At 71.8% G+C, this 55250-nt stretch carries 60 protein-coding genes (2 of these 60 only partly in view); 23 read left to right on the top strand and 37 right to left on the bottom strand.

What is annotated here, in order from left to right; genetic code table 11:
* From BMW85_RS27875 to BMW85_RS27835, 9 genes are all read right to left on the bottom strand, one after another.
* Positions 1-2565, bottom strand: the 5' portion of a protein-coding gene (locus BMW85_RS27875; RefSeq protein ID WP_091087161.1) for a CDP-glycerol glycerophosphotransferase family protein. 183 nt of this gene lie to the left of the window's left edge; the window shows 2565 of its 2748 coding nt (coding positions 1-2565); the start codon lies at positions 2563-2565; its stop codon lies off the left edge, out of view.
* Between the two features lie 207 nt (positions 2566-2772).
* Positions 2773-3111 (bottom strand): MGMT family protein, encoded by a 339-nt coding sequence (locus tag BMW85_RS27870; protein ID WP_091087029.1) that lies wholly within the window; start codon positions 3109-3111, stop codon positions 2773-2775.
* The gene (locus BMW85_RS27865; RefSeq protein WP_091087028.1) at positions 3099-3458 is read right to left on the bottom strand and encodes a hypothetical protein; all 360 of its coding nucleotides are present in this window, start codon (positions 3456-3458) and stop codon (positions 3099-3101) included. Before BMW85_RS27865 ends, BMW85_RS27870 begins: the two co-directional genes overlap by 13 nt.
* 23 nt (positions 3459-3481) lie before the next feature.
* Positions 3482-4645, bottom strand: coding sequence for a S8 family peptidase (locus tag BMW85_RS27860; protein ID WP_091087026.1), 1164 nt, complete (start codon positions 4643-4645; stop codon positions 3482-3484).
* Entirely contained in the window at positions 4639-5442 is an 804-nt protein-coding gene (locus BMW85_RS27855; protein WP_091087023.1) for a hypothetical protein, read from the bottom strand. The genes BMW85_RS27860 and BMW85_RS27855 overlap by 7 nt, the downstream gene beginning before the upstream one ends.
* A gap of 158 nt (positions 5443-5600) precedes the next feature.
* Positions 5601-6824, bottom strand: coding sequence for a S8 family serine peptidase (locus BMW85_RS27850; RefSeq protein ID WP_091087020.1), 1224 nt, complete (start codon positions 6822-6824; stop codon positions 5601-5603).
* A 20-nt stretch (positions 6825-6844) separates the two neighbouring features.
* Complete coding sequence (locus tag BMW85_RS27845; protein WP_245775108.1) at positions 6845-7561, bottom strand: hypothetical protein; 717 nt, start codon at positions 7559-7561, stop codon at positions 6845-6847.
* Positions 7562-7618: 57 nt separating this feature from the next.
* On the bottom strand, positions 7619-8800 hold the full coding sequence (gene moeZ, locus BMW85_RS27840) for an adenylyltransferase/sulfurtransferase MoeZ (protein WP_091087018.1): 1182 nt from the start codon (positions 8798-8800) through the stop codon (positions 7619-7621).
* A gap of 43 nt (positions 8801-8843) precedes the next feature.
* Positions 8844-9743, bottom strand: a complete 900-nt coding sequence (locus BMW85_RS27835; protein ID WP_091087015.1) for an alpha/beta fold hydrolase — start codon at positions 9741-9743, stop codon at positions 8844-8846.
* Positions 9744-10438: 695 nt separating this feature from the next.
* Between BMW85_RS27835 and BMW85_RS49780 the strand changes: the two genes are divergently transcribed.
* Both BMW85_RS49780 and BMW85_RS49775 read left to right on the top strand, forming a co-directional pair.
* Positions 10439-10846 (top strand): hypothetical protein, encoded by a 408-nt coding sequence (locus BMW85_RS49780; protein WP_177240916.1) that lies wholly within the window; start codon positions 10439-10441, stop codon positions 10844-10846.
* A 421-nt stretch (positions 10847-11267) separates the two neighbouring features.
* Positions 11268-11582, top strand: a complete 315-nt coding sequence (locus BMW85_RS49775; protein WP_091087010.1) for a hypothetical protein — start codon at positions 11268-11270, stop codon at positions 11580-11582.
* Positions 11583-12123: 541 nt separating this feature from the next.
* Here BMW85_RS49775 and BMW85_RS49770 read toward each other — a convergent pair.
* Positions 12124-12495: a hypothetical protein gene (locus tag BMW85_RS49770; protein WP_091087007.1), complete on the bottom strand. Its 372-nt coding sequence runs from the start codon at positions 12493-12495 to the stop codon at positions 12124-12126.
* Positions 12496-12805: 310 nt separating this feature from the next.
* Here BMW85_RS49770 and BMW85_RS27815 point away from each other — a divergent pair, with 310 nt between their 5' ends.
* Both BMW85_RS27815 and BMW85_RS27810 read left to right on the top strand, forming a co-directional pair.
* Positions 12806-13306 carry a SigE family RNA polymerase sigma factor gene (locus BMW85_RS27815; protein ID WP_091087005.1) on the top strand — a complete coding sequence of 167 codons (501 nt, stop codon included), beginning with the start codon at positions 12806-12808 and terminating at the stop codon, positions 13304-13306.
* Between the two features lies 1 nt (position 13307).
* The gene (locus BMW85_RS27810; protein WP_091087003.1) at positions 13308-14174 is read left to right on the top strand and encodes a hypothetical protein; all 867 of its coding nucleotides are present in this window, start codon (positions 13308-13310) and stop codon (positions 14172-14174) included.
* 18 nt (positions 14175-14192) lie between these two features.
* Here the strand turns inward: BMW85_RS27810 and ku are convergent, their stop codons facing one another.
* A complete protein-coding gene (gene ku / locus BMW85_RS27805) occupies positions 14193-15104 on the bottom strand; it encodes a non-homologous end joining protein Ku (RefSeq protein ID WP_091087000.1) in 912 nt (303 codons plus the stop codon).
* Between the two features lie 140 nt (positions 15105-15244).
* Between ku and ligD the strand changes: the two genes are divergently transcribed.
* The 4 genes from ligD to BMW85_RS27785 all read left to right on the top strand — a co-directional run bounded on the left by ligD (position 15245) and on the right by BMW85_RS27785 (position 17493).
* Positions 15245-16123: a non-homologous end-joining DNA ligase gene (gene ligD, locus BMW85_RS27800; RefSeq protein ID WP_091086997.1), complete on the top strand. Its 879-nt coding sequence runs from the start codon at positions 15245-15247 to the stop codon at positions 16121-16123.
* 44 nt (positions 16124-16167) lie between these two features.
* Complete coding sequence (locus BMW85_RS27795; RefSeq protein ID WP_091087156.1) at positions 16168-16374, top strand: hypothetical protein; 207 nt, start codon at positions 16168-16170, stop codon at positions 16372-16374.
* Between the two features lie 178 nt (positions 16375-16552).
* Positions 16553-17173: a TetR/AcrR family transcriptional regulator gene (locus BMW85_RS27790; RefSeq protein WP_218155950.1), complete on the top strand. Its 621-nt coding sequence runs from the start codon at positions 16553-16555 to the stop codon at positions 17171-17173.
* An 89-nt stretch (positions 17174-17262) separates the two neighbouring features.
* The gene (locus tag BMW85_RS27785) at positions 17263-17493 is read left to right on the top strand and encodes a DUF3107 domain-containing protein (RefSeq protein ID WP_091086993.1); all 231 of its coding nucleotides are present in this window, start codon (positions 17263-17265) and stop codon (positions 17491-17493) included.
* A gap of 370 nt (positions 17494-17863) precedes the next feature.
* Here BMW85_RS27785 and BMW85_RS27780 read toward each other — a convergent pair whose 3' ends face one another.
* Positions 17864-18505, bottom strand: a complete 642-nt coding sequence (locus tag BMW85_RS27780; RefSeq protein WP_091086991.1) for a ferritin-like fold-containing protein — start codon at positions 18503-18505, stop codon at positions 17864-17866.
* A 349-nt stretch (positions 18506-18854) separates the two neighbouring features.
* Between BMW85_RS27780 and BMW85_RS27775 the strand changes: the two genes are divergently transcribed.
* From BMW85_RS27775 to BMW85_RS27765, 3 genes are all read left to right on the top strand, one after another.
* Positions 18855-21068 carry a DEAD/DEAH box helicase gene (locus tag BMW85_RS27775; protein WP_218155949.1) on the top strand — a complete coding sequence of 738 codons (2214 nt, stop codon included), beginning with the start codon at positions 18855-18857 and terminating at the stop codon, positions 21066-21068.
* Between the two features lie 182 nt (positions 21069-21250).
* The gene (locus tag BMW85_RS27770) at positions 21251-22141 is read left to right on the top strand and encodes an alpha/beta fold hydrolase (RefSeq protein WP_091086989.1); all 891 of its coding nucleotides are present in this window, start codon (positions 21251-21253) and stop codon (positions 22139-22141) included.
* A 13-nt stretch (positions 22142-22154) separates the two neighbouring features.
* Positions 22155-23081 (top strand): oxygenase MpaB family protein, encoded by a 927-nt coding sequence (locus BMW85_RS27765; protein ID WP_091086987.1) that lies wholly within the window; start codon positions 22155-22157, stop codon positions 23079-23081.
* A 61-nt stretch (positions 23082-23142) separates the two neighbouring features.
* Here BMW85_RS27765 and BMW85_RS27760 read toward each other — a convergent pair whose 3' ends face one another.
* From BMW85_RS27760 to BMW85_RS27750, 3 genes are read right to left on the bottom strand one after another with little or no spacing between them, the layout of a single operon-like run.
* Positions 23143-24099 (bottom strand): RecB family exonuclease, encoded by a 957-nt coding sequence (locus tag BMW85_RS27760; protein ID WP_091086984.1) that lies wholly within the window; start codon positions 24097-24099, stop codon positions 23143-23145.
* Positions 24100-24107: 8 nt separating this feature from the next.
* Positions 24108-24827, bottom strand: coding sequence for an MBL fold metallo-hydrolase (locus BMW85_RS27755; protein ID WP_177240915.1), 720 nt, complete (start codon positions 24825-24827; stop codon positions 24108-24110).
* Between the two features lie 52 nt (positions 24828-24879).
* Entirely contained in the window at positions 24880-25506 is a 627-nt protein-coding gene (locus tag BMW85_RS27750; protein WP_177240914.1) for a DUF6758 family protein, read from the bottom strand.
* Between the two features lie 74 nt (positions 25507-25580).
* Here BMW85_RS27750 and BMW85_RS27745 point away from each other — a divergent pair, with 74 nt between their 5' ends.
* On the top strand, positions 25581-25976 hold the full coding sequence (locus BMW85_RS27745; RefSeq protein ID WP_091086980.1) for an NUDIX hydrolase: 396 nt from the start codon (positions 25581-25583) through the stop codon (positions 25974-25976).
* Here BMW85_RS27745 and BMW85_RS27740 read toward each other — a convergent pair.
* Both BMW85_RS27740 and BMW85_RS27735 read right to left on the bottom strand, forming a co-directional pair.
* Complete coding sequence (locus tag BMW85_RS27740; RefSeq protein ID WP_143082419.1) at positions 25965-28607, bottom strand: hypothetical protein; 2643 nt, start codon at positions 28605-28607, stop codon at positions 25965-25967. The genes BMW85_RS27745 and BMW85_RS27740 overlap by 12 nt on opposite strands.
* A gap of 714 nt (positions 28608-29321) precedes the next feature.
* On the bottom strand, positions 29322-30323 hold the full coding sequence (locus tag BMW85_RS27735; protein WP_218155948.1) for a CPBP family intramembrane glutamic endopeptidase: 1002 nt from the start codon (positions 30321-30323) through the stop codon (positions 29322-29324).
* 99 nt (positions 30324-30422) lie between these two features.
* Between BMW85_RS27735 and BMW85_RS27730 the strand changes: the two genes are divergently transcribed.
* The gene (locus tag BMW85_RS27730) at positions 30423-31142 is read left to right on the top strand and encodes a hypothetical protein (protein ID WP_091086976.1); all 720 of its coding nucleotides are present in this window, start codon (positions 30423-30425) and stop codon (positions 31140-31142) included.
* The gene (locus BMW85_RS27725; protein ID WP_091086975.1) at positions 31139-31684 is read left to right on the top strand and encodes a DUF6529 family protein; all 546 of its coding nucleotides are present in this window, start codon (positions 31139-31141) and stop codon (positions 31682-31684) included. Before BMW85_RS27730 ends, BMW85_RS27725 begins: the two co-directional genes overlap by 4 nt.
* Here BMW85_RS27725 and BMW85_RS27720 read toward each other — a convergent pair.
* Complete coding sequence (locus BMW85_RS27720) at positions 31674-32606, bottom strand: HpcH/HpaI aldolase/citrate lyase family protein (protein WP_091086973.1); 933 nt, start codon at positions 32604-32606, stop codon at positions 31674-31676. The genes BMW85_RS27725 and BMW85_RS27720 overlap by 11 nt on opposite strands.
* Positions 32607-32668: 62 nt before the next feature.
* A complete protein-coding gene (locus BMW85_RS27715) occupies positions 32669-33805 on the bottom strand; it encodes an Mrp/NBP35 family ATP-binding protein (protein ID WP_091086971.1) in 1137 nt (378 codons plus the stop codon).
* A 160-nt stretch (positions 33806-33965) separates the two neighbouring features.
* Here BMW85_RS27715 and BMW85_RS27710 point away from each other — a divergent pair, with 160 nt between their 5' ends.
* Entirely contained in the window at positions 33966-34463 is a 498-nt protein-coding gene (locus BMW85_RS27710) for a MarR family winged helix-turn-helix transcriptional regulator (RefSeq protein WP_091086968.1), read from the top strand.
* On the opposite strand, the gene BMW85_RS27705 is transcribed toward BMW85_RS27710, so the two are convergent.
* Together BMW85_RS27705 and BMW85_RS27700 are read right to left on the bottom strand one after the other, a co-directional pair.
* Positions 34435-34929, bottom strand: a complete 495-nt coding sequence (locus BMW85_RS27705) for a DUF1003 domain-containing protein (RefSeq protein WP_091086967.1) — start codon at positions 34927-34929, stop codon at positions 34435-34437. The two genes, BMW85_RS27710 and BMW85_RS27705, sit on opposite strands and share 29 nt — an antisense overlap.
* Positions 34926-36128 carry a magnesium transporter MgtE N-terminal domain-containing protein gene (locus BMW85_RS27700; RefSeq protein WP_245775107.1) on the bottom strand — a complete coding sequence of 401 codons (1203 nt, stop codon included), beginning with the start codon at positions 36126-36128 and terminating at the stop codon, positions 34926-34928. Before BMW85_RS27700 ends, BMW85_RS27705 begins: the two co-directional genes overlap by 4 nt.
* 99 nt (positions 36129-36227) lie before the next feature.
* Here BMW85_RS27700 and BMW85_RS27695 point away from each other — a divergent pair, with 99 nt between their 5' ends.
* Entirely contained in the window at positions 36228-37196 is a 969-nt protein-coding gene (locus BMW85_RS27695; RefSeq protein ID WP_091086964.1) for an EamA family transporter, read from the top strand.
* On the opposite strand, the gene BMW85_RS27690 is transcribed toward BMW85_RS27695, so the two are convergent.
* The 5 genes from BMW85_RS27690 to sigE form a co-directional block, all read right to left on the bottom strand.
* A complete protein-coding gene (locus tag BMW85_RS27690; protein ID WP_091086962.1) occupies positions 37180-37560 on the bottom strand; it encodes a hypothetical protein in 381 nt (126 codons plus the stop codon). The genes BMW85_RS27695 and BMW85_RS27690 overlap by 17 nt on opposite strands.
* Positions 37560-37922 (bottom strand): sec-independent translocase, encoded by a 363-nt coding sequence (locus BMW85_RS27685; protein ID WP_091086960.1) that lies wholly within the window; start codon positions 37920-37922, stop codon positions 37560-37562. The genes BMW85_RS27690 and BMW85_RS27685 overlap by 1 nt, the downstream gene beginning before the upstream one ends.
* A gap of 90 nt (positions 37923-38012) precedes the next feature.
* The gene (locus BMW85_RS51355; protein WP_091086958.1) at positions 38013-39920 is read right to left on the bottom strand and encodes a trypsin-like peptidase domain-containing protein; all 1908 of its coding nucleotides are present in this window, start codon (positions 39918-39920) and stop codon (positions 38013-38015) included.
* Positions 39921-40061: 141 nt separating this feature from the next.
* Positions 40062-40583 carry an anti-sigma factor family protein gene (locus BMW85_RS27675; protein WP_091086955.1) on the bottom strand — a complete coding sequence of 174 codons (522 nt, stop codon included), beginning with the start codon at positions 40581-40583 and terminating at the stop codon, positions 40062-40064.
* 1 nt (position 40584) lies between these two features.
* A complete protein-coding gene (sigE, locus tag BMW85_RS27670; protein WP_091086954.1) occupies positions 40585-41217 on the bottom strand; it encodes an RNA polymerase sigma factor SigE in 633 nt (210 codons plus the stop codon).
* 173 nt (positions 41218-41390) lie between these two features.
* Here sigE and BMW85_RS27665 point away from each other — a divergent pair, with 173 nt between their 5' ends.
* Positions 41391-42029 (top strand): O-methyltransferase, encoded by a 639-nt coding sequence (locus BMW85_RS27665; RefSeq protein ID WP_091086951.1) that lies wholly within the window; start codon positions 41391-41393, stop codon positions 42027-42029.
* 6 nt (positions 42030-42035) lie between these two features.
* On the opposite strand, the gene BMW85_RS27660 is transcribed toward BMW85_RS27665, so the two are convergent.
* Together BMW85_RS27660 and BMW85_RS27655 are read right to left on the bottom strand one after the other, a co-directional pair.
* Positions 42036-43445 (bottom strand): leucyl aminopeptidase, encoded by a 1410-nt coding sequence (locus BMW85_RS27660; protein WP_091086949.1) that lies wholly within the window; start codon positions 43443-43445, stop codon positions 42036-42038.
* 88 nt (positions 43446-43533) lie between these two features.
* Entirely contained in the window at positions 43534-43701 is a 168-nt protein-coding gene (locus BMW85_RS27655) for a DUF3117 domain-containing protein (protein WP_020545024.1), read from the bottom strand.
* A 181-nt stretch (positions 43702-43882) separates the two neighbouring features.
* Between BMW85_RS27655 and BMW85_RS27650 the strand changes: the two genes are divergently transcribed.
* Entirely contained in the window at positions 43883-44659 is a 777-nt protein-coding gene (locus tag BMW85_RS27650) for a PaaX family transcriptional regulator (RefSeq protein WP_091086946.1), read from the top strand.
* Positions 44656-45432 (top strand): enoyl-CoA hydratase-related protein, encoded by a 777-nt coding sequence (locus BMW85_RS27645; protein ID WP_091086945.1) that lies wholly within the window; start codon positions 44656-44658, stop codon positions 45430-45432. Before BMW85_RS27650 ends, BMW85_RS27645 begins: the two co-directional genes overlap by 4 nt.
* Positions 45433-45444: 12 nt before the next feature.
* Here BMW85_RS27645 and BMW85_RS27640 read toward each other — a convergent pair whose 3' ends face one another.
* From BMW85_RS27640 to BMW85_RS27615, 6 genes are all read right to left on the bottom strand, one after another.
* Positions 45445-45996 (bottom strand): DNA-3-methyladenine glycosylase I, encoded by a 552-nt coding sequence (locus BMW85_RS27640; protein WP_091086942.1) that lies wholly within the window; start codon positions 45994-45996, stop codon positions 45445-45447.
* A complete protein-coding gene (locus BMW85_RS27635; RefSeq protein WP_091086941.1) occupies positions 45993-46724 on the bottom strand; it encodes a prolipoprotein diacylglyceryl transferase in 732 nt (243 codons plus the stop codon). Before BMW85_RS27635 ends, BMW85_RS27640 begins: the two co-directional genes overlap by 4 nt.
* A gap of 111 nt (positions 46725-46835) precedes the next feature.
* Positions 46836-47420, bottom strand: a complete 585-nt coding sequence (locus tag BMW85_RS27630; RefSeq protein ID WP_091086938.1) for an LOG family protein — start codon at positions 47418-47420, stop codon at positions 46836-46838.
* Between the two features lie 11 nt (positions 47421-47431).
* Positions 47432-48229: an LOG family protein gene (locus BMW85_RS27625; protein ID WP_091087145.1), complete on the bottom strand. Its 798-nt coding sequence runs from the start codon at positions 48227-48229 to the stop codon at positions 47432-47434.
* Positions 48230-48426: 197 nt separating this feature from the next.
* The gene (gene dapE, locus BMW85_RS27620; protein WP_091086935.1) at positions 48427-49482 is read right to left on the bottom strand and encodes a succinyl-diaminopimelate desuccinylase; all 1056 of its coding nucleotides are present in this window, start codon (positions 49480-49482) and stop codon (positions 48427-48429) included.
* Entirely contained in the window at positions 49482-50315 is an 834-nt protein-coding gene (locus tag BMW85_RS27615; protein WP_091086932.1) for a 2,3,4,5-tetrahydropyridine-2,6-dicarboxylate N-succinyltransferase, read from the bottom strand. The genes dapE and BMW85_RS27615 overlap by 1 nt, the downstream gene beginning before the upstream one ends.
* On the opposite strand from BMW85_RS27615, the gene BMW85_RS27610 reads away from it, so the two are divergent.
* Positions 50314-51171 (top strand): hypothetical protein, encoded by an 858-nt coding sequence (locus BMW85_RS27610; RefSeq protein ID WP_245775105.1) that lies wholly within the window; start codon positions 50314-50316, stop codon positions 51169-51171. The genes BMW85_RS27615 and BMW85_RS27610 overlap by 2 nt on opposite strands.
* A 64-nt stretch (positions 51172-51235) precedes the next feature.
* On the opposite strand, the gene BMW85_RS27605 is transcribed toward BMW85_RS27610, so the two are convergent.
* From BMW85_RS27605 to fdxA, 3 genes are all read right to left on the bottom strand, one after another.
* On the bottom strand, positions 51236-51958 hold the full coding sequence (locus BMW85_RS27605) for a DUF4178 domain-containing protein (RefSeq protein ID WP_245775104.1): 723 nt from the start codon (positions 51956-51958) through the stop codon (positions 51236-51238).
* Positions 51959-52050: 92 nt separating this feature from the next.
* On the bottom strand, positions 52051-53121 hold the full coding sequence (dapC, locus tag BMW85_RS27600; RefSeq protein ID WP_091086928.1) for a succinyldiaminopimelate transaminase: 1071 nt from the start codon (positions 53119-53121) through the stop codon (positions 52051-52053).
* Positions 53122-53224: 103 nt separating this feature from the next.
* The gene (fdxA, locus tag BMW85_RS27595; protein ID WP_091086926.1) at positions 53225-53554 is read right to left on the bottom strand and encodes a ferredoxin; all 330 of its coding nucleotides are present in this window, start codon (positions 53552-53554) and stop codon (positions 53225-53227) included.
* A 106-nt stretch (positions 53555-53660) separates the two neighbouring features.
* Between fdxA and BMW85_RS52605 the strand changes: the two genes are divergently transcribed.
* From BMW85_RS52605 to BMW85_RS27580, 3 genes are all read left to right on the top strand, one after another.
* Positions 53661-53891, top strand: a complete 231-nt coding sequence (locus BMW85_RS52605) for a putative acetyltransferase (RefSeq protein ID WP_091086924.1) — start codon at positions 53661-53663, stop codon at positions 53889-53891.
* 17 nt (positions 53892-53908) lie between these two features.
* A complete protein-coding gene (locus tag BMW85_RS27585; RefSeq protein ID WP_245775103.1) occupies positions 53909-54973 on the top strand; it encodes an ABC transporter substrate-binding protein in 1065 nt (354 codons plus the stop codon).
* 102 nt (positions 54974-55075) lie between these two features.
* Positions 55076-55250, top strand: partial view of a class I SAM-dependent methyltransferase gene (locus tag BMW85_RS27580; RefSeq protein WP_177240913.1) — the start only. It continues 602 nt past the right edge of the window; the window shows 175 of its 777 coding nt (coding positions 1-175); the start codon lies at positions 55076-55078; the stop codon falls past the right edge of the window.

Here is a 55250-nt window from a genome sequence, read left to right as displayed (position 1 = left end):
GAGGTAGAGGCCGCGCTTGTTGGCGTATTTGGCCTGGTCGTAGGCGTAGAGGACGATCGGGCGGCCGGTGGCGGCGAAGTCGAACATCACCGAGGAGTAGTCGGTGACCAGGACGTCCGCGATCAGCAGCAGCTCGGCGATGTCCGGATATGTGGTGACGTCACGCGCGATCTCGGGGACCGCGGGGACGGCCTGCATCGGGTGCGCCCTGACCAGGATCTCGTGGTCGGCCCCCAGCGCCTCGCGCGCCTTGGCGAGGTCGAGCTTGACCATCGCGTTCTTGCGGTCGTAGTCGCGGTAGGTCGGCGCGTACAGGACGACCCGCTTGCCCTCCGCCAGCCCCAGCCGCTCGCGCACGGCCTCGGCCAGCGCCTCGCGGTCGGGCGAGTTGAGCACGTCGTTGCGCGGCAGCCCGCTCTCCAGCACCTCGCCCTTGTAGCCGAACGCCTTGCGCAGCACCGGCGTGGCCCACGGCGACTGCGACAGCAGCAGGTCCCAGCCGCGCACCTCGGCGGCCTGGCGGTGCCAGATCGGCGGCCTCGGGTCGCGCTTCATGTGGGGCAGGTCGTTGCCGATGTGCTTGGCCGGGGTGCCGTTCCAGGTCTGCACCACCACCTGGTCCTCGCGGGCGCGGAACCAGGTGGGCAGGAACGCGTTGCTGATGATGTGCCGGGAGCGCGCCAGCGCGGCGTGGTGCTCGCGGCTGCCGGCCCGCACGACCGTGGCCGGGCCCGGCGGCACGAACGCGCCGTCCTTGACGATCCAGATGTGCTCGCGGTCGTCGCCGCGCCGCAGCCGCTCCTCGTAGATGGCGCGGACGCTGTCGGCGTAGAGGCGGCCGTCGTTGACGACATAGACGGTGGCGTCGTTGAGCGGCTCGGTGCGCTGCGCCGGGTAGAAGACGCGGCGCAGCACGTGGGTGCCCGCCACGCCGCGCTCGTCGGCGGGACGGGCCTCCTCGACCGTGACGACCGGCACGTCGAAGCGGGTGGAGAGCATGCGGTAGACGCGGCCGTCGAGGGTGCGCGGCTCCTCGTCCAGGCCCGCCAGGGCGGCGTGGTCCATGCGCAGCGGCACGATCTCGCCCGACGGGTGGCGCAGCGACATGTTCCAGGTGCCGGAGGCCAGCGGCACGGGCTCGCCGAAGCGGTCCATCGCCGAGGGCGAGACCCGGACGGAGAAGCCCTCGCCGGACCGCTCCATCGGCAGCTGGTAGGACAACCCCGACCGGTGCCGCAGCGTGAGCGTGCGCGGGCCCGGCGCGTCGGGGTAGCGGCCACTCAGCACCAGTGCCTGGCCCTCCCACACGGCCGAGGTGATGACCGGCCTGATGCGGTGGGCGGAGAGCACGACGCGGTCGCGCCGGTCGCCGAGCACGGTGATCTCGCGGTCGCCCACGACCTCGCGGGCCTCGGGCAGGTCGGCCAGTATGACGGAGGCCGCCGGGTCGCCCTTGGGCTCGACCCAGAGCCGCCGGCCGTCCTTCTCCTGGAGCAGGGCGGGCACGGCCAGCCCGACGACGACCTCGGTGCCGCCGGTGACGGGCGTGAACTCGGCCGCGATGCGGTGGCCGCCCAGCCGGGCGTGGCCCTTGGTGACGCTGCGGCCGGGCAGGGAGATCTTGAGCTCCAGGCGGTCGCCGTCGAGGGCGACGCCGGTCAGCTCGGCCCGGTTGGGCTGGAGCACGACCTGGAGCGCGCGGTCGGAGGTCCAGACCGGGCGCACCCACCAGCCGGGCTTGAGCTTGAGCCCCGCCGGGCGTTCGGGGCGGCCGAGCGAGGAGCCGCGCAGCAGGCCGGTGGCGCGGGCGCCACGGCTCCAGAACACGATCTCGGCCCGCCACGTCGTGGTGTCGGGCACCGACGGGCGGTGCCGCATGCGGCGGCGCACCGCCGACACGACGTTGCGCACCGCGCCGCGCCAGCGCAGCGGCCACGGGCGCAGCTCGGCGGAGAAGCCGGACCAGTCGTAGTTGCAGCCGGGCTCGCGCGCCCCGTGGGTGGCCTCCGGCTCGTACGTCCGCCGCGTCCGCATGCGGATCGGCGGCAGCCAGCGCGGCCCGCGCAGCACCACGGTCGCCCAGTTGGCGCGCCTGCTGCGCACCGACAGCCCCGCCAGGTAGGCGAAGCCGGTGACGCGCAGCTTGCCGTCGACCCAGGCGATGTCGTCGATGTGCGTGACGGGCACCATGTCGGCGCGGCGCAGCCGGTAGAGGTCGGGCGCCAGCTCGTCCTGCAACGGCAGGTCGGCGTACCAGCGCAGGCCCTTGCGGATGCGCCTGGACGGCTCGGCCGCGGCCTCGACGACCTTGACCAGCGTGTCGCCGTCGATCAGCTCGTCGTCGGGACGGGTCTCGATCAGGTGGACGATCACCCGCCGGGCGACCGGCAGGTCGCGTTTGACGCCCGCGTCCACGGCCGCGAGGTAGGGGCGCACGAGCGCCAGCATCTCGCGCCGCCGCGCGGGACCGCGTTTGACCGCGAGGTCGATCCGGCCCCCGAGGGGACCGCTGAGCACCTCGTTGTCGAACGCGGCGTCGCGTCCGCCGGGGCCGACCGCTCGCATGACCGCTTCGAGAGGCTCGCCACGATCGCAGAGATCCTGGACAGCCTTGAGGCGGTCGGCGAGAGGTTCGCCGCCCTGGCTCTGGGCTGTGACGCCGGTGGCCATAGGGAGGCACCGCCTTTCGGGCCGCCATCAGTGTTCTGCCCATGGTAATGGGCGTCACATGTCACAGAATCGCCCGATCAAGGAATCCGCTGGTCAGGACCCTTACTGAAAATCCGCTGAAGGGTCGGCCGCACCGTCGGCCGGGCGGCCGTCCCAGCGGGCGCGGCGCATGTCGACCCGCTCGCCGCGCAGCGGGGTGCCTTCCTCGCGCCAGCGGGCCAGGCATTCGCGCAGGTGATCGGGTGCGGCGCCGCTGCCGTCTGCGTGCACGACGCGCCACCAGGGCACGCCGCCTCCCCAGGTGGACATCACCTTGCCGACCTGGCGGGGGCCGCCCTCGCCCAGATATTCGGCGATGTCCCCGTAGGCCATCACCGTGCCGGGAGGGATGCGCTCGACCAGATCGAGCACCCGCTCGGCGAAGGGGTTCAGGGGGTCCACGCCGCGGGTCCGGCGTCGATGATCTCCTCGAACTTGCCGAGCTCGGCCACGCTGCCGCCGGTCTCGACCTCCATGACGCCGTCGCGCAGCCGGTAGACCTCGCCGTCCTCGCCCACGAGCCGGGCGCCGAGCGCGGCCGACAACCTCAGGAGCTGGGCCACCTGCCAGTCGGAGCCGGGCTCGCCGACCACCGCGCCGGTCCAGCGGGCGACCTGGTGCGCACGGCCGTCGTGACCGATGACGATCTCGTCAGATCCGCGCAGCTCGAATCCGGCCGGCGCGATGGCCTTCGCCAAGTCCGCGAAGGCGAGTGGCGACTCGCGTACCACTCGCAGCTCGTATCCCATGACGGGGGACGATAGCGGATCTTTCACGACTCTCTACGCTGATTCAGGACGACGATCGCACCACAAAAAGTGATGAGCGCCACAAGCGTGCCCCCTCCGTACAGCCAGAGCCGCAGCGGGTCCGGCCCCGGCCGCTGGGGCACCGGCGCCTCGCCGCTGCCGAAGTGCTCCTTGCCGCTCGGATCGACCACGCCGCTCGGCCGGCCGGCCAGCGCGTCGGCGGCGTTGAGCGCGGCGGCGGCGTCCACCACGCCGAAGCCGATCTGGTCGTCGTAGCCGGCGGCGGGCCGGCCGCGGGCGCCGCTCGCGAGGGCCTGCGCCACCTGCTCGGGCCGCAGGCCGGGATGCCGGGACTTGACCAGCGCGGCCACGCCGGAAATCAGCGCGGCGGCCGAGCTGGTGCCCTCCGACAGGTCGTAGCCGCTCCCGAGCTTGACCACCGGCACGCCGACGCCCGGCGCGGACACCAGCACCGACAGGTTGTCGCTGCTGAACGAGGCCCGCCTGCCCTGCTTGTCGGTCGCGGCCACGCCGATCACGCCCGGATAGCCCGCGGGGAAGCTCCAGTAGGAGGTGCCCTTGTCCTGGGCGTACTGGGTCAGGCCGTCGTTGCCCGCGGCGGCGACCAGCACGACGCCCTTGTCCAGTGCGTACGACACCGCCTCCCGCTCCGACCTGACCGGGCCGTACGAGCCGATCGACATGCTGACGACCTGCGCCCCATGGTTGGCCGCGTACCGCAGGGCGCGCGCGAGCGGGCTGTCCGCGGCCGTCTCGGCGTCCGGCGCGGGCGGGATGCCGATCACGGGCTCGTCGTCGGTCGCCATCGGCAGCGACAGGATGCGCGACTCGGGCGCGATGCCGATGAGCCCGCCGCCGGTGCCGGAGCCGGCGATCAGGGCCGCCATGGCGGTGCCGTGCCTGCCGGGCGGCACGTCGTGCACGGCGGTGCCCGAGGTCATGTCGGGGCCCTTGGTGACGCGGCCCTTCAGCTCCTTGACGGTGTCGTCCACGCCGCTGTCCACGACGGCGACGGTGACCCCGGCGCCCTTGGTGACGGTCCACGCCTGCTCGACGTTGAGCGCGTCCAGCACCCACTGCTGCTGGTCCCTGACGGGGGCGGCGGCGCCGGTCTGGCCGGTGAGGGCGAGCAGCACCGCGGCGACGGCGCGCGCGACGGTCAGCACACGTTCCCCTGCGTGCAGGGCGGGACCTTGGGCGGGTCCGCGAGGAAGTAGGCGATCTGGTTGCCGATGGACTTGCCCGCCGGCCACAGCTCCGGGTGCAGGATCTCCTCGGGCGGGATCGCGGCCCTGGTGCGCCCGTCGGCGTAGCCGCCGGTGGAGAAGACGAGATAGGGGCCCGCGCCGACCCAGCTCGTACGCTGCCGCTGCTCGGGCCCGAAGCGCTCGCTCACCGTGCCGGGGAAGGCCACGGGCAGCACGCCCACGCGGTCGTCCTGGGTGAGCTCCTCGCCGGCCGACATCCTGGACTCCTCGTCCTTGAGCACGGCCACGCCGACCGTGAAGACGAACGACGCCGTCTGGTCCATGTACGTGGCCCGCAGCATCGTCACGCAGCCGTGGCTGCGCAGCACGTCGGCGACGGGGGCGTCCACGCCCTTGGCGCACTCGGTCTCGGGGGCGATGCCGATCCGGCGCGCGTACTGCTGGGCCCGGTCCAGCCCGAGGTACTTGACCTCGTCGGGGAAGACGCCGGTCGTCGGCCACGCCTGCCAGCGCCGGGCGATCTCCTCCTGCTTGTACTGGTTCTGCTCGGCGGAGGTGAGCGGCCGCGAGCGGGTCTCGGTGAGCAGCCCGACCGTGCCGAGGAGCACCACGGCCGCGGACACGGCGATGATGACGCCGAGCAGCGTCACGAAGATGCGCCGGTACTGGATGCCCTGCTGGAGCTCCAGCAGCTCCGCGCGCTGCCTCGCGGCGCTCGTCCGCCTGCGGCCGTCGCCGGCCGGCCAGGCGCGCACCCGCGACCCGCGGCCGGTGGCGGCGCCGAGCGGATTTCTCCGACCCGGCGTGGCTTCCTCTCCGGCGCGCGGCAACCCTGACGTCGTCCTACGTGCCTTCACCACCGCCTCGTTCCCGGTTCGGTCCCGTGTCTAGTTCGTCCCCCTACGGGAACAGATCATGCGTCTTGGGGGCTGTGTGCCCGGCGTACCCGCCTGACCAGCGTGAATATGACCCCCAGCGAGGCGAGCGCGCCCGCGCCCGCCGCCGTGGCGATGGCCGCAGAGACGGCCACCCGCCGGTCGTCCCGTACGACGACCTTGACCGGGCCCGCCCGCCCCCCGGCGAGAGGACGGCCGGGGTCCTGGACCGCGGCGCCGGTGGCGACCGCCGTGTGGCCGGCCAGGCGGTCGGCCGCGGCGAGCGCTCTGGCGGCGCTCACGACGCCGAAGCCCGTGGAGGTGTCGTAGCCGCCCGGCGGACGGTCGAGTGCGCCGGCCGTGAGCGCCTGCGCGACGAGCGGCGGCGACATGCGCGGATGCCGCGCCTTGATGAGGGCGACGACGCCGGACACCAGCGCGGTCGCCTGCGACGTGCCCCGTCCCACCCAGTACTCGTCGCCGGGGCCCGCCCCCATGATGTCCACGCCGGGCGCGGCCACCTGCACCGAGGGATTCCAGTTCGAGAACCCGGCCCGGCGCAGCCGCCGGTCGGTCGCCCCCACCGCGACCACGCCGGGGAAGGCCGCCGGGTAGGAGTAGGGCGCGTAGTCGCGGCCGAGCGTCCTGTCGCCCTCGTTGCCGGCGGCGGCCACGAGCACGACGCCCTTGGAGATCGCGTAGCGGACGGCGGCGCGCTCCTTCGCGGTGGCGAGCTCCTTGGAGATCGACAGGTTGATCACGTCCACCCCCTCGTCCACCGCGTACCTGATGCCGCGCGCCACGACGTCCTCGAACCGCTCGGCGGTGTTGAACTTCAGGAAACCGGGCTCCTCGTCCTCGAGGATGACCCTCACCGACAGTACGTCCGCTTCGGGCGCGACGCCGATGATCCCCTGTATTCCGGCCGGCCCGTGCCCGTGCCCGGCGATCAGCGAGGCCATGTAAGTGCCGTGCAGCCTGCGCGGCGGCACGTCCGGCGGGTTCGCGCCCGCGGTGAAGTCCTTGCCCGTGCGCACCGAGCCGGTCAGGTCGCGGTGGCCCGGGTCCACGCCGGAGTCGAGCACGGCGACGGTGGCGCCAGCGCCTTTGGTGACCCGCCACGCCTGCTGGAGCTCCAGCGTCTCGATGACCTGGCGCTGCCCGCTGCGTACGTCGTCGGGGTAGGCGGGCGGCGCGCCCAGCAGCAGCGCTCCCACCGCCGCCCCGGCGGCGAGCACCGGCCGCGGCACGCCTCTCAGCACGCCTGAGTGACTGCCCCGCCTCAGCACTGCCATTCCTCGCCGCCGCAGTCGGGCATGGCGGGGGTGCTGAGCGTGGCGAGGACGCGCTCGGAGATCTCGACGGCGAACGAGAACACCGCGGGCCGCGGCTCGCCGACGGCGCTCCCCGGCCGCCCGTCCACCTCTCCCGCCGTGGTGAGCACGAGGTAAGGCCCCGCCTGGCCGACCGACCCCGCCTGACGGACGGCGGGCGTGAACCGTTCGGCGACCGTGCCGGGGAAGGCCAGCGGGAGCAGGCCGGGAACGGGTTCGCCGCCCTCGGCGAAGGCGGCACGCGCGCGGGCGGCGCGCGGCTCGTCCGGCAGGGCCGCCACGCCGACGGTGACGAGCACGCCCTGCAGAGCGTCGATGTACGTGGCCCGCAGCAGCCCCTTGCAGCCGGCCAGGCGCAGCCCCTCGGCCGCCGCCGGGTCGGCGTGCGCGCAGGAGGTGTCGGGCGAGATGCCGACGCGGCGGGCGTGCTCCTCGCCGCCCTGCTCGGCGGAGTAGGCCAGCGTGGCGGGGAACACGCGCCCGGCGGGCCAGGTGCGCCAGCGCTCGGCGACCTCCCGCGCGGCGGCGGCCCGCAGCTCGGCGGCCGTGGGACCGCGCGTGAGCTCGGTGCCCGCCGAACCGCCCGCGACCCCGGCGGCCACCGCGCAGACCAGGGTCAGCGCGGAGGCCGCCACCAGGGTCGGCCAGGGCCGGGACGTGTTCACGTCATCGACCTTAACCAGGGCGTCACCGGAACACCCCGCAAAAATGCCGCAATATGCCTAATAGCTGGGCAGGCTCGGGTCCACCGTCTTGACCCAGCTCAGCACGCCGCCGCCCACGTGCACGGCGTCGGAGAAACCGGCGTTCTTGACGACCGCCAGCGCCTCGGCCGAGCGCGCACCCGACTTGCAGTGGAGCACGATGCGCTTGTCCTGCGGCAGCTTCTCCAGGGCCGAGCCGTTGAGGAACTCGCCCTTCGGGATCAGCGTGGCGCCGGGGATGGAGACGATCTCGTACTCGTTGGGCTCGCGGACGTCCACGAGGAAGATGTCCTCGCCGCGCTCCTGCATGTCCTTGAGCTCAAGGGCGGTGATGGTGGAGCCGGTCGCGGCCTCGGCGGCCTCGTCCGAGATCGCGCCACAGAACGCCTCGTAGTCCTCAAGGAGCTGGGTGAGCGTCGGGTTCTTGCCGCACAGGACGCACTCGGGGTCCTTGCGGACCTTGACGTCGCGGTACTTCATCTCCAGGGCGTCGTAGATCATCAGCCGCCCGACCAGCGGATCGCCGATGCCGGTCAGCAGCTTGATGGCCTCGTTGACCTGGATGGAGCCCACCGACGCGCACAGCACGCCGAGCACGCCGCCCTCGGCGCACGACGGCACCATGCCGGGAGGCGGGGGCTCGGGGTAGAGGCAGCGGTAGCACGGCCCGTGCTCGGCCCAGAAGACGCTCGCCTGGCCGTCGAAACGGTAGATGGAGCCCCAGACGTACGGCTTGCCCAGCAGCACCGCGGCGTCGTTCACCATGTAACGCGTGGCGAAGTTGTCGGTGCCGTCGAGGATGAGGTCGTAGCCGGAGAAGACCTCCATCACGTTCTCGGTGGTCAGCACCGTGTTGTGGACCACGACCTCGACGAGGGGGTTGATCTCGCGGACCGAGGCGGCGGCGCTCTCGGCCTTCGGGCGGCCCACGTCGGAGTGGCCGTGGATGACCTGGCGCTGCAGGTTGGACTCATCGACCACGTCGAAGTCGATGATGCCGAGGGTGCCGACGCCCGCCGCCGCGAGATACAGCAGCGCGGGCGAGCCCAGGCCCCCGGCGCCGACGCACAGCACCTTGGCGTTCTTCAGCCGCTTCTGCCCGGCCATCCCCACATCGGGAATGATCAGGTGGCGCGAGTAGCGGCGCACTTCGTCGACGGTCAGCTCGTCTGCCGGCTCGACCAGCGGTGGCAACGACACTTCAATACGCTCCCGTTTTCGGGGTCTCATCTCACTGTGAAACCTAGCTGGGCAGTGGGGCATTCCCCAATCGAGTCTCACGGATCAGACGGCCTGCTTCGGCCGCCACGACCTGCGGCATCTCCATCATGGCGACGTGGCCGGCGGTCGGCAGCAGCACGATCCTGACGTCGCGGAAGGTGCGCCACGCCCGGCGCGCCATCGCGGGGCGGACGAGCCGGTCGTGCCGGCCGTGCAGGATCAGCGTCGGCGCCTCGACCTTGGCGGCCTGGCGCCAGAGGTTGTCCTCGCCGCGGCGGAAGTACTCGGCCACGATGCCGCGGGCCGAGGCGATCATGGCCTGGCCGGCGTACGGGAGGTCGTCGCGGCGGCGCAGCTCGTCGATGGCGTCGCGCAGCCGGACGGGGTGGACCGCGCCGATGTCGGCCCAGACCATCGCCATGGAGGCGGTGACGCGCTGCTCGGCGGGGATGAGCTGCAGCTTGCCCGCCACCCACTCCCCCACCACGGGGATCGCGGCGGCGGCCACCCGGGCGGGCCCGTAGCGCGGGACCAGGTCGGGCAGCGCCGGGGAGACCAGCGTGAGCGAGCGGACCAGCTCGGGACGGCTCGCGGCGACCCGTACGGAGACCGCGCCGCCCAGCGAGTTGCCGAACAGGTGAGCCGGCCCGGTCCGCTCCAGCAGGCCGATCACCGACCTGGCGTGCCCGGCCACCGTGTAGTCGCCGTCGGCCGGGGCCGGGGAGAAGCCCGCGCCCGGCAGGTCGAGGGCGTGGCCCCTGACGGTGTCCTTGAGCTCGTCCATGAGGTCGGTCCAGTTGGTGGCCGACCCGGCCAGACCGTGCACGAAGACCGCCTGCTCGGCCGGGCCCTCGGGGGTGGATCGGACGTGCAACGAGCCGATCGTGCGTCCCGGCCAGTGCGGGATCGGCTCCGCGACCATGCGTCCTCCTCGTCGTTCATGGAACGCGGGGGTGCGTTCCCCCAACGATAACCATCGAGCCCAGAGATGGCCCGGAAAGGGCCAGAACGGCCTTTACCTTACTTTTCCCGCCACACCGGGCGTCCGCCCCCCGCCCTGGCCCGAGTCGTCCCGACATGTCCAAGAGACCGGCAAAAGCCGACGGACGTCGTTTATGAGGGCCACCGGCGGAAACATGTCAGGCAGCGCCACGGACGGTGACCCGTCCGGCACTGACCGTATTCATGCGGGACAGGGCCGGTACGGGAGCACAGTCCGGGCGTACGTCTATTTCCTTTGTGTGTATGCAATGACGTCCGCCGTCGTTATGCGATCGCGAATGTGCCGCCCGCCGGCGTGCGCCACGGAGGTTATTCGGGTCCGGCGGCCGGCCGGCGTGTTCGCGGCCATTCTCACTCGCGCGAAGCCGCGCCGCTTTGCGCTGCCGCCTTCCGCCGCATAGGTCAAATCGGACATTTCATGTCATTTCATGGGATAGATGTGTAATGCAAGCAATAGGATTCTTAATACACAGCAAAATAGGGTGATCCCAGTTTGCCCGCCCGCCCCTCCGGAAATGACATTCACCGGATGACTCTTAAGCAGCCGTCCAAGACCTTTTTCAGGTACCCGGAAACGTCTGAACGGGGCACTCGATCCTTTAGGGGGAAAACGCAATGCCCAAGCTCAAGAGCCTTATGTCCGGCCTCGCCATCAGCACGGCGATGACCGGCGCTGTGGTCGCCATGGGGACCACGGCCGCCAACGCCACCCCGGTCACCTCACTCGTCTCCGTCGCCACCGGCGACTTCGACGGCGACGACGGCGATTTCGGCGACGGCTTCGACAACTTCGGCACCAACTTCGGCAACAACTTCGGCAACAACTTCGGCAACGGCGGCTGGGGCTGGGGCGGCCACGGTCGTCGCCACTGCCGTCACGGCGGGGGCGGCTGGGGCTGGGGCCACCGCGGCGGGGGCAAGATCTGCGTCGTGGTCCGCAACCACAACCGCAACATCAACGACCAGTTCGAGAACAACAACCGCCGCCGCCACCACCGCAACTTCGACGACGAAGTGTCGTGATGACGCGTCCGTGAAGCAACAGAGCAAAGGGTAAGGGGCCGTTTCACACGACCGCCGGAAATCCGTCCATGAAACGGATGACGACGCCGTGATGAATGGTTCTCCTCGGGCCGGCCCCGCGCTAGCGCGCGGGGGCGGCCTGAGATCTCTTTTCTCTTCACCTGCCACGGCGAATTAACTTCGAGCGCCCCGCCGGCTGACAGCCGGCGGGGCGCTCGTCGTGTTTTCCCAGACCCTTTCCTATGTCACAAACCGGCAAAAGTGGACAAATCCGGTTTGTGTGGGTTGGTAGCCGGTTATATGAAGAGTGCGGATGAACGGACTCGTTCCGAACATCCCCCGCCCTGACACAAGACGGCAGCAATCAGGCTGTTCAGGAAAGGGCGGTACGGGGCAATCGATCCTTTAGGGGGAAGACAAAATGCCCAAGCTCAAGAGTATTGTCGCGGGCCTCGCCCTCAGCACGGCCATGACCGGAGGCGCGGTCGCAGCGAGCGCGGCCACCTCTGCCGCCAGCGCCGCCACCCAGATCACCACGCAGACCGGCTTCCAGACCGGATGGGGCTGCGGCGCCCGCCGCCGCTGCGGCTGGGGCGGCTGGGGCTGGCGCCGGGCCGGCTGGGGCCACCGGGGCCACGGCCGCATCAGGGTCGTCGTCGTCAACACCAACACCAACGTCAACACCAACCACCAGCGCCGCTTCCGTAACTTCGACGGCGACGGCGACTGGGATTAGCGGCCAGGCCGGAGCCTGAGCCTAAGGTCTCCTGCGGGAACCCGCCCAGGTGGTGAACCTCCGGCCGACTGAGCCGCGAGTGCCCGTGTTCACATGGTGAACACGGGCACTTCTTCATGCCGGGGTCGCCTGGCGCGGGGTCACTCCTTGGGCGCCATATGTGATGGCCCTCGACCGCGCAAGGTCCCTCCCCCGTCGCCGCACCCCCGATGGCCGGGCGACCCCGAGCGGCGTCTCCAAGGGCGGGCGACCCGCCACCTGGCCCCCCGCAGCAGGCCGACCGGATGGCCGCTGACGCCCCCAGGTCCGCGCACAGCCCCTTCCGCCCCCGTGCATCACCCACCCCAGAGGAACGTGACATGACAAAGGCCGCAGCGCCTTGTCGCGCCGCGGCAGGCCGGCTCCGAGCCGTCCTTCCCGGGAAATGCATAGAGGGTCCCCCGGCGGATGCCGGGGAACCCTCAGCAGGATCGCCATGGAGACGAGGAAAAGGGATTCGCCGTCAGCGGGCGATTCCTTCTTCCATCGTCACGCGACCTGATCAGTCGATGTCGTCGTCGGCGTCACTGGTGGTGGCGAGCCCACTCGCGCCGTAGCCGGTCATCGGGTTGTGGTGGTGGCGGTGGAACCGGCGGTCGATTTCCCGGCGGTTGTTGAAGGTGCGGTTGAAGTTGAAGTTGTTGTTGTCGACGTTCACCCGCGTCCTCTGGTGGTGGCCGCGGCGCCAGCCGCCCCACCCGCCCCAGCCGCAGCGGCTCCGGTGGCCGCAGCCCCAGCCGGTCGCGACAGTGGTGCCCGTGCTGACCTGGGTGGCGGCACTGGCGGCAGAGGTGGCGGCGCTCGCGGCGACCGCGCCACCGGTCATGGCCGTGCCGATGGCGAGGCCCGCGATAACACTCCTGAGCTTGGGCATTGCGTTTTCCCCCTAAAGGATCGATTGCCCCGTACTCGATCTTTCCGGCATTACCGGAAAAAACGTTTCGGACGACCGCCGTTGAGTCATCCGGTAAATGTCATTTCCGACACCAGGGGTACACAAACAGAAATCGCCCTATTTTGCCACGTATTAAGAGGGGCATTGCTTGTATTACACGTTTATGCATTGATACCGCATGAATTATCCGAAATGCCCTATTTGAGCAGTCGGTGGGCGGCCATCGGACGCCGCACCATAGATCCGCGGGCCCGCCCGCATCTAGGTGGGTGAGACCCGAGGAGAGCCCTTGCACCCCGACCAGCAGCGTGACTTCACCGAGTTCGTCATCAGCCGTTCCGACCGGCTGATCAGGCTCGCGTACCTCCTGACCGGCGATCAGCACGCCGCCGAGGACCTGCTCCAGACCGCGCTGGCCAAGACCGCCGGGCACTGGCGGCGGATCCGCGACAGCCCGGAGGCGTACGTGCGCCGCGTCATGTACCACGAACAGGCCGGCCGCTGGCGAAGCCCGCGCTGGGGACGCGAACAGCCGGTCCTGTCACCGCCCGACCGGGCCGCCGGCGACCGGACCGACGAGGTCGAGACCCGCCTCACCCTGGCCCGCGCGCTCCGGACCCTGCCGCCGCGCAAGAGAGCGGTCCTGGTGCTCCGCTACTACGAGGACCTCCCGGAGTCGGAGGTCGCCCGGATCATGGGCTGCTCGGTGGGGACCGTACGCAGCCAGACGCACCAAGCCGTCGCCCGGTTGCGCGAGCTGATCGGCGAGACCATCACCATGGAGGCCTGAGATGACCCTCGACGAACAGCGGATCTCCGCCGAGCTGCGGCGGATGGCGGACGAGGCGAGGCCCGTCGACGCGCTCGCCTGCGCGGCACGGGCGCGGGCCGGCTCCACGCGGCGCCGCCGCCTCTCCTTGTCGGTCGCCGGGCTCGCCGCGGCCGCGTCGGTGATCGCCGCGGTGACCGTCGCGACCGGCGCGACCGGCGCAGGCCCCGACGGGGTCACCGCGGCGGAGGTGGACCGCCTGCCGGACAACACCCCCGAGCAGGCGCGGGCCGTACGCGCGTGCATGCCCCAGGGAGGCCCCGTGCACAGCATGGACGGTCGCCGGCGCATCCCCGAGCACGGCGCTGTCGAGGACTTCCGGCTGCTGGTGGAGTACCGGGACGAGGGCGGATCGACCGCTCTGGTCGGCAGCCGTGCCGGCTTCGTCCTGTGCACGCCGAGCACGCCGGAGGAACTCGCGGAGCGGGCGGTCTTCACCTACTGGGGGTTCAAGGCTCCGGGGAACATGAGGGGCTTCCCCGGCGCCCTCCAGGTGGACGCCTACACCTCGCAGTCGCGCTACGAGGAGGAGCGGGACAAGGCGACGAGAGACCAGACCTACCGGGTCGTGGTCGGCCGGGTCACGGCCGACGTACGACGGGTCGAGATCGACTGGGCGGACGGGCGGCGTACCGACGCGCGCATCGCCGACGGCTTCTTCATCGCCCGGGTGCTCGGAAAGCCGGTCCCCAGCCCCGATGGCGGCAAGCCGTCCACCGTCCTGGACTCGCCACCGGTGACGGTCACCGCCTACGGCCCGCAGAACCAGGTCCTGGAGCAGGTCACGGACGAGGCGTACGGCCCGCTGGGCCGGGGAACAGGGTACTGACCCGGCCGGGAGGAGGGGTCAGGCGGACTTGCGGGTCTTGCGCCTGGCGGGGGCCTTCTCCTCCTTCTCCTCCTTCGCCGTGTCGGCCTTGGAGCCCGCCTTCGTGTCCTTCGCCTTCCCCGAGGCGGCCTTCCTGGGCTTGGCGGGGGCGCCCTCCCGTTCCCGCTTGGCCGCCTCGACGCTGGCCCGTAGCGCCGCCATCAGGTCCACGGCCGGCCCGGCTTCCTCCTCCTCGGCGGCCGGGACGACCTCCTTGCCCTCCACCTTGGCCTCGATCACGTGCTGGAGCGCCTCGCGGTAGGTGTCGTGGTACTCGCTCGGGTCGAAGTCGGACTCCATCGTGCTGATGAGCGACTCGGCCATCTTGAGCTCCTGGGCGCGTACCTCGATGTCCTCCTCCAGGAACTCGAAGTCGGGCGCGCGGATCTCGTCCGGCCAGAGCATGGTCTCCAGGACGAAGACGCCGTCGCGGACGCGCAGCGTCGCCAGCGACTCCCGCTGGCGCAGCGCCACCTTGACCACGGCGACCTGGCCCGAGCTCTCCAGGGCGTCGCGCAGCAGCACGTACGGCTTCGCCCCCTGCGCGTCGGGCTCCAGATAGTACGACTTGGCGAAGTAGATGGGGTCGATCTGCTCAGCGGGGGTGAACTGCAGCACGTCGATCCTGCGGGACGTGGTCAGGGGCAGGTCCTCGAAGTCCTCGTCGGTGAGCACGACCATCTCGCCCGTGGCCAGCTCGTAGCCCTTGGCGATGTCGGCGTAGGGGATCTCCTCGCCGTCGAGCTGGCACACGCGCTTGTAGCGGATGCGCCCGCCGTCCGCGCGGTGCACCTGGTGGAACGACACGTCCTTCTGCTCGGTCGCGGAGTAGAGCTTGACGGGGATCGTGACCAGGCCGAAGGAGATCGCACCCTTCCAGATGCTGCGCATGGTTCACTCCTCAGGCTCTCCATCGTTGGCCAATGGGCACATACCCGGCACGGCACGACCAAATCGGTGGGTTAGGCCCGATCTAGCCGGGGAGGTGGCGTACACCGTGCGGACGGACGAGCGCGAAGGGAGGTGCCCCCGTGGCCAAGAAGGTCCCCGTCAAGGTGGACGGACGCGAGCTGACCCTCAGCAACCTGGACAAGGTGCTCTATCCGGACTGCGGCTTCACCAAGGCCGAGGTCATCGACTACTACAGCCGGATCGCCCCCGTCCTGCTGCCGCACCTCGCGGGCCGCCCGCTGACCGTCAAGCGCTACCCCAACGGCGTGACCGGCCAGTCCTTCTTCGAGAAGAACGCCCCCGACCACACCCCCGACTGGGTACGCCGGGTCAACCTGCCCGCCCCCGGCAGCACCAAGAACCGCGAGAGCATCGACTTCGCCGTGATCGAGGACCTGCCGACGATCGTCTACTACGCCAACCTCGCCGCACTGGAGCTGCACGTGCCGCAGTGGCGCGTGGACGACGACGGCAAGGCGCTGCCCCCGGACATGATCGTCTTCGACCTCGACCCCGGAGCGCCGGCGACGATCGTCCAGTGCGCCGAGGTCGCGCTCATGCTGCGCGAGGTGCTGAAGGCGGAAGGGCTGACCGCCCGGCCGAAGACCAGCGGCAGCAAGGGCATGCAGCTCTACGCGGACTGGGACTGCAGGGAGGAGCCCTCCGCGTACGCAAGGAGGCTGGCCAGGCTCCTGGAGAAGGAGCACCCGAAGGAGGTCGTCAGCGTCATGGCCAAGGCCGCGAGGCCCGGCAAGGTCTTCATCGACTGGAGCCAGAACAACCCCGCGAAGACCACCGTGGCCCCCTACTCACTGCGGGCCCGCGAGCGGCCGACCGTGTCGACGCCCCTCACGTGGAAAGAGGTGGAAAGCTGTGAGCGTCCGGAGGACCTGGTGTTCACCGCGCCGGACGTACTCGCGAGAGCGGAGAACCGCGGCGACCTTTTCGCGCGGGCGTAGTCTGGAGCCGTCCACACCTGGAGGGGGACCACAAGATGTCGGAGATGGACGTTCGCGGGGACGAGGGGCCCTTCGACGAGGAGGTCGAGGAGTTGTCGATCGAGGCGCCCGAGGCCGACGCGGCCGAGCAGCAGCGCGAGATGGAGCGGGCGACCGGCGGGCTGCGCCGCGAGCTGCCGCTGGACGTCAACCCCGCCGACGCGGCCGAGCAGGACCGCGAGGTCGAGCTCGACGACGACGAATACCGGTGACGACCGCCGCCGGGTGTGACGCCTGCCCGCGCGCGGGACGACCAGCCTGCTCGCGCGCGGAACGACCGGCCTATTCGCGCGTAGGGCGACCCTACTCGCGCGTAGGACGACGTGCCTACTCGCCCGTAGGATGTCCGCACGACCCGCTGAGAGCGCTGAGAGACCAATGGAGACCCGCGTGACCGCAACCCCGGACGCCAAGCCCCGGGGCACCCGGCTGCCCCGACTCGCCCGCCGCCGGCAGCTCCTGAGCGCGGCGCAGGAAGTGTTCGTCGAGAACGGCTACCACGCGGCCGCCATGGACGAGATCGCCGATCGGGCAGGGGTCAGCAAGCCCGTGCTCTACCAGCACTTCCCGGGCAAGCTGGAGCTCTACCTCGCGCTGCTCGACCTGCACGTCGACGACATGGTCAACCGCTGCAGGGAGGCCCTGGCCTCCACCAACGAGAACAAACTGCGCGTGCAAGCCACCTTCCAGGCGTTCTTCGACTTCGTCTCCACCCAGGGCGAGGCCTTCCGCCTCGTCTTCGAGTCCGACCTGCGCAACGTCGCCCCGGTGCGGCAGCGCGTGGAGCGGTCCCTGCGCGAGTGCGCGGAGATGGTCAGCGCGCTCATCCAGGAGGACACCGGCTGCACCAGCGACGAGGCCCATCTGCTGGGCGTCGGCCTGGTCGGCATGGCCGAGGTGAGCGCCCGCTACTGGGTGACGACGCACGGCTCCATCCCCAAGGACGCGGCCGAGCAGATGATGGCCCGCCTCGCCTGGCGCGGCATCAGCGGTTTTCCGCGTACGGCATAACCCGTTCGCTGGGCGCGATCATCCGTGTGTCCGTCGTACGGCAGAGGCCACGATGGGGTTGAGCCCAGCCCGTCCATGAGGGAGCCACGATGGAAGTCAAGATCGGCGTACGTTCCGTGCACCGCGAGCTCGTTGTCGAGACCGACCTGTCCGCCGAGCAGGTCGAGGAGGAGATCAGGAACGCGCTCTCGGTCGAGCGTGGCGTCTTCGCCATCACCGACGTGAAGGGGCGGCGGGTGGTCGTGCCGGTGTCCGCGCTCGGGTTCATCGAGATCGGCGAGGACGAGAGCAGGCCGGTGGGCTTCGGCGGCACGCTCTAGCGTCCCGGAGCCGGGGGCACGGCTCACCATCCGCCGTGCCCCCGGCGTCGCTTCCGCGTCCGCGGGAGGCGGGTCCGCGCGACAGGCCGGTCCGCGCGGGAGGCGGGTTCGCGGGGTCAGCTTGGGAGGTGGCGGGCCGCGAGGCGGCAGCCCGGTGGCGGGCGGTGCGCCCTCGGGGCGGGGTGCCTGTGCTGGGCGGTGGCCGGGCAGCGCAAGCTTTCCCGTCGCAGCACCGCCCGTGAGGTCCAGCGGTTAGGCCCGCATCTGGTGAGTGAACCGCCGTCGCGTCGCAAGGCCCTCATGCTGGCACGGTACAACCGTTGCGCCGCTCCGCGCCGCCCATCCGGCCTACTTTCGGCCGCCCGGCCTTTTAGATGCCGAGGGCGGCCATGCGCTTGTTGTGCTCCTCGGTCAGCGTGGCGAAGAGCCGGGAGATGTCGGCCTGCCCGCCGCTCGCCTCGACCAGCGACAGCGCCAGCTCCGGCCGCGCCGCCGCCACCTGCTGGGCCTGGCTGAGCGCCTCGCCCACGAGCCGCCGCGCCCACAGCGCCAGCCGCGCGCCCGCCGCCGGGTCCGCCTCGATCCCGGCGCGTACGCGCTCCACCGCGAACTGCGAGCGGCCCTCGTCCACCAGCACCTCGTCCACCAGCTTGGCGACCACCGGGTCGAGGTGCCTGGCCACCTCCCGGTAGAAGTCGTTGGCGATGCCGTCACCGACGTACGTCTTGACCAGCGCCTGCAGCCAGTCGGCCGGGCGGGTCTGGGCGTGCCAGGCGTCCAGCGCCGCGGCGAACGGCGCCATGGCCTCGTCAGGATCGGCGCCCAGTTCGGTGAGCTTGTCGCGCAGCAGGCGGAAGTGGGCGTACTCGGCGACCGCCAGCTCGCTCAGCGCCGCACGGTCGGCCAGCGAGGGCGCCAGCGTGGCCGCGTCCTCGGTCATCCGGGCGTAGGCGCTGAGTTCCGCGTACGCCAGCACACCGAGCAGGTCGACGACTCCTGGAGACTGCTTCATGCTGGCAGCGTACTTCGGGAGATCTTCGGGAACATACGCGAGCTCGGCCAGCGTTGTGCTATCGAGTACACTGCTCTGTGAAAGTGCGACCGCACTGTGTAAATTCGGGGGTTTCTCCCGGATACCTCCGCTCCCAGGAGGCCGCGGTCGCTGATGACGCGAGAGGGCTGGCTCTACCGCGAGGACCCAAGACACGGGGTGTCCATCCACCCGTCGGTCCCGGCAGGCCCGCCTTCATTTGAGACTGAGGCAGGCCACGCTGACGACTTTCCGAGACCTCGGAGTCACACCAGAGATCGCCGACGCCCTCGAGACCGAGGGCATCGTGTCGCCATTTCCGATTCAGGAAATGGCGCTCCCGCTCGCGCTGAGCGGCCAGGACCTTATCGGTCAGGCACGCACCGGCACGGGCAAGACCTACGCGTTCGGCATCGCCATGCTGCAAGGCATCGGCAAGCCGCGCAAGAACCGCAAGAAGCCCCGCGGGCTGGTCGTCGTACCTACTCGAGAGCTGGCCACCCAGGTCAGCGAGGACCTCGTGACCGCCGCGGGCAAGCTCGGCTCCCGGGTGCTGACCGTCTACGGCGGTCGGGCGTACGAGCCCCAGGTCGAAGCGCTCAAGGCGGGAGTCGACGTCGTCGTCGGCACCCCCGGCCGGCTGCTCGACCTGGTCAAGCAGAAGCACCTCGACCTGAGCCAGGTCACCTCCCTCGTCCTCGACGAGGCCGACCGCATGCTCGACCTGGGCTTCCTGCCCGACGTCGAGCGCATCTTCAAGCTGGTCCCGGCGGAGCGGCAGACGATGCTGTTCTCCGCGACGATGCCGGGCGAGGTCGTCGCACTGTCGCGCAAATACCTCAACCGTCCGACGCACATCCGCGCCGAGCACGAGAGCGGCGAGGGCGAGGCGACGCCTCAGGTGCGCCAGCTCGTGTGGCGCACCCACCGCATGGACAAGATCGAGATCCTGTCGCGGCTGCTCCAGGCCGAGGGCCGGGGGCTCACCATGGTCTTCTGCGAGACCAAGCGGGCCTGCGACATGGTCGCCGAGCAGCTCGACACGCGCGGCTTCGCCGTCGCGGCCGTGCACGGTGACCTCGGTCAGGGTCAGCGCGAGCAGGCGCTGCGGGCGTTCCGCAACGGCAAGATCGACGTGCTCGTGGCCACCGACGTGGCCGCGCGCGGCATCGACATCGACGACGTCACGCACGTGGTCAACTACGACTGCCCCACGGAGGACAAGACGTACGTGCACCGCATCGGCCGCACCGGCCGGGCCGGGCGCACGGGCATCGCGGTCACCTTCGTGGAGTGGGAGGAGCTGACCCGGTGGAAGATGATCAACAACATGCTCGGGCTGGCCTTCGCCGAGCCTGAGGAGACCTACTCCACCTCGCCGCACGTCTACGCCGAGCTCAACATCCCCGCGGGCACCAAGGGCGTCCTGCCGCACGCGAACCGCTCGCGCGCGGGGCTGTCCGCCGAGCATCTCGAGGACCTCGGCGAGACCGGCAGGGCGCGTGGACGTGGCGTCCGGCGCCGCGACGAGCGCGATCGTGACCGTGAGCGCGATCGTGACCGTGAGCGCGATCGTGACCGTGACCGTGACCGCGACCGTGAACGTCCTGCCCGTACGCAGCGCCAGCGCCGCCGCACCCGTGGCGGCAAGGAGCTGGCCGAGACCGCACCCGTCGAGACCTCGGAGGTCGAGCTCGTGGATGCCAAGGCGGAGGAGACTCCGGCGATCTTCACCCCCGACGAGGTCGGCGCCGCGAACGCGCAGCCGAAGCGGGCCCGTACGCGGAGGGGGGCGGCCTCGGGGGCGATCGAGCAGGCGCTCGCCGTCGCGCCCGAGTCCGCGCTCGCCCCTTCCGGGGCCACGGAGGGCGAGACGGTCGCGGAGGCTCCGGCGAACGGGACGGTCACGGAGGCTCCGGCGCGGAGCACGCGGAGCACCCGCTCCCGCCGGGTCGTCGCCGACGCCCCCGCCGCCGCCGCGGCGTCGCTCCCGGAGGCGCTGCCGCAGTCGGCGCCGACGGAGGCCCCGGTGGAGATGCCGGTGGAGGCGCCGGCGCGGGCCACGAGGTCCCGCCGCACCGCCGCCGCCAAGGCGACCGAACCGGCCGCCGCAGGCATCCAGCCGACCGCCGCAGGCATCCAGCCGACCGCCGCAGGCATCCAGCCGACCGCCGCAGGCATCGAGCCGACCCGGCCGGTGGCCGAGCAGGCCCAGGCCGCAAAGCGGGCGCCCGTCGCCGACCAGGCCCCGGTCGCCAAGCGGGCCCCTGTGGCCGAGCAGGCACCCGTCGCCGAGCAGGCGTCCGTGGGTGGCGAGCGTCGGGAGGCGCGGGTTCAGGCGGAGCCGGAGCCGAGCTTCCTCGCCCCGCCGCCGCCCGCGCCCGTTCGCCAGCCGGAGCGGATCATCCCGCCGAGCCCGTTCGCGGTGATCTTCCAGTCACCCGACCTGGCCACGGACGACGATGACATCGCGCCGTCCGCCGCCAGCGAGCGCAAGCAGCAGCGACGCCAGGCCCGGGGCGGCAACCGCCGCCGCGCGGGCTGACGCCCAGGCACCACCGCGAAGGCGCGCACCCCGTACACAACACGTGTACGGGGTGCGCGCCTTTCTGCATGTGCGGACGCGCGCCGGCAAGATCCGGCATTCGCGACATCTCCCCCGAAGTCGCACCAGCGTAACGGGCATGCCGGTGTCGAGGCGCTGACCTCTGGGTATTGTTGCCCCACGTGAGTACGCCGCGATTCCTCGACCTGCCTCCTGGCGTCACCCCACAGAAGATCGAGACGCCACAGGGCACGTTCGCGGTCCTGGAGGCTCTTCCGGTCAGTGGTGTGGTTGAGCGCTGGCCCGCGCTCCTCGTCCCCGGCCTGACCGGCAGCAAGGAGGACTTCATCGCGGTCCTGATGACGCTCGCGCAGTCCGGCCGCCGCGTGGTGGCGGTCGATCTGCGCGGCCAGTACGAAACCCCGGGCCCCGACGACCCCGCCGCCTACACCTGCGCGGCCCTCGGCTCCGACCTCGACGCGCTCGCCCAGGTGATCGGCGGCGGCGGGCCCATGCACCTGGTGGGCCACTCCTTCGGCGGTCTGGTGGCCCGCGAGGCGGTCATCGACGGGCGTACGAAGTTCGCCTCGTTCACGCTCATGGGCTCGGGCCCGGCGGGGATCGAGGGGCGGCGGGCGCGCAACGGCAGGAAGATCATGGAAGAGGTGCCCGAGCTCGGGCTGGAGCACGTGTGGCAGCACAGGTTCGAGCCGGAGGTGCTGGCGGGCGACGTTCCTGACGACATCGTGGCCTTCCTGCGCCGGCGGCTGCTGGCCAACTCGCCGACCGGCCTGTCGTCCATGGCCGAGCAGGTGCTCACCATGCGCGACCGCACCGACGAGCTGCGCCAGATCGAGGTGCCCACGCTCGTCCTCTACGGCGAGGACGACGACGGCTGGTCCCCCGAGACGCAGTCGGAGATGGCCGCCAGGCTGGGCGCGGAGTGCGTGGTCGTGCCGGGCGCCGTGCACTCCCCCGCCGTCGAGGCGCCGGAGACGACGGCGGCCGCGCTGGTCAGGTTCTGGAACGCGGCCGAGAAGCACTATTTGGACATTCATTCCAATAGCCTGTAATCATGTACTTACCATGAACGGCATCGAAGACCTCGTCGTCCAGCCGCCGCACACCGTCACCTACCGCGTGCACATCGACCGCACGATGTGGGTGGGCGGCGTCCGCGGGCTCATGCTGCAGGCGCTGCACCCCCTGGCCATGCGCGGCGTCTGGCAGAACTCCACCTTCCAGCAGGACCCGTTCGGCCGGCTGCGGCGCACCGCCGACTTCGTGGGGCGGGTCACGTTCGGCAGCCCCGGGGAGGCGGCCGAGGCCGGACGGCGGGTGCGGGCGATCCATAAGGCGCTGCGCGTCCAGGACCCCGACACCGGCCGCAGGCATCGGGTGGACGACCCCGAGCTGCTGCTGTGGGTGCACTGCGCGGAGGTGTCGTCCTATCTGGAGGCGGCCAGGCGGGGCGGGCTGGGGCTGAGCGAGCGCCAGGCCGACCGCTACCTGGCCGAGCAGCGCGCCGCCGCGGCCTACGTCGGGCTGCACCCCGAGGACGTGCCGGGCTCGTGCGCCGAGCTGGACGCGTACCTCAAGCAGGTGCGGCCCGCCCTCCGCGTGACCGAGGAGGCCGCCGCGACCGTGCGGTTCCTCATGTGGCCGCGGCTGCCGGAGGAGCTGCGCATGCTGTCGCCGGGCAAGCCGGTCTACTTCCCGTTCGGGGCGCTCTGCTACTACACGCTCCCCGACTGGGCCAGGCGGATGTACGGCGTGCTGCCCGAGGTGCCCCGCGCGGCCGTCACGGCGGCGCTGCGGGCGTTCAGGCTGGCGATGAACTCCGTCCCCGAGCCCGTCCACGACCGGGCCTTCATGCCGGCCACCCGCGAGATGCTCCAGGCGACCAGGGAACGGCTGGGCGCGGCCGGCTACGACGTCAGCAAGGGGCTCAAGGGCCTCACGGACCCCCGCCGCTGGCCCAAGGGGGCAGCGGGCTCCACCCCCGCCGCCTGACCGCCGGAGGCGGCGAGGCGGCCCCCGGGGCGCTCACTCGGACAGACGGCCCCAGGGGCGTTCATTCGGCGAGGCCGGACCAGGGGTCGCGGTCGGGGGCCACGGCCTGGCCCTCAGGGCAGTGGCGGCGGAAGTCGCACCAGGAGCAGATCGGGCCCGGGCTGGGCGCGAACAGCTCGTCGATCTCGGGCGGCACCGCCGCGGGCCCCACGGACGGCCGCGCGGACGCGCCCGGAGAAGATGAGGCGGAGGTGCGCGGCGCCTGGCCGCGCGGGGCGGGACGGCCCTTGGCGGGGGCGGCGACGGCCGCGCGGTAGCGCTCGTCGGCCTCCGCCGCCTCGCTCGCCAGCTCCTCGGCCCGCCTCAGATGGCGGGCCAGCGACTCGTCGGTGTGCCGCCACTGGACGATCTCGCCGGTGGGCAGGTGGTGCAGCTCGACCTCGTGGCACGGGGTGCGCAGCATGCTGGAGGCGGCCACGGCGTAGGCGGCGAGGGCGAGCGAGCCGCGGGCGTCGTCCTGGGTGAGCGGGCGGCGGCCGGTCTTGTAGTCGACCACGACCAGCTCGTCGCCGCGCCGGTCGAGCCGGTCGATGCGGCCCGACAGGGCGATGACCTTGGTGCGCGTGGCGACCGTGCGTTCGACGCCGACCGGCTCGTCAGCCGGATCTAAAGTCGCGACATATCCGGACACGAGGTCGCGGGCCCGCGCCAGCCAGCGACCCGACTGCTCGGCGTCCCTGAACCCCTCGGTGATCCACCCGTTGGTGAGCAGGACGGCCGCCGTCAGCGGCGTGCGCCGCTCGTACGGCTCCCGCCACCACCCCGCCAGCGCGTTGTGGACGCTCGCGCCGACGCTGTTGTGCGCCCAGGCGGGCCCTTTGGACGGCTGGGGCCGGTCGAGGTAGCTGAACCGGTAGCGGCGCCGGCAGTCGAGCCAGGCGTTCAACCGCGACGGCGTGCACGAGTAGAGCCGCCGCGGCATGTCCTCCAGCGGGAGCTGGCCCTGCACCGAGCTCACCCGGCCGCCTACTCGTCGCCCGAGCCGAGCTTGATCCCGGAGATCCTCGTGCCGTCGGCGAGCGGGCCCTCGGCCTCCTCGCCTTCGGTGGCGACCCTGGTCAGCGAGCCCGACACCCAGTCGTCGAAGTGCGGCTCCAGGTCGCCGACCGTGACCTCGTCGCCGTGGACCGGCAGCACCCGCGTCTCCGGCGGCAGCGTGAACAGCCGCCCGCCGATCGAGGTGAGCTGGTCGGCCAGCGCCGGGTATTCGCCGCCCAGCTTGCCGGGGCCGTCGGCCTGGAGCGCCTTGCCGGTGAACACGGCCCCGAGCGCCTCGCAGTAGAGCGACACGCCTCCGGGAGTGACGCCCGGCGTCTCCATGACGTCGAGCTGGACGTCGGCGACCTCGAAGATGCCGTCGTCCTCCATGTCGACGTCGGGCCAGGTCTCGGACCAGGTCTCCCGCCACAGGGGCTTGTCCTTGGGGTGGAGTGCCACGAGCGCCTCGTCCCTGCTGGCCACCTCGATGGCCGCGGAGACGTGGTCGGGCAGCCCGGCGGTGCAGATGACGGCCAGCACCTCGCGCTCGCCCACCTGCTCCATGATCTTCTCGGGGTCACGGGACGGGTCGATGACGATCACCTCGTCGTCGTCGCCGATGACCCAGGTGTTGTTCTCGACCTTGTGCTCGGTGCCGTCGAGGTCGACGACCCCCTCGGTCACCACTCTCTCGATACGCGCTGTCACGCCTCCGAACTCTAGCCCGTCTCCCTGACAGCGCGAATCGCGAAAGCGGGTCCTAGTCCTCGAGCCGTGGCGAGAAGGCCCCGAAAGGCACGTCCAGATCGTGGTCACGGGCGTCGATCAGGGACAGCTCGGCGAGCGCGATCATGCATCCGGCGTCGGCCGGCCAGCAGATGGTCCACAGCCAGTTGCCCAGGGCCTCGCCCGCGTAGACCGCGCGGTCGTCCTCGCCGTCGACGCACCACAGCGGCGCGGGATGCCCGAGCACCTCGATCTTGGCGTTGGGCGGGCCCTCGTCGAACCCCGTGCCGGGGTCGGGGCCGTCCAGCCCCGCGAACGCCGCGCCGAGCCCGATGCCCGGCTCCTCGGCGATGATGAGCAAGTCGGCGGGCCCTTCCACCAGGGACGGCCCGGTGAGCGCGACGACGCTGGCGCGGGCGCCGGTCCGCTGGTCGCCGACCTCGGCGAAACCGGTCACCACCCATCGGGCGGGCAGCGGCCACGGCAGCCATACGGGCACCACGGAGCTCTTGCGCATCGCGTCCAGGGCCTCGCCGGTCGGCGGCCACGGAGGCTGATACGGCAGGACGTCGCCGTGCGTGTCACATCGGTACGCGCTTGACCAGGCGCCCGGCCCGTGAAGCGGGCCGAAACACCGTGGGCAGGTTGGAGCCGCTCTCACACCTACCCACGGTGCTTTCTCGGGTACGGCCCCGTCAAGGCCGCTCCCCGTTATCTCGTCGTAATCTTGGTCATGTGCGCGTAAATTGTGTCGGAGCCGTCATCCTCGACGCCGCCGGTCGGATCCTGCTCGTCCAGCGAGGGCGTCCTCCGGGCGTGGGCCTCTGGTCCGTGCCCGGCGGCCGGCTGGAGCCCGGCGAGGACGACGAGGCGGGCGTACGGCGCGAGGTCATGGAGGAGACCGGCCTGCGGGTCGAGGTGGGCCCGCTGGCCGGCGTGGTGGAGCGCCCCGGCCCCGGCGGCGTCACGTACGTGATCCGTGACTACCACGCCACCGTCACCGGCGGGACGGCGGCGGCCGGTGACGACGCCGCCGACCTGCGCTGGTGCGCGCCGGCCGACCTCGCCCGGCTGCCGCTCACCGAGGGCCTGCTGGAGACGCTCACCGGCTGGGGAGCCCTACCTGCTTGAGCTGAGGCTGGAGGTCCACAGGATGAGGTGGTCGGCGTCGTACGTGGTGGACCGCCCGAGCGCCACCACCTCCGACCCCGACACCGCCACGGCGGTGAGCCACTGCATCCCCGGGCCGGCCAGCCGGTCCTTGGTGAGCGCCATGCGGTTCCAGTTGAGGCCGTCCTGGGAGGTCCAGGCGGCGCTGTCGCCCTCGCCGGGCACGCCGTGCCAGCCGACCGCCACCAGGCCCTCGGCCGCCGCCGCGAGGTCGTAGACCTCGGCCGCCTGCTCGGCGGGCAGCCACGAGGTCTCCCAGCTCTCGCCGTCGTCGGCGGAGACCGCCGCGAAGGCGCGGCGGGAGCCGCCGGTGAGCGCGGTGCCCATCGCCACCAGCCTGCCCTGGTGCTCGACGACCCTGCGCAGCCCTGCGAACGTGGCGTCGGGCGGGGTCACGCGGGGGCGGGCGCTCCAGTTGAGCCCGTCCTCGGAGTACCAGACGAGGCTGCTCTCCCGGTCGGCCGGACCCGAGCCGCCCACCGCCACGAACCCGTCCGCCGTCGCGGTCACGTCGTGCACGCGCGCGCCTGAGCCGCCCTGCGGCAGCTTGTCCACCCTGGTGAACCTGCGCAGGTCGGAGGTGAACCACATGGCCGCGGCCGTGTTGTTCGCCTGGTCGGTGTCCTGTCCGGCCAGGACGTAGCCTTTCTTGCCCGCGGCGACGACCCTCGGCTCCAGGCCCACGTGGCCGGACCGCCTGGCCAGGTCGCCCGAGACGTTGACCCGCCTCCAGGTCTCGCCGTCGGACGAGGTCACCAGCAGGGGGTCGGTGACGCCGACGTTGGTCTCGGTGCCGCCGACGGCGAGCCAGCCCCGGGAGCCGTGGGCCACGTCGTCCAGCCGCTGGCGACCGGAGCCGCCGAGACTCATGGACTTCCAGCTCTGCCAGTTCCTGATCGTCCACAGGCCGGCGTCGCCCGAGGCCGAGCCGACGGCGACGTACCGGCCGCCGAAGCTGGTCAGGGCGCTCGTCTCGCGGGCCATGCGGGTCAGACCCGCGACGTCGCCGAGCGGCACGCGGGCGGCCTGCCCGCGCGGCGGCGCGGACATCAGCACGAGCTGGTTGTCCACGTCGGAGGCCGCCTGGTCGCCGCCCGCGAACAGGGTGCCGCCCTCGGCGATGGTGAAGCCGCGCAGCGTGGCGTTGCGCAGGTCGCCGAGGTCGGCCCGCTTGGTCCAGCCGCGGCCGTCGGACGTGGTCAGCACGGCGTACCGGCCGAGGCCGGACTGCGCGATCGCCGCCGCCCCCGACTCGTACGAGATCAGCGACTCCACGCCGACGCTCTCGCCGCCGAGGCCCGCGATCGAGCCGCACTGCGCCCACGCGTCGCCGCGCGGGGAGCAGTAGACGCGTACGTCGCCCGTGATCGTCCGCTGCCGCGTCGGCACCAGCACGAACCGCTTGGGCAGCACCGCCAGCGTCCCCGCGCGCGGCATGGCCTCGGGGAGCAGGAACTCCGTGGCCCGCCAGGTACGCCCGCCGTCGGCCGACCGGACGACCCGCGAACCCTCGCCCTCCGCGGGTCGTCCGATGGCCACGACGGTGTCGCCCTTGGCGACCACCGCGTTCATCTCGCGTATCTGGAGGCCCGTCGCCTCGGCCCGGTCCCAGGCGCGGCCGTCGGCCGACCGCCAGGCGGCCGGGCCGCTCGCGCCGTCGTCGCCCGTGGTGGTGCCGACCGCGACGAACCCCGAGGACGTACGGGCGATGTCGGCGATCCGGTCGCCGGCCCGGAACGCGGTCAGGGCGGAGCCGGGCACGGCGTCCCAGCTGAAGCCGTCGGCGCTGGTCCACAGGCCGCGTTCGCCGGTGCCGAGGTCCTCGCCACTGGCCAGCCAGCGCCCGCCGCCGCCGACGACGCGCTGGACGGTGGGGGCGGAGGCACCGTTGACCTGGCCGAGCTGCCAGGTCTTGCCGCCGTCAGGAGAGAACAGGAACAGCGGGCGCGGGGTCGGGCCGGTGATGTCGCTGCCGACGGCGACGACCGCGCGGCCGGCCGAGGCCATGTCGTTGAGCTTCTGGTTGACGCCTTCGCCGGCGGCGGGGACGGTGAACAGCTCGTCGCCCGAGCGGCCGGTCCCGGCGGCCAGGCTGAGGCCCTGAGGCTCGTCGCCGGCCCACTGCCAGACGAGCACCCCGGTCGCCACCAGGAGTGCGGCGGCGACGGTGAGGACGACGGGGGTGGCGCGGCTGCTCCGGCGTACGGGGCTGGACCTGCGGACGGCGGCGGGGGCCGGGCCCCTGTGGTGGCGTCCGCTCGCGCCCTGGGGGCGGGCCGGGCCGCTGGCCACGAGCAGGTCGGGCCTGGTCGGGCGGCCGGCCGGGGGGCGGCCGACGCGCCGCACCTCGGGCTCGTCCTCCCCGCCTGGCTCCGGCGTGGCTCCCGTGCCGTCGGCGGGGACCACCAGCCGGTACGGGGCCGTACGCGGGTCCCTGCGCGGCGGCTCCTCCCCTGCGCCCTCCCGTGTGCCGGAGGCGGCCTCCTGGGCCTCTCCGCCCTCTCTGTGCCGTGGCTCCTCCCGAGGCCCCTGTACGGCCTCCTGAGCGCCCTCCTGCCCCCTCGCCGACTCGCCCGCCGACGGCTGCTGCACCGAGGGCTCTTCAGCCGGGGGCCCGGCGGCTGCGGGTCCGGTGGCCGCGTCGGCGGACGGAGTGTCGAGGGAACCCGCCGGGTCCTGCGGGGCCGCTGAGTCCTGAGGGGCGGGTGGCTTTCTGGGTGGGCCGGAGGCGACGAGTTTGTCCGGGCGGTTGACCACCCGGCGTGGCCGGCGGCGCGGCTCGGTCTCGGGCTCCGCCGTCGGCGAGCTGTAGGGCCGGCGCCCCCTGGGCGACTCCTGCGGCGCCTCGTCCGGTACGGGCGCCGCGAACGGCGGCATCCCCCACGGGGACGTCAGGGGTAAGCCCCTGGCCCGGTCGTCGGTGGGCCCGGGCGGGGAGTGGCTGATCCTCGGCTCTGGAGAAGATTGCGGCTCGGACGCGCCCTCGGGGCGGGGGTCGTCGTCACCTGGCGGTCGCCGTGGCGGTTCGCTGGGGCCGGAGGCCACGCGCCGTACCTCCTAGTCGAACTAGTCGTACGGGAACGGTCACCATCCGGGACCGTTCCAGGAAGGATGTCCGTCCTTATGCGCTTATTTCGAGCTTTTCTGTCTCACCCGACGAAGTATCACACGCGCCAACCCTTACCCCGCCGGACCGAAAACGATCACCTCCGGTGGATCTCGCCGTCCCCACAGGATCCAGAGCAGCACGAATGAGCGCGAATGGCGAGACCTCTCTAGTGAGATTCCCCCAACCTCAAGCCCGATTTATCTCGAAATTGTGGCGATTGACCGCTTTTTGGCCAGGTACAAAACCCCGAGCGAGAACACCAGGAACTGCACCGCCGTCCCCGTCAGCGCCTGCCACGGCACCGCCACCTCCGCCTGGTTCAGCGACTGCTGCAACTCCCCCGCCGCCGCGCTCAGCCCGAACGCCACCACGTTGTTCAGCACGTGCAGCGCGATCGCCGCCTCCAGCCCTCCGGTACGCACCGACAACCAGCCCATCACCACGCCGAAGGCGAACACGTCGGCGAGCCCCGTCCACGAGTAGCCGTGCAGCGAGGCGAACAGCGCCGCCCCCACGACGATGCCCAGCACAGGGTTGCGCACGTGCGCCCCGACCGCCTGGAGGAACCAGCCGCGGAAGACGTACTCCTCGGCGGCGGCCTGGAAAGGCACCAGCACCAGGATCACCACGAACACGGGCAGGAACGCCTCCCAACCCACCCACCCGAACATCCCGGCCTCCGCGCCCGTCAGGGTCAGCATCAGCCACTGCGCGGCCTGCCCGAGCACCATCGCCAGCACCGCCAGCCCCGCGCACCGGATCAGCCAGCCCCAGCGCAGCCGGCCGGCCACCGACGACAGCGTCCCCGGCCTGCGCCGCTGCACCAGCACCGTCACGCCCACCACGAGGAGCAGCACGGGCGCGATCGACATCAGCGTCGTGCCCAGCCCGAACGGGGTGCCCTCAGGCAGCCCGGTGTTCACGTCCACCGGCGAGGGCAGTCCGAACAGGGCGGCGAACACCATGGCCCCGGTGATCACCACGAACCCGATGACGAAGAACCCGATCGCGATCACCAGCGTCCCGACGATCGAGCGCCACGGCCGGGCGACCTCGTTCCGCGCCAGATGGTCGAAGCGGGCGCCCGAGGGCATCGGCAGGAACCAGGACCGCTGCGGCGGCACCGGCGGAAAGGGATACTGCGGCTGCGGGTACGCGGCCCCGTACGGGTGGCGCGGCGGACCAGGGTTCTCCTGCATTCCTTCATTCTGTCCATCTGATGCGCAATAGTTCACAGACGGATCGCGCTTTTGGGCGGATGCTCTCAGACGTAGGCACTTCAACCCTGGGAGCAGTCCATGTCAAGGCTGGGACCTGTCATCACCCTCGTGGCGGGAGCCGTGCTCGCCGCGGGGCTGGGTGTCGCCAGCGTCAACGCGACACCTGCGGCGAACACCGCCGCCCCCACCGTGGAGAACACCGTTCCCGACGAGGAACAGACGACTGAGGAACAGACGACTGAGGAGCCGGCGCAGGAGTCGGCGCAACCGGTGCCCACCCCCGAGCGCACGGAGGAAAAGAAGATCGCCAAAGCCGACTACGGCGGCCGCGTCACCGGCAACGGCGGCCTCATCGCCATCTCGATCAGGAACGGCAAGGCGGTCGGCTACTTCTGCGACGGCCGCGCGGAAGCCTGGTTCAAGGGCACGCAGTCGGGCGACTCGGTCAGCCTCACAGGGGTCAGGACCGGCAAGGTGACCGCCGACCTCGGCAGCGGCAGGGCCACCGGCCGGTTGTCACTCGGCGGCAAGAAGTGGAGCTTCGTCGCCCAGGCCGTGCGCAAGCCGTCGGGACTGTACCGGGCCACCGCCCTCGTGCGCGGCGCTCAATACCGCGCCGGCTGGATCCGGATCAAGAACCCGGACGGCGGCTACACCTCGGTCGGCGCCGCCACCTCGAACGACAGCCGGGTGCCCGTGCCCACGCTGAACCCCGACCAGCCGACCGCGCCGCTGACGGTGGACGGCACCACGGTCCACCCGAAGGACGTCGACGGCTTCATCGAGGAGATGTCATGACCGCCATCCACCGGACGCCCTCGCGCGGCCTGGCCTCGCTGCTGGTGCCGCTGCTGGCCGGCGGGCTCGTGGTGCTCGCGCTCGGCGTGTACGGCCGCGCGCACACCCCCACGGGTCACGCCGTCGGCGTGGCCGGCTTCTCCGCCGCCCTGCCGATGAAGGCGTGGCTGACCACCGGCGCGCTCGTGCTGGCGTTCGTCCAGGTCGTCTCGGCCCTGTCGATGTGGGGCAGGCTCGGGATCGCCGTCCCGCCCGGGGTGCACCGCTGGTCGGGGCGGCTGGCGTTCCTGCTGACGATCCCGGTCGCCTTCCACTGCCTGTACGCGCTCGGCCTGCAGTACGACGTGCCCAGGGTGCTCGCGCACTCCCTGCTCGGCTGCTTCTTCTACGGGGTGTTCACCGCGAAGATGCTGGCCCTGCCCAAGCGGGACACGCCGGGCTGGACGCTGCCGGTGTTCGGCGGGCTGGCGTTCACCGCGCTGGTGGGGCTCTGGCTGACCTCGGCGTTCTGGTTCTTCACGGCCGTGGGGATCAAGGTGTGAAGGTGACGGTCCTGCTCAGCCCGGCCGCCCGCCCCTTGGCGGCCACGACGAGCGCCATCTTGCGCGACGCCTCGTCGATCATCTCGTCCCCCAGCATGACCGCGCCGCGCTTCTCCACGGTGGTGTAGTACTCGTACGCCTCCAGGATCAGCTCGGCGTGGTCGTAGTCCTCCTGCGCCGGCGAGAACACCTCGTTGGCCGCGTCCACCTGGGAGGGGTGCAGCACCCACTTGCCGTCGAAGCCCAGCGCCGCCGACCGCCGGGCGACCCTGCGGAAGCCGTCCACGTCCTTGATCTGGAGATAGGGGCCGTCGATGACCTGGAGGTCGTGGCTGCGGGCCGCCATGAGCAGGCGCATGAGGATGTAGTGGTAGGCGTCGCCCTCGGTGTAGCCGGGCGGCTGCTCGCCGACGACAAGCGTGCGCATGTTGATCGAGGCCATGAAGTCGGCGGGCCCGAACACCAGCGTCTCCAGCCGCCGGGAGGAGCCGGCGATCATGTCCACGTTGACCAGGCCGCGAGCGTTCTCGATCTGCGCCTCGATCCCGATCCGGCCCGGCTCGTAGCCCATGGCCTTCTCGATCTGCGTCAGCAGCGTGTCGAGCCAGACCACCTCGGTCGGGTCCTGCACCTTGGGCAGCATCACGCAGTCGAGGAACTCGCCCGCGCCCTCGACGACCTCGATGACGTCCCGGTACGTCCACTGCGTGGCGAGGTCGTTGACCCGCACCACGCGCGTCTTCCCCGACCAGTCGCCCTCGCGCAGCGCGGCGACGACGTTGCGCCGCGCGTCCTCCTTGGCGGCCGGCGCGACGGAGTCCTCAAGGTCGAGGAAGACCTCGTCGACGGGCAGGGTCTGGGCCTTCTCCAGGAAGCGGGGGCTGCTCCCCGGCACCGCGAGAACCGAACGACGTGAGCGCATGCGCACACGCTACTGGGGGCGCCGCCACCTTCCGGCGGCGGCACCACCCGTGCGTGATCGGCTCAGCGGCGGGGGGCCAGGCCGAGCTGGAGGCCCTTCAGGCTGGAGGAGCGCTTGCTCAGAGTGTCCGCGATCGAGCGCAGCTCGGCCGCGGCGGGCGAGTCGGGGTCGGTGAGGACCAGCGGCTTGCCCTCGTCGCCGCCCTCGCGCAGCCGCATGTCGATCGGGACCTGCCCGAGCAGCGGCACCCGCGCGCCGAGGATGCGGGTCAGCGCGTCGGCGACCGTCTGGCCGCCGCCCTCGCCGAACACCGAGATGCGCTCGTCGCAGTGGGGGCAGGGCAGCCAGGACATGTTCTCGATGACGCCGGCGATCTGCTGGTGGGTCTGCGCGGCGATGGAGCCGGCGCGCTCGGCCACCTCGGCGGCGGCCATCTGCGGCGTGGTCACGACCAGGATCTCGGCCCCCGGGAGCCGCTGCGCCACGGAGATGGCGATGTCGCCGGTGCCGGGCGGCAGGTCGAGCAGCAGGACGTCGAGGTCGCCCCAGTAGACGTCGGCCAGGAACTGGTGGAGCGCCCGGTCGAGCATCGGGCCGCGCCAGACGACCGGGGTGTTGCCCTCGGGCTTGAACATGCCGACCGAGATGACCTTGATGTCGTGGGCCACCGGCGGCATGATCATGTCTTCGACCTTGGTGGGCCGCTCGGCGGCGCCCAGCATGCGCGGGACGCTGTGGCCGTAGATATCGGCGTCGACGATGCCCACCTTGAGGCCGTTCGCGGCCATGGCGGCGGCCAGGTTGACGGTCACCGACGACTTGCCGACGCCGCCCTTGCCGCTCGCCACCGCGAACACGCGGGTGAGCGAGCCCGGCTGGTTGAAGGGGATCTCCTTCTCCGGCCCGCGGTTGCCGCGCAGCTTGGTCTGGAGCTCCTTGCGCTGCTCGGTGCTCATCACGTCCAGCTCGACCTGGACGCCGGTCACGCCTTCGACCTTGGAGACGGCGGTGGTGACGTCGCGGGTGATGGTGTCCCGCATCGGGCAGCCCGCGACGGTGAGGTAGACGCCCACGCGCACCGCACCGCCGGGAGCGATGTCGATGCTCTTGACCATGCCGAGGTCCGTGATCGGACGGCGGATCTCGGGGTCGATGACGGTGGAAAGAGCCGCCGTCACCAGTTCCTGGGTAGGTGCCATCGAAGTCTCGGCACGAGGGAGTGCCGTCCCTCCTTTGTCGGTATATGTGTGACAGGCGCTGGACGCCAGCGAGGATGCCCCTCCATGGTATGAACCGGCGGCCTCGCTGAGTTAATCCGTGCTGTTAGATGTCTGTGCAACAACGTCCTAAGGTTACTCCGTGACTCTTCTGCGCGACGAGGGCCTCACCGCCGAGGAGCTGGCGGTCTGGCGCATGTTGCAGCGCGCCCAGGTGCGCATCACCCGCCGCCTGGAGTCGGAGCTGCTCGTCGCCCATGATCTGCCGCTGGCCTCGTACGAGGTGCTCATGCAGCTCGCCGAGGCGGCCGGGCGGCGGCTGCGGATGAACGACCTGGCCGACCGCGTGCTGCTGTCGCGCAGCGGCCTGACCCGCCTCATCGACCGGCTGCAGCGCGACGGCCTGGTGACCCGCGAGGCGTGCCCCGACGACGCCCGCGGCCTGTTCGCGGTGCTGACCGACGCCGGCGCGGGCCGGCTGGCCGAGGCCACGCCCACCTATCTGCGCGGCATCAGGACGCAGTTCCTCGACATGCTGGGCAACGGCGAGATGGGCCAGATCAGGGCCATGCTCGGCAGGCTCGACGCCGCCGGCGTCACCGGCGCGGCCGCTAGCGCGGCTGGCGGCGGCGCTCCCTAGCCTCGGGCTCCTGGAGCTCCTCCAGCAGCCGGCCCAGCTCGGCGCGCAGGTAGTCGCGGGTGGCGACCTCGTTGATCGCCAGCCGCAGCCCGGCGATCTCCCGCGTCAGGTACTCGATCTCGGCCTGGTTGCGCTCGGCGGCCTCGCGGTCCTGCTCGTACTGGATGCGGTCGCGGTCGTCCTGGCGGTTCTGGGCCAGCAGGATGAGCGGAGCGGCGTAGCTGGCCTGCAGCGACAGCATGAGCGTCAGGAAGATGAACGGGTAGGGGTCGAACCTGAGCGTGGGCGGGACGGTCGCGTTCCAGATCACCCAGACCCCGACGAACACCGTCATGTAGACGAGGAACCTGGCGGTGCCGAGGAAGCGCGCGATCCGCTCGGACAACCGGCCGAAGGCCTCCGGGTCGTAGTGCGGCCGAAGCGTGCGGCGCAGCTCGCGCGGCTGGTCGAGTCGTTCGGTGGTCACGTGTCGTCCCTCTCGCGCCAGTCCTCGGGCAGCAGGTGGTCCAGGACGTCGTCGACGGTCACAGCGCCGACGAGCCGGCCCAGCTCGTCCACGACGGGCGCCGCGACGAGGTTGTAGTTCGCGAGGTACGAGGTGACCTCGATCAGCGTGAACTCCGGCCTGATGGGGTCGATCGACGGGTCCAGCGCCGCGCCGAGCAGCGTGGAGGGCGGCTCGCGCAGCAGGCGCTGGAAGTGCGCGACCCCCAGGTAGGTGCCTGTGGGGGTCTCGGTCGGGGGCCGGGAGACGTAGACCTGGGCCGCGACGGCGGGTGAGAGGTCCTGCTGGCGGATCTGCGCCAGCGCCTCGGCCACCGTGGACGAGGGCGGCAGGATGACCGGCTCGCTGGTCATGACGCCGCCCGCGCTGTCCTCCGGATAGGTGAGCAGCCGCCGCACCGGCGCGGCCTCCCCCGGCTCCATCAGCGCCAGCAGCTCGGTCGCCTGCTCGTCGGGCAGCTCGTGCAGGAGGTCGGCGGCGTCGTCGGGGCCCATCTCCTCCAGGACGTGGGCGGCCCGCTCGGGCCCCAGCGTGCCGAGGATGCCGACCTGGTCGTCCGGCGGCAGCTCCTCCAGCACGTCGGCGAGGCGGTCGTCCTCGAGCGCGCGGGCGATCTCGACGCGCCGCTTGGCCGGCAGGTGGTGCAGGGCGCTCGCCACGTCGGCGGCGCGCATGGACGCGAACGCGGCGATCAGCCCGGCCGCGCCCTGGTCCTGCTGCAGGACGTCGAAGCCGCTGACCTCGCTCCAGTCGACCACACGGGGGTCGCGCCGCCTGCGCCGGTAGACGGCGACCTTGGTGATCTCCCAGGTGGACGGCTTGACCTCCTCCATGGCCACGTCGTAGACGGTGACCGGCTCGCCGCCGACGCGGACGGACAGGTCGAGCAGCTCGCCGACGACCAGCGTCTCGCTCGCGCGCTGCTCGAACCTGCGCATGTTGAGCCGGCCGCTGAAGACGACGGCCCCGGCCTCGATGCGGCGGACGCGGGTGATGGGCAGGAAGACGCGGCGGCGCGGCTGCACCTCCACGACGAGGCCGTGGACGTTGGGGCGGCGGCCGGGGCGCAGGCCCGCTACCAGGTCGCGGACGCGGCCGATCTGGTCGCCCACCGGGTCGAAGACCGGTGTCCCAGGGAGCCGCGCCACGAAGATCCTCACGTGGTCAGGCTAACAGCGCCGTCCCATTGCGCCAGGTGAGGGCGGCATGTCAGTATCAAACCTGCTTGACGGTGATTACGACCCGGGAATGGTGTTGCGATGAGATATGCGGGGCTCGCGCTCGCGTTCGTGTCCGCGTGTTGTTTCGCGTTCTCGGGGCCCATGGCCAAATATCTGATCGCGGCCGGGCTGGCGCCGATCGAGGCGGTGTGGACGCGGATGGCGGGCGCGGGGTTGCTGCTGCTCGCCGTGCTGGCCATCGTACGGCCACGGGCCCTGCGCATCCCCCGCTCCCGCATGCCGTTCTTCGCCCTGTACGCGATCATGGCCGTGGCCGGGGTCCAGTCGCTCTACTTCGTGGCCATCACACGGCTGCCTGTGGGCATCGCCCTGCTGCTGGAGTTCATGGCGCCGGTGATGGTCGTGGCCTGGGTGCGGCTCGTGCGCAGGATCCGGCTGGCGCCCGCCGCCTACGTCGGCGCCGTGGCCGCCGTCCTCGGGCTCGGCATCGTGGTCGAGGCGTGGCAGGGCATGCGGCTGGACGCGCTCGGCCTGCTGCTCGGGCTGGCGGCCGGCGCCTGCTGCGCGGGCTACTTCCTCATGAGCGACAGCTTCGGCGACGACGTGGACCCGCTCGGGCTCATCGCCTGGGGCATGGCGGGCGCGGCCGTGGTGCTGGTGCCCTTCGCCCGGCCCTGGGACATCCCCTGGAACGCCTTCACCCTCACCACCAAGCCGGCCGAGAGCGGGGTGAGCCTGCCGGTGCTGGGGGCGTACGTGTGGATGGTGCTGGTCGCGACCGTGGTGGCGTACATCCTGGGCGTCAACGCGGTGCGGCGGCTCTCGGCGGCGGTCGGGGCCACGGTCGCGACGCTGGAGGTCATCGGCGGCGCCATGGTCGCCTGGGGGCTGGTCGGCGAGACCCTCGGCGTGTTCCAGATCGCCGGCGGGCTGCTCGTGCTGGCCGGCGCGCTGCTCGCGCAGACCGCGACCGCCTCGCCGCGGCCGGCGGAGGAGCCCGGCGAGCCCGGGCTGGTGGAGCTGGACGGGGTCAGCTCACGGGGGTGAGCCGGACGACGACGCACTCGCGGGCCCACCGCTCGGTGAGATGCTCGGCGTCGCGCGCGTTGAGCCGCTCCTTGGCGAGCGCCGCCACCGCCTCGGGGGCCCGCTCCTGGTCGACGACCGACACCGCGGCGTCGAACTCCACCAGCCTGGCGCCGTTGTCCTTGCTGCGCAGCGTCACGCGGACCCGGTCGAGCGCGTCGAGCCCCGGGAGGCTCTGCTCCTCGCCGCCGGTCACGAGGTGGATCGCGCCGTCGTGCCAGACGTGCCAGGCCAGCCGGGGCCCGGCGGCCAGACCGAGCCAGAGGATGCCGGACTTCTTCGCGCCCTCCTCGACGCCGGGCGCCAGGGAGGGCTCCACGGGCATCAGGTGGCCTCGGAGTCGTACGGCGGGACCTCGCCGTAGCCCAGCTCGTCCACGACCGGCTCAGGCGAGTAGGAGGCCGCGACGGACTCCAGCTCCTTCGGCTTGTCGTTCCAGGTGTCCTCGATGTCGTCGAGGAGATGCTTGCGGACGAACGTGCGCGGGTTGAGATCGGCCGGGTCGAAGTCCTTGAACTCCGGGCCCAGCCCGGCCCGCAGGTCGTCACGCGCGTTGTTGGCCATGCGGCGCAGGTTGCGCAGCGTCCGGCCGGCCTGCGAGGCGGCCTGGGGCAGCTTGTCTGGGCCGAAGACCAGCAGCGCGAGGACGACCAGCGCCGCTATCTCCCCCCACCCGAGTCCGAACACCGTGAGCTCCTACCGCAGTCAGCGCCTCCGAGGACAACCCCGGCCTATCCACAGACTAAGGGCTCCCGGGCACCGCTACGATGCCCGGCCTCAGGACGGCGTCGGCGACGGGCCGTCCTCGGCCACCACCGTGAGCGTGGCCGTACGTTCCTGCCCGGCGCGCTGGTACTTGATGTTGATCTTCGAGCCGGGGGCCTTGCTGCGGACCAGCGCGATCAGCTCGTTGCCGTCCTGCAGGGCGAGGCCGTCCATCTCCAGGATCACGTCACCGGCGCGCAGCCCGGCCTTGTCGGCGGGGCCGCCCGGGGTCACCGGCTGCTGGCCGGCCACGTTCGCGGTGGCGATCTTCACGCCCTGGCCGCGGTAGTCCTTCTCCAGCACGATGCCGATCTTCGGCCGCTTGGCCCGGCCGGTGCTGATCAGCTCCTCGGCCACCCGCCGCGTCTGGTTGACCGGGATGGCGAAGCCCAGGCCGATGCTGCCGCTCTGGCCGCCGATCGACCGGCTGAGCGTGGCGATGGCCGAGTTGACGCCGACGACCTCGCCGCGGCTGTTGACCAGCGGACCGCCCGAATTGCCGGGGTTGATCGCGGCGTCGGTCTGGATGGCGCTGATGTACGCCGTCTCCTCGCTGCCCCCGCCGGTCTCGTCGCCGGCGATGACGGGGCGGTTGAGCGAGCTGACGATGCCCGTCGTGACCGTGCCCGTCAGCCCGAGCGGCGAGCCGATCGCGATGACCGGGTCGCCCACGACCACCTGGTCGGAGTTGCCGAGGGTGATCTCCGGCGTGCCGAACGTCTCCTCCGGCTTGACCACGGCCAGGTCGGAGCCGGGGTCGCGGCCGACGATGCGGGCCGAGGTGGTCTTGCGGTTGTTGAACTGGATCTTGATCTCGCCGCCGCTGGCGGCCAGGGCGACCACGTGGTTGTTGGTCACCACGTAGCCGTTCTTGATCAGGAAACCGGAGCCGGTGGCGGCCTCGGTGTTGGAGCCGTTGCCGACCTCCAGGGAGACCACGCTGGGCAGCACCCGCGCGGCGACGCCCGCGATGGAGCCGGGCTCACGGCTGGCCGCGCCGGTGGGCACCGGGCCGAGGCTGTAGGAGGGGTCGGTGGCGGCGGAACCGCCGGGCCTGGTCAGCAGGTAGGTGCCGACGCTGCCGAGGCCGGAGGCCACCAGAGCGATGGCGAGGGCGATCGCGATCAGCCCGCCGGTTCCTGGTCCGCGCCGCCGGTCACCCGCCGGCGCGCCGTGGGCCTGGGGCGGCGGGGCCCAGCCCGCGCCCATCCCGAGCGCCTGCCGCGGAGGCGGCGGCGCACCGCCCCCGTACGGCACCCCGCCGAACGGGGGGCCGCCGAAGGGCGGAGCCGGAGAGGACGGCCCCTCGAACGACGCACTGCCGAAAGGCGGGGTCGAGGACGACGGACTCTCGAACGACGCGCCGCCGAAAGACGGGGCCGAGGACGACGGGCCGCCGAACGAGGTGCCACCGGACGACGGGCTCTCGAACGACGGGCCGCCGTTGGGCGGGGCCGAGGAGGACGGGCCGCCGAACGACGGGCCGCTCATGGTGTCGGCGTGCGCCCGGTCACCGGGCGCCCCCTCCCTATAGGGGTTGTCGCCGGACACCGGCCCGCCGTCGGGCCGCCCGAAGGCGGGGCTCTCGTACTGGCGGGTGCCGTTGTCCTGGCCGCCGCCGGGCGCGCCGAAGCCGGGCGCGTACGCGGGCCCGCTCCCGCCGCCCCGCTGCTGCTCCCCCGCCGGGACCTGTGAGCCGCCGTAGGGCGCGTAGGACGGCTGGTACGGCGGCGGCCCCGCGGGTTCGGCGGCGCGGCCCGACGGATCGCCCCAGGAGGTGCCGCCGAAGGAGGCGGGGGGTTCCGCGCGCCCGCCCGGCGACTCGGCCGGGTGGTCGGCGGGCAGGAACTCCGGCCGCCCCTGTGACTCGGGGTAGTCCGACGGCGTGCGTCCTTCGGTGGGGCGCGTCTCGTCGGTCATCTAAGTCTCACCACTCCTTGGCTCGGCCGCCGCAATCGTCGCCATTGCGACATACGAGGGTTATAAGGACCCGAACCCAGATCGTATGCCCGTACCATGCGCGGCTACGCCAACCTCGGCCATCTCCGGCATATCTGGATGTCAGGGAGTGTGGACCGTCGGAGCGCCCGTCGGCGAGTGCTGCAACTTGTAAAGCTCGACGGGCGGCGTCGAGGTCTCCTGACCCGCGCCGGACACGGCGAAGAACGTGCCGAGCGCCACCGCGGCCGACACCACGCTCACCGCGACGTAGGTCGAGCGCCGCCTAGCGCCACGGCCGGGGCCCGAAGCCCCTCCAATGGCGTCCCTGCGGGGCCGGTTGTCCAACGGGGCGATGCTGTGCGGGCCCGGGATGGGCACACCCCCGAAGGTACGGGTGGGGAAAGGGCGCTCCCTCGGCGGCAGCGGCCCGCCCGGCTCCGCCATGCGGAGCAGGGACATCGTGAGGTCGGCCGGCATCGCCGGCGACTCCAGCGAGCGCAGTCGCGCCTTCAGCGCGCGTACGGACTCGACCTCCGCCCTGCAGTCGGCGCAGAAGGTCAGGTGCGCGAGCGCCCGCTCGCGCTCGTGGTGGCCGAGTTCGCCGTCGACCAGCGCGGAAACGCGTTCTCCAAGATGAGCCATATCAGACTTCCTCCCCAGGGATCACGGACGGGGGGAGTTGGTTGGCGCGGGGGGCCCGGTGGTCGAGAGCCTCCCGCAACTGCGCCCGACCACGGTGGATGCGGCTGCGGACCGTGCCCAGCTTGACGCCGAGCGTTTTCGCGATCTCCTCGTAGGACATGCCCTCGATGTCGCAGAGCACGATCGCGGCACGGAACTCGGGTGCGAGCGCGTCGAGGGCGGCCTGGATGTCGGGCTCCAGATGGGCGTCGTCGAACGCCTGCGCCGGAGACGGCTCCCGGCCGCGCAGCCGCTCGGCGGCGTCGTCGGCCAGCCCCTCGAACCTGATGCGCTGCTTGCGCCGCGCCATGTCGAGGAACAGGTTGGTCGTGATCCGGTGCAGCCACCCCTCGAACGTGCCGGGGGTGTAGCTGGACAACGACCTGAAGACCCGGACGAAGACCTCCTGAGTGAGGTCCTCGGCGTCGTGCACATTGCCGGTCAGCCGGTAAGCGAGCCGGTACACGCGCGCGGAGTGCGTCCGCACGACTTCCTCCCATGTGGGAGGCGTCCAGTCAGACGACACGGGAGCATCCGTCTGGTGGTCGCTCTCGTCCACCAGAACTCCTCTCTTTGGGACCACCGCTATCGCCATAGTGCCTGGTTTCGTCCCTTCGTGCGCACTGCCTGCCTTCCGGACCGGCAAAGCCCGTTTAAACCTGCAACGCCTCGGGACCCTCCTGAGTTCCCGTCCCGGCGTGTCTCCCCTAGGCTGCGATCGGTGCCAATCACGCGGACACATCGCACGAAAGTGGGGGGAGGCGGCCGATGACCGATCAGGTGGAGGCCACTCTGGCCTATGCGGAGCAGTTTCATCAGGAGGATGAGATCCTGCACGCGGCGCGGCAGCGCGGGCTGGAGATGGGGGCCGTGCCCATCCTTCCCGGCGCGGGCGCGGCGCTGTGTTTCCTCGCCACCGCGGTCAACGCCAAGGCGGTGGTGGAGATCGGCACGGGCTGCGGCGTCTCGGGGCTGTGGCTGCTGCGCGGCATGCGCGCCGACGGCACGCTGACCAGCGTGGACGTCGAGCCCGAGCACCAGCGCCTGGCCCGGCAGGCGTTCGCGGAGGCCGGGTTCTCCGGCGCGCGGGTGCGGCTGATCTCCGGGCGGGCGCTCGACGTGCTGCCCCGCCTGTCCGACGGCGGCTACGACATGGTCTTCGCCGACGGCGCGAAGCAGGAGTACGCCGACTATCTCGCCGAGGCCGTGCGCCTGCTGCGCGTGGGCGGCATCGTGGCCTTCGACAACATGTTGTGGCACAACCGCGTGGCCGACCCGTCGCAGCGCGACCCCGACACGGTCGCGCTGCGCGAGCTCGGCAAGCTGGTGCAGTCGGACGAGCGGCTGCGCTCGGTGCTCATGCCCCTCGGCGACGGCCTGCTGGCCGCCGTCAAAGTGTCCGCGTAGGGCGGCTCACCCCCGGGTGAGCCACTCCAGCAGGACGCGTACGCCGAACCCGGTGGCGCCCTTGCTGAGCGTGCCCTCGTCCACGGTGCTGCGGCCGACCCCTGCGATGTCGAGGTGCGCCCACGGCCGCTTGCCCGCGAACTCCCGCAGGAACAGCGCCGCCGTGATCGAGCCCGCCCCGAAGCGTGAGCCCACCTCGACGTTGGCGAGGTCGGCGACGGACGACTCCAGCGCGGGGACGTACTCGTCGATGAGCGGCATCCGCCACAGCCGGTCGTCGCTCGCCTGCCCGGCGGCGACGAGCCGCCCGGCCAGGTCGTCGTCGGAGGCGTAGACGGCGCCGACGCTGCGGCCGAGCGCCACGGTGATCGCCCCGGTGAGCGTGGCGACGTCCACCACCGCGTCGGGGTCGAGCTCGGCGTCGGCGTAGGCGAGGGCGTCGGCCAGCACGAGCCGCCCCTCGGCGTCGGTGTTGAGCACCTCGACCGTGCGGCCGCCGTAGTGGGTGATGACGTCGCTGGGCCGCTGCGCGGTGCCTGAAGGCATGTTCTCGGCGGCGGCGACCAGCCCGGTGACCCGCACCGGCGCCTTCAGCTCGGCGAGGGCGCGCAGCACCGCGATGACGACCGCCCCGCCCGCCATGTCGGTCTTCTGGGTCTTCATGTTCTCGGTCGGCTTGAGCGACAGGCCGCCCGAGTCGAACGTGATGCCCTTGCCGACCAGCACCACGTGCCGCTCCGCGGGCTGCTCGGGGGTGTAGGAGAGCTGGATGAGGCGCGGCGGGCTGACCGAGCCCTGCCCGACGGCGAGGATGCCGCCGAAGCCGTCGGCCCGCAGCTGCTCCTCGTCCCACACCCGCACCGGCAGGCCGGTCTCGGCGGCCCGCTCGGCGAGCCAGGCGGGGTTCTTGACCGAGGAGGGCGTGTTGGCGAGGTCGCGCGCCAGGGCCACCGCCCGCGCCGTGGCCTCCGCCCGCTCCAGGGCCGCCTGGTCGGCCCCGGCGAACGCCAGCCGTGCCACGGCCCGGCGCCCGGCGTCGCCGATGCGGAAGGTGTAGGCGGCCAGCAGCGCGGCCTCGGCGAACGCGGTGAACTCCCCCTCCGGCGGCACCACGGTCAGGGTGTCCTTGCCCTTGGCCCGGCGGGCGAGCCCGGCGCCGGCCCTGCGCAGCGCGGCCGGCGAGCCGTCGCCGACGCCGTAGAACAGCACCCGGCCCACGCCCCCTGCGCGGGCCACGGGCACCTCCACGATCTCCCCGGCCTCCCCCTTGGCCTCGTAGTGGGCCAGCAGGTCGCGCACGGGCAGGTGCAGCTCCACGTCGTGCGCGGGAGCGAGGCCGGAGGCGTACGGGATCGCCAGCAACTCGGCGTCGGCGGGCACCTCGGCGACCACCGCGGCAGTGGTCTCAATGGGCACGGGAATTCTCCTCAAACGTCAGCGACCCTGGCGCCGGTTCAGCCGGGTGTGCGCCAGGGTCGTGAAACAGGTTGTCTCTCGGGAGCGCTCAGCCGACGACGTTCTTCAACGCCTCACCGAGGGCCTTGGCCTCGTCGGCGGAGATCTCCACGACGAGCCGGCCGCCACCTTCGAGAGGGACCCGCATGACTATGCCGCGCCCTTCCTTGGTGACCTCGAGCGGACCATCGCCGGTCCGCGGCTTCATCGCCGCCATGCGTGCATCCCTTCCTGCCTTGGGCTCCCGCGGCCCGCGATTTCCGACCTCCCAGGAGGGGTGGTCGGCGCATTCACGTCTTCTGTGATGTCCTATTCTCCCGCATCGAGAGCGCTCATGGGTAACGATCTCCTCCCAGAATGCGTTGTCGGGGCGTGCGAAGACGGCCAAACTGGACTGCGTGCACGCTCGCGCCGCTCTGTTCGATCTCTACGGGGACCACCTGCGCCAGCGAGGGGGACAGGCGTCCGTCGCCGCGCTCGTACGGCTCATGAAACCCCTGGAAATCGCGGCTCCGGCCGTCCGTACGGCGGTCTCCCGCATGGTGCGCCAGGGCTGGCTCCGGCCGGTCAGGCTGCCGCAGGGGCCCGGCTACGGGCTGACCCCCAAGTGCGTGCGCCGGCTCGATGAGGCGGCCCTGAGAATTTACCGAGCGGGGGCCCCTCCCTGGCCGGGCCGCTGGCATGTCGTCGTGCTTGAGCCGGTCAGGGAACGCCCGCGCAGGGAGCGGCTGCGGGCCGACCTCACCTTCCTCGGCTACGCCGCGCTGTCGGAGACGACCTGGATCGGTCCACGCCACTCCACCGAGCTGGACACCCTGCTGGAGGGCGAGGGCGTGCGGGCCGACCGGTTCGAGGCCGCGCTCGACGGCGACCCGCGCGAGCTGGTGGCGCGGGCCTGGGATCTGGACGCCATCGGCGAGGCGTACGAGCAATGGCTCACCGAGGCTGTCACGCTGATCAGCACCCTGCCCGGGTCGGCCCCGGACGACCAGGTCTTCGCCGCCCGCAGCAGGCTCGTCCACGGCTGGCGGAACTTCCTGTTCCGCGACCCCGGCCTGCCGGGCGAGCTGCTGCCGGCCGGCTGGCCGGGTGAGAAGGCCAGGGCCTACTTCGAGCAGGAGGCCGCCAGGCTGCTGCCCGCAGCCACCGCGTTCGTCGACAGGGAGTTGCCTTGATCCGCTACGACGTGGCCGACGCCGTCGCCACCATCACCCTCGACCGCCCCGACGCGATGAACTCGCTCACCACCGAGCTCAAAGTGGCGCTGCTCGACGCGCTGCGGCGGGCCGCCGACGACCGCGCGATCCGCGCCGTGCTGCTGACGGGCGCGGGCCGGGCCTTCTGCGCGGGCCAGGACCTGCGCGAGCACGCCGACAACCTGGAGGCGGGGCGCGGCCTCGACGACACCGTACGCCTCCACTACAACCCCATCGTCGAGCTGCTGACCACCATGCCGAAGCCGGTGGTGGCCGCCGTCAACGGGGTCGCGGCCGGCGCGGGGGCGTCACTGGCGTTCGCCTGCGACCTGCGGGTGGCCTCGGAGCGGGCGAAGTTCGCGCTCGCCTTCACGGGCATCGGCCTCGCCCCCGACTCCGGCGCGTCGTGGACGCTGCAGCGCCTCGTCGGGCTCGGCCGGGCCGCCGAGCTGATGCTGCTCGGCGAGCCGCTGGACGCCGCCCGCGCCCTGGAGCTGGGGCTGGTCACGCGGGTGGTGCCCGCCGAGGACGTGCTGAAGACCGCGTACGAGCTGGCGGCGCGGCTGGCGCAGGGGCCGACGGTCGCGTACGCGGCCACCAAGCGGGCCCTCGCCCACGCCGCCACGCACCCGCTGCCGGACGCGCTCGCCCTGGAGGCCGACCTTCAGGACGAGTGCGCGGCCACCCGCGACCATCGCGAGGCGACCAGGGCCTTCCTCGCCAAGCAGCGCCCGGCCTTCACCGGCGAGTGACCCGGCCGGGGGTCAGCGGGCGCGCGCCACGCAGTCCGCGAGATGGTCGTTGACCAGGCCGATCGCCTGCATGAGCGCGTAGGCGGTGGTCGGGCCGACGAACCTGAAGCCGTGCCGCTTCAGCTCCTTGGCCAGCGCCTTGGAGCCGGGGGTGACGGCGGGGACGTCGGCCATCGTCCTCGGCACCGGCGAGCCGGGGTCGGCGTGCCGCCACACCAGCTCCGACAGGCCGCCGGGGAGGTCCTGGGCGACTCTGGCGTTGCTGATCGCCGCCTCGATCTTGGCCCGGTTGCGGACGATGCCGGGGTCGCCGAGCAGGCGTTCGACGTCCTGCTCGGTGTAGGCGGCGACCTTCGGGATGGAGAAGCCGTCGAAGGCGGCGCGGAAGTTCTCGCGCTTGCGCAGGATCGTCAGCCAGGACAGGCCGGACTGGAACGCCTCCAGCGCGACGCGCTCGAAGACCGCGTCGTCGCCCCGCACCGGGCGGCCCCACTCCTCGTCGTGGTAGGCGAGGTACATCGGGTCGGACATGCCGGCCCAGGTGCAGCGGATCAGCTCGGTCACGCCCGGTCGTCCCCGTCGGCGTCCTTGGCCCGCACCGGCTCCCCGTCCTTCTCCGTGCCGTCCTTCTCCGTGCCGTCCTTCTCCTGCTCGTCCTGCTCCGCCTGGTCCTTCTCAGCGCCGTCGTCGTCGGGCTCGTCCTGCTCGACGGCGTCCTTCTCGGCGACGTCCTGTTCAGCGGCGTGCTTCTCCGGCTCGTCGTCCTCGGCGGGCTCGCCGGCGGCCTGGTCCGTGGCGTCGGCGGGCAGCCGCCACTCGGGCTCCTCGGGCAGGTGCCTCAGCTCGGCCCCGCCGTCCCACGACACCGACGCGCCGCTCGACGTGACGGGGTCGCCGGACTCCGGCAGCTCCCTGTCCACGGCCGGCGCCTCGGGCTCGTGGTCGGTACGCAGCCCGGCACCCGGCGCGGCGTAGACCTCCTGGCGCGCGTACAGGCGCCTGGACAGCAGCTCGGAGACGCGCTGCTCCAGCACCGCGATCCTGGTGTCGCGCTCGCTGAGCGCGGTGGCGGCCCTGCGCAGGGCCTCGTCGACGCTCGCCGTGTGGTAGCCGACCAGGTTGACCGGCAGTTGGAGCGCCATGAAGTCGACCGCCGTGAGCTGTCCCGGCTCGGGCAGGCCGAGCGGCGGCACGTCCGGCGGGAACTCGGTCAGCTCACCGCCCCGGCCGAGGGAGACCACGACCACGCAGGCCAGAATGGCGATGGCGGCGATGGCGAGTATGACCAGCACATTGGCATCGTACTCATACCATCGGGGCATGAGGTCCGCACTTGCCGCGGCAGGTGCGGCTTCGGGCACGACCGTCCTGGTCAGCGGGGCGGGCCCCGATCAGGGGCCCGATCAGGGGGTGGCCTCGCCCAGCTCGGCGACGCTCGGCCGGACCGGCTGGGACCGGGCCTCCAGCCGGGCGAACGCCTCCTCGACGGTCGTCGTCCACGAGATCGCGTCGAACACCTCGGGCCGGGTGAAGCCCTCGTCGTAGAGGTGGTCCATGAGCCGCTTGAGCGGTTCGTACAGGCCCCAGGGGTCGAGCACCACCAAGGGCTTGTCGTGCATGCCCAGCACCCGCGCGGTCCAGATCTCGAACAGCTCCTCCAGCGTGCCGATGCCGCCGGGCAGCACCAGGAACGCGTCGGAGCGGGCGTCCATGACGCCCTTGCGCTCGCGCATGTCGCCGGTGACGATCAGCTCGTGCGACTCCTCGTCGGCCACCTCCATGTCGACCAGCACCTGCGGGATCACGCCGACCGTGCGCCCGCCCGCCGCGCGGGCCGCCGAGGTGACGGCGCCCATGCAGGAGATCGATCCGCCGCCGCTGACCAGCGTGTGGCCGCGCCGGCCGAGCTCGGCGCCGACGCGGGCGGCCAGGTCGAGGTATTTCCCGTCGATGCGCAGGCTGGAGGCGCAGAAGACGCAGATGTTCACGTCGCGGAAGCTTATTGGGGCTCGGCGGTGTGGCCCGCGGCGGCCTCGATCTCCTCCTGGCGCTGCCTGCTGCGGGCCCGGTCGGACTCCACGATGATGCGTACGGCGTCGTCGATGTCGTCGGTGACGGTGATGAGGTCGAGGTCGTGCGAAGCGATCTTGCCGGTGCCGAGCAGGCTGCTCTTGATCCAGTCGAGCAGGCCGCCCCAGAAGTCGCTGCCCACCAGCACGACGGGGAACGAGGTGACCTTGTGCGTCTGCACCAGCGTCAGCGCCTCGAACAGCTCGTCCAGGGTGCCGAAGCCGCCGGGCAGGGCGATGAAGCCGCAGGAGTACTTCACGAACATGGTCTTGCGCACGAAGAAGTAGCGGAACTCGATGCCGAGGTCCACGAAGTCGTTCATGCGCTGCTCGAACGGCAGCTCGATGCCGAGCCCGACCGAGATCGCGCCCTCCACGTCGCGTGCCCCGCGGTTGGCCGCCTCCATCACGCCGGGCCCGCCGCCGGTGATGACGGCGTAGCCGGCCTCGGCCAGCGCCTGGCCGAGCGCGCGGCCCATGACGTAGTCGGGGGAGTCGCCGGGCGTGCGGGCCGAGCCGAACACGGTCACCGCGGGCGGCAGCTCGGCGAGCTGGCCGAAGCCCTCCACGAACTCGGCCTGGATGCGCATGACCCGCCACGGGTCCATGTGCACCCAGTCGGAGGAGCCCTGGCGGGCCAGCAGCCGCTGGTCATGGGTGGAGCTGGGCACCAGGCTGCCGCGGACGACGGCCTGACCCTGACGGCGCTCCCGACGGTTCTGTTCCATGCGGATCACGCTAGCCCTTCTCCCGAGCGGTTCGCGTCCTGACGGCGAAAGCCCAGGTGGCGGGGTGGTTACGGGAATCGAAAAAAACTTGGGAGGCGGGGAACCGGATTTCGGCTCCCTCGCGTCTAACTGGCGAGGGTGCTGCTCGGGACTGAAAGTGGTCTTCCCCGCCAAATGGCCGGCGAGGAAGGCCACTTTCATTTGGTGAGCCAGTCCCGCATCGCGCGCTCGCCCTCCACGATCTTCGGCAGCGACACGTACTCGCCCTGCTGGTGCGCCAGGTTGGGATCGCCGGGACCGTAGTTCACGGCGGGGACGCCGAGCGCGGAGAAGCGGGCGACGTCCGTCCAGCCCAGCTTGGCCCGCGGCGTGCCGCCCACGGCCGCGGCGAACGCCGCCGCCACCGGATGCGTCAGCCCCGGCCGGGCCCCCGGCGCCGCGTCGGTGAAGGTCACCTCGAAGCCGTCGAACACCTCGCGTACGTGCTCCTGGGCCTGCTCGATCGTCAGGTCGGGGGCGAAGCGGTAGTTGACGGTGACCACGCACCGGTCGGGAATGACGTTGCCGGCCACGCCGCCGGTGACGCCGACCGCGTTGAGCCCTTCGTGGTACTCCAGCCCGTCGACCACCGGCCGGCGCGCCTCGTAGGCGTTGAGCCGGGCGAGCACCGGCTCGATCCCGTGGATGGCGTTGACCCCGAACCACGAGCGGGCGCTGTGGGCGCGCTTGCCGCTCACCGCGACCTCGGCGCGCAGCGTGCCCTGGCAGCCGCCCTCGATCACGCCGTCGGTCGGCTCCATCAGCACCGCGAAGTCGGCGAGCAGCCAGTCGGGGTGCTCCCTCGCGACCCGGGTGAGGCCGTTGCGCTCGGCCTCGATCTCCTCGCAGTCGTAGAAGACGTAGGTGACGTCCCTGTTGGGGGCGGGCACGGTGGCGGCCAGCCGGAGCGCGACGGCCACGCCGGCCTTCATGTCGGAGGTGCCGCACCCGTACAGCAGGTCGCCCTCGACCCGGCTCGGCAGGTTGGCGGCGACCGGGACGGTGTCGAGGTGGCCGGCGATCAGCACCCGCTCGGCGTGGCCGAGCTCGGTGCGGGCGACGACGGTCTCGCCGGAACGCTCCACCTTCAGGTGGGGCAGCGCGGCGAGCGCCCGCTCGACGGCGTCGGCCAGGGCGCGCTCGGCGCCGCTCACCGACTCGATGTCCACGATCGCGGCGGTGAGCGCGCGTACGTCCTGGGTCAGGTCCAGCATCAGGTGTTCACCCCGTGTTCCCGCAGCACCTCGTTGAGCGCCGCCTTGTCGTGCCGCTGCCCCGGCTCCAGCCGCTTGATCACCAGCACGCACGGCAGCCCGAACGTGCCTCCGGGGAACTCCCGCTGCCGCGTGCCGCTCACGGCCACGCACCAGTCGGGGATCCGGCCCCGGGCCAGCTCCTCGCCGGTCTCCACGTCTATCACGGGGATCGAGGCGGACAGGATCACCCCGGCGCCCACGACCGCGCCCCGGCCGACCCTGGCGCCCTCGACGAGCATCGCCCGGCTGCCGACGAGCGCGTCGTCCTCGACCACGACCGGCACGGCGTTGGGCGGCTCCAGCACGCCGCCGACGCCCACCCCGCCGGACAGGTGCACGTTCTTGCCGATCTGGGCGCAGGAGCCGACGGTGGCCCAGGTGTCGACCATCGTGTTCTCGTCCACGTACGCGCCGATGTTCGTGAACGACGGCATCAGCACCACCCCGGGCGCCAGGTAGGACCCCCAGCGGGCGATCGCGCCGGGCACCACGCGTACGCCCTCGAAGGAGTTCTTCAGCGGGACGCGGTCCTGGTGGTGGAAGTCGCCCACCTGTGAGCGGGCCATGCCGAGCAGCTTGAAGGCGAGCAGGATCGCCCTCCTCGCCCGCTCGTCGACCTCCAGCTCGCCGTCCACCAGCCGGGCGGTGCGGGCGACGCCGGCGTCGAGCAGGTCCACCGCGCCGATCACCAGGTGGCGGGCCTCGTCGTCCTTCGGTGACAGCTCCGCGCGGCGCTCCCAGAGCTCGTCGATGACCGGCGCTATCGGTGATGAGGTGCTCGCGTCACTCATGGGCACGGAGCTTATCCGTACGGGTAGGTTCTTCAGGGTGCGCATGCGGTTCTCCCGGGGGGTCATCACGATCGTGATCATCGTGATCGTCCTCGCCGTCGGCATCTCCGTGGGTCTCTACCACCTGCTGAAGAGGACACCCCGCCTGGCCGAGCCCGAGGCCCACTGCACCGTACGCGCTCTGGGTGGCGACATCACCCTCGATCCCGAGCAGGCGGAGATCGCCGCCACGATCGCCGCCGTCGCGGCGCGCAGGAAGCTGCCCGAGCGGGCCGTGGTCATCGCCTACGCCACCGCGATCCAGGAGTCGAAGCTCTACAACCTCGACTACGGCGACCGCGACTCCGTGGGCGTGTTCCAGCAGCGCGAGTCGCAGGGGTGGGGCACGAAGAAGCAGATCATGGACCCCGTCTACGCCACCAACAGGTTCTTCGCCGCGCTGGTCAAGGTCAGGAACTACCGGAAGATCCCGCTGGCGGAGGCGGCGCAGGCGGTGCAGCGCTCGGCGGGCGGCTACGCCTACGCGCCCCACGAGGAGCAGGCCAAGGTCCTGGCGGCGGCGTTCACGGGGCGGGTGCCGGAGTCGGTGCACTGCTGGTATCCGTCGAAGGGCCGGACCCCGGCTCCGACGCCGCGCGCCGACGAGGCGCGCAAGCAGCTTGCCCGTGCGCTCGGCAGCACGGCGATCACCTCGCGCAAGCGGGGGTGGCTGGTGGCCGCCTGGTCGGTGGCGCACGCCGAGAAGTACGGCCTGAGCAGGGTGCGCTACGCGGGCGCGTCCTGGTCGAACGATCTGGAGGCCACGGGGTGGCGCACCGGCGACGGGTCGGGCACCGCCCGGGTCGAGCTGTCCTGAACCCGCCCCTTGGCGGGGATTGCGCGCAATCCGCGGCGCATTGCGGGCGCTGCCGCAACCCGCGTCAGGAGGCGCGGCGGATGATGGAGATGGAGCCGGGCGGGAGGGGCTGGGCGTAACTGGCGGTCCAGGAGCCGCCCTGGACGCGCTCGAAGGAGAGCAGCCGCCCGTCGCCCGCGCGGTAGTCGGCGAAGTCGAGCAGGCCCCGGTCGGGGTAGTCCGTGTCGCCCTCGCTGCGGAAGGCGGCCGTGCCCCGCTCGACGGGGAAGAACTCCACGCCCTCCATGATGAGCATGTGCTTGGCGGGGACCATGCCCTGGGTGGGCACCTCGGTCCAGAGCAGCACCACCAGGTGCGGCGGGTCGCCGGCCTGCACCTCGACCGACAGCCACTGTCGTCGCCGCGCGCCGTCACGCAGCAGGAACTCGGTCCACTGCTGGCCCTGGCAGGAGACGTGCATGGCGCCGAGCACCCGCGCGGGCGAGCCCTGCACCTCGATCCGGTCGCCCACCAGGAGGGTGCGGGGGTCGGTGTAGTCGGCGCCGACCTGGCCGGTCACGTTCGGGGGCATGTTCGGGTGCACGGTGGAGGGCGCGGGGACGGGCGCGCTCACGGGCCCGCTCGTCGGGGCCGGCATCGGGCTCTCCGCGGGCGCGGTCCCGACCGCCGGCGGCGGCGTGCCCGCGCGGCCTCTCCTGTCTTGCCGCAACGTCGCCAAGAAGGCTCCGAGCAGGAGCAGGACGAGGGCGATGCTCAGCCCGAGAACGACCATGGAGGTCATGCTCATCGATCAGCTCGCTCCACTCGCGGTCTGCCTCGGCATAAGCCCTTATCGATTTATGTCGTGCCAAACCTCACGGTTTGCTCTGACGCGCGATCCTACTGGAGGCGGCGCACCGCCGCACCGATGCGTTCGTCGGTGGCGGTGACGGCGATGCGGATGTGCCGCTCACCTGCCGCTCCGTAGAACTCACCGGGCGCGACCAAAATGCCGATTTCGGAGAGCTTGCGTACCTGGTCCCAGGCGCTCTGCCCGTTGGATGCCCAGAAGTACAGTCCTGCGGTCGAATGGTCGATGTGCCAGCCGGCCTTCTCCAGCGCGGGGCGGAGCAGGGCGCGGCGGGCGGCGTAGCGCCCGCGCTGGGCGTCAGCGTGGGCGTCGTCCGCCAGCGCGGCCGTCATCGCGGCCTGGACCGGGTCGGGCATGAGCATGCCGGCGTGCTTGCGGATCTCCAGCAGCCGCTTGACCAGGACGGGGTCGCCGGTCACGAACCCGGCGCGGTAGCCCGCCAGGTTGGAACGCTTGGAGAGCGAGTGGACGGCGAGCAGCCCCTCGTGGGAGCCGCCGCAGACGTCGGGGTGGAGGATGGAGATCGGCTCCTCCTCCCAGCCGAGCTCGATGTAGCACTCGTCGGAGGCGACGACCGCGCCGCGCTCGCGCGCCCAGGCCACCACCTTGCGCAGGTGCTCGGCGGGCAGCACCCGGCCCGTCGGGTTGCCTGGCGAGTTGACCCAGACGAGGTCGACACGCTCGGGGCCGAGCGCCAGCGTGCTGTCGGAGGCCGTGCCCCGCGCCCCCGCGAGCCTCGCGCCCACGTCGTACGTGGGGTAGGCCAGCTCGGGGAAGACCACCCGGCGCGCCCCCAGGTAGGTGGGCAGCCAGGCGACGAACTCCTTGGAGCCGATCAGCGGGAGCACGTCCTGCTGATCGACCTCGACGCCGTGCCGGCGGCGCAGCCAGCCGGCCGCCGCCTCGCGCAGCGCCCTGGTGCCGTGCGTCACGGGGTAGCCCGGACTGTCGGCGGCCCCGGTCAGCGCCTGCCGGACGATCTCGGGCACGGGATCGACCGGCGTGCCGACCGAGAGGTCGACGATGCCGTCGGGATGAGCGAGCGCGCGCTCTTTGTACGGCTCCAGCCGGTCCCAAGGAAAGTCAGGCAGGTTGTTCACGGTGCTCCAGGGTGTCGCTCTGCCGTACGGCGCGTGCGCGGGCACGCCACGCGGACGGGGCGCATCCAGCCTGTGGATGCCCCCGTGCACGACGTGGGACCGCTCAGTGATCCTCGCCGCTCTGCGGCGGCAGCGCCGCCACCAGCGGGTGATCCCTGTCGATCTTGCCGACCTTCGAGGCGCCGCCCGGCGAGCCGAGCTCCTCGAAGAAGTCGACGTTGGCCTTGTAGAAGTCCTTCCACTGCTCGGGAAGGTCGTCCTCGTAGAAAATGGCCTCGACGGGGCATACAGGCTCACACGCGCCGCAGTCCACGCACTCGTCGGGGTGGATGTAAAGCATGCGCTCGCCCTCGTAGATGCAATCGACGGGGCACTCCTCGATGCACGCCTTGTCCAGGACGTCCACGCAAGGCTGCGCGATGACGTAGGTCACCTCGAGCTCCTTCTTCTCCGCACCATGGCACGACTTCTGACCGCGGTTTGCTACGCCCTAGTATTGCCATGCTTGCCAGCTGGCCGAAACGGAGGGTGGCAAACTCGTGGCCGCACGCCTCGTCATCGCGATCACAACACAGGACATAGGCGCCCGGATCACCACGCGCCGCAGGGTTCCCGGCGGGTTCCGGGACGCGGTGGGGATCCTGGAGTCCTGGGAACACGGGGTTCTGCGGGTGCGTAAAAAAGACGGCACCTTGGTGGAGATCTCCGAGGAGACGCTGGTCGCGGCCAGGGTCGTTCCCGCCGCGCCTCCTCGACCTCGGGCGCGATAGCAGTCAGTATTCGTCATGTGACCGTACGTACCTGCGCCGCCGCAGCCGCAATCCTCGCCAGCGCCGGATGCGGCGCGTCGTCCCCAGAGCCCACCTCGGCCAAGAACCTGCCGCCCGTCAACGTGCAGGCGGGCTCGCTCAAGGCGGGCTTCTCCACGATGGACCGCCTGGCCGAGGCGGCCAAGCGCGAGGGGCAGCTCAACGTCATCGCCCTGCCGCGCGAATGGGTCAACTACGGCGAGGTCATCGACGCCTTCGCCGACAAGTACGGCATCAAGGTCAACGAGCTGGAGCCCAACGCCAGCAGCAGGCGGCAGATCGACGCCGCCGCCCAGCTCAAGCCCGACGTGTTCGACCTCACGCTGGACGTGGCGGTCAAGGAGGCGGCCAGGTTCGCGCCGTACAAGGTGCAGGGCTGGCTGGACGTCCCCGACCGCGTGAAGGACCCGTCCGGCGCCTGGTACGCGGCCTACGGCGGCTACATGTCCATCGGCTACGACCCCCGCGCGGTCAAGGCCCCCACCACCTTCGCCGACCTGCTGGGCCCCGGCTACCAGGTGGCCCTCGACGGAGACCCGCTCCGCTCGGCCGCCGCCTTCGGAGGCGTGATGGCGGCCTCCATGCGCGGCGGCGTGCCGCGGCCCGACCAGGGCGTGAGCCTGTTCGCCAGGCTCAAGCAGGCCGGGCGGCTCACCGACCTGGCCAAGGCCAACACCATCGTGGCCTGGGACCACCTCAACGCCGCCCGCGGCGCCGCGCACTCCGACCGCTGGAAGGTCGTCATCCCGAAGGACGCGGCGCTCGGCGACTACCACGTGCAGGCGATCAACAAGGCCGCCCCGCATCCGGCCGCCGCCCGGCTGTGGCAGGAGTTCCTGTTCTCCGACGAGGGCCAGAACCTGCTGCAGAAGGGGTGGGCCCGGCCGGCCCGCGGCGAGGCCATGGCCATGAAGGGCACGCTCGACACCGAGCAGGCCGCCAAGCTGCCCGTGGCCCCCGGCCCGCCGATCCTGCTCACGATCCCGCAGGAGGATGCCGGGAAGGCGTACCTGCGTAAGGAATGGGCCAAGAGTGTGGGATGAGTCGGTAGTGACTTGATATGTCGTAGGGACGATCAGGCTCTAAAGTGAACAGACAGCACGGCCACGGGGGCCCGATGTCTGAGGAAAAGTGAGCTGATCGTCTTGCGATACGACACACCGAGTTTGGAGCGGTGGAACAGTCGCGCCTACGACAGCAGCTTCGGCTACGTCTCGACCCAGGGCGCGCCACTGGTCGACCTGCTGGACCCGCGGCCCGGTGAGCGCGTGCTCGACCTCGGCTGCGGCACCGGCGTGCTCACCGCGCAGATCGCCTTCC

The organism is Nonomuraea wenchangensis (assembly GCF_900111685.1).
Lineage (GTDB): Bacteria > Actinomycetota > Actinomycetes > Streptosporangiales > Streptosporangiaceae > Nonomuraea > Nonomuraea wenchangensis.
This window is presented reverse-complemented; position numbering and strand designations above follow the sequence as displayed.

Excerpts from the sequence above, each read along its gene's own strand:
- BMW85_RS27865 (WP_091087028.1), bottom strand. The coding sequence starts at position 3,458 with ATGGGATACGAGCTGCGAGTGGTACGCGAGTCGCCACTCGCCTTCGCG.
- BMW85_RS27835 (WP_091087015.1), bottom strand. The coding sequence starts at position 9,743 with ATGGTCGCGGAGCCGATCCCGCACTGGCCGGGACGCACGATCGGCTCG.
- BMW85_RS49780 (WP_177240916.1), top strand. The coding sequence starts at position 10,439 with ATGCCCAAGCTCAAGAGCCTTATGTCCGGCCTCGCCATCAGCACGGCG.
- BMW85_RS49775 (WP_091087010.1), top strand. The coding sequence starts at position 11,268 with ATGCCCAAGCTCAAGAGTATTGTCGCGGGCCTCGCCCTCAGCACGGCC.
- BMW85_RS49770 (WP_091087007.1), bottom strand. The coding sequence starts at position 12,495 with ATGCCCAAGCTCAGGAGTGTTATCGCGGGCCTCGCCATCGGCACGGCC.
- BMW85_RS27810 (WP_091087003.1), top strand. The coding sequence starts at position 13,308 with ATGACCCTCGACGAACAGCGGATCTCCGCCGAGCTGCGGCGGATGGCG.
- ku (WP_091087000.1), bottom strand. The coding sequence starts at position 15,104 with ATGCGCAGCATCTGGAAGGGTGCGATCTCCTTCGGCCTGGTCACGATC.
- BMW85_RS27795 (WP_091087156.1), top strand. The coding sequence starts at position 16,168 with ATGGACGTTCGCGGGGACGAGGGGCCCTTCGACGAGGAGGTCGAGGAG.
- BMW85_RS27785 (WP_091086993.1), top strand. The coding sequence starts at position 17,263 with ATGGAAGTCAAGATCGGCGTACGTTCCGTGCACCGCGAGCTCGTTGTC.
- BMW85_RS27780 (WP_091086991.1), bottom strand. The coding sequence starts at position 18,505 with ATGAAGCAGTCTCCAGGAGTCGTCGACCTGCTCGGTGTGCTGGCGTAC.
- BMW85_RS27775 (WP_218155949.1), top strand. The coding sequence starts at position 18,855 with ATGGCGCTCCCGCTCGCGCTGAGCGGCCAGGACCTTATCGGTCAGGCA.
- BMW85_RS27765 (WP_091086987.1), top strand. The coding sequence starts at position 22,155 with ATGAACGGCATCGAAGACCTCGTCGTCCAGCCGCCGCACACCGTCACC.
- BMW85_RS27735 (WP_218155948.1), bottom strand. The coding sequence starts at position 30,323 with ATGCAGGAGAACCCTGGTCCGCCGCGCCACCCGTACGGGGCCGCGTAC.
- BMW85_RS27730 (WP_091086976.1), top strand. The coding sequence starts at position 30,423 with ATGTCAAGGCTGGGACCTGTCATCACCCTCGTGGCGGGAGCCGTGCTC.
- BMW85_RS27725 (WP_091086975.1), top strand. The coding sequence starts at position 31,139 with ATGACCGCCATCCACCGGACGCCCTCGCGCGGCCTGGCCTCGCTGCTG.
- BMW85_RS27720 (WP_091086973.1), bottom strand. The coding sequence starts at position 32,606 with ATGCGCTCACGTCGTTCGGTTCTCGCGGTGCCGGGGAGCAGCCCCCGC.
- BMW85_RS27715 (WP_091086971.1), bottom strand. The coding sequence starts at position 33,805 with ATGGCACCTACCCAGGAACTGGTGACGGCGGCTCTTTCCACCGTCATC.
- BMW85_RS27695 (WP_091086964.1), top strand. The coding sequence starts at position 36,228 with ATGAGATATGCGGGGCTCGCGCTCGCGTTCGTGTCCGCGTGTTGTTTC.
- BMW85_RS27690 (WP_091086962.1), bottom strand. The coding sequence starts at position 37,560 with ATGCCCGTGGAGCCCTCCCTGGCGCCCGGCGTCGAGGAGGGCGCGAAG.
- BMW85_RS51355 (WP_091086958.1), bottom strand. The coding sequence starts at position 39,920 with ATGACCGACGAGACGCGCCCCACCGAAGGACGCACGCCGTCGGACTAC.
- BMW85_RS27675 (WP_091086955.1), bottom strand. The coding sequence starts at position 40,583 with ATGGCTCATCTTGGAGAACGCGTTTCCGCGCTGGTCGACGGCGAACTC.
- sigE (WP_091086954.1), bottom strand. The coding sequence starts at position 41,217 with ATGGCGATAGCGGTGGTCCCAAAGAGAGGAGTTCTGGTGGACGAGAGC.
- BMW85_RS27665 (WP_091086951.1), top strand. The coding sequence starts at position 41,391 with ATGACCGATCAGGTGGAGGCCACTCTGGCCTATGCGGAGCAGTTTCAT.
- BMW85_RS27655 (WP_020545024.1), bottom strand. The coding sequence starts at position 43,701 with ATGGCGGCGATGAAGCCGCGGACCGGCGATGGTCCGCTCGAGGTCACC.
- BMW85_RS27625 (WP_091087145.1), bottom strand. The coding sequence starts at position 48,229 with ATGGAACAGAACCGTCGGGAGCGCCGTCAGGGTCAGGCCGTCGTCCGC.
- dapE (WP_091086935.1), bottom strand. The coding sequence starts at position 49,482 with ATGCTGGACCTGACCCAGGACGTACGCGCGCTCACCGCCGCGATCGTG.
- BMW85_RS27610 (WP_245775105.1), top strand. The coding sequence starts at position 50,314 with ATGGGCACGGAGCTTATCCGTACGGGTAGGTTCTTCAGGGTGCGCATG.
- BMW85_RS27615 (WP_091086932.1), bottom strand. The coding sequence starts at position 50,315 with ATGAGTGACGCGAGCACCTCATCACCGATAGCGCCGGTCATCGACGAG.
- BMW85_RS27605 (WP_245775104.1), bottom strand. The coding sequence starts at position 51,958 with ATGAGCATGACCTCCATGGTCGTTCTCGGGCTGAGCATCGCCCTCGTC.